The sequence below is a fragment of the Acidovorax sp. SRB_24 genome, from assembly GCF_012931925.1.
This window is the reverse complement of record NZ_MWOM01000007.1, coordinates 1-53,990: the sequence shown is the minus strand read 5'-3', so window position 1 is coordinate 53,990 and position 53,990 is coordinate 1. Positions and strand designations below refer to the sequence as shown.

General features: G+C 69.2%; 56 protein-coding genes (1 of these 56 running past the window's edge). 31 read left to right on the top strand and 25 right to left on the bottom strand.

Features of this window, described 5'->3' with window-relative positions; translation table 11 throughout:
- Positions 1-220: the 3' end of a phosphoenolpyruvate carboxykinase (GTP) gene (locus B2J89_RS03945; protein ID WP_169167926.1), read on the top strand. Its footprint begins 1,643 nt before the window's first position; 220 of the gene's 1,863 nt are visible here — the last part of the coding sequence; the start codon falls outside the window, past its left edge; its stop codon occupies positions 218-220.
- A 211-nt stretch (positions 221-431) separates the two neighbouring features.
- Here B2J89_RS03945 and B2J89_RS03940 read toward each other — a convergent pair whose 3' ends face one another.
- Positions 432-713, bottom strand: coding sequence for a hypothetical protein (locus B2J89_RS03940; protein ID WP_169167925.1), 282 nt, complete (start codon positions 711-713; stop codon positions 432-434).
- Between the two features lie 122 nt (positions 714-835).
- Here B2J89_RS03940 and B2J89_RS03935 point away from each other — a divergent pair, with 122 nt between their 5' ends.
- The 3 genes from B2J89_RS03935 to B2J89_RS03925 all read left to right on the top strand — a co-directional run bounded on the left by B2J89_RS03935 (position 836) and on the right by B2J89_RS03925 (position 3,140).
- On the top strand, positions 836-1,825 hold the full coding sequence (locus B2J89_RS03935) for a LysR family transcriptional regulator (protein ID WP_169167924.1): 990 nt from the start codon (positions 836-838) through the stop codon (positions 1,823-1,825).
- Complete coding sequence (locus B2J89_RS03930) at positions 1,791-2,636, top strand: metallophosphoesterase (RefSeq protein ID WP_169167923.1); 846 nt, start codon at positions 1,791-1,793, stop codon at positions 2,634-2,636. Before B2J89_RS03935 ends, B2J89_RS03930 begins: the two co-directional genes overlap by 35 nt.
- An 81-nt stretch (positions 2,637-2,717) precedes the next feature.
- Entirely contained in the window at positions 2,718-3,140 is a 423-nt protein-coding gene (locus tag B2J89_RS03925) for a universal stress protein (RefSeq protein ID WP_169167922.1), read from the top strand.
- Between the two features lie 109 nt (positions 3,141-3,249).
- On the opposite strand, the gene B2J89_RS03920 is transcribed toward B2J89_RS03925, so the two are convergent.
- Both B2J89_RS03920 and B2J89_RS03915 read right to left on the bottom strand, forming a co-directional pair.
- On the bottom strand, positions 3,250-3,864 hold the full coding sequence (locus tag B2J89_RS03920) for a TetR/AcrR family transcriptional regulator (RefSeq protein WP_169167921.1): 615 nt from the start codon (positions 3,862-3,864) through the stop codon (positions 3,250-3,252).
- 98 nt (positions 3,865-3,962) lie between these two features.
- Complete coding sequence (locus tag B2J89_RS03915) at positions 3,963-4,871, bottom strand: LysR family transcriptional regulator ArgP (RefSeq protein WP_169167920.1); 909 nt, start codon at positions 4,869-4,871, stop codon at positions 3,963-3,965.
- A 124-nt stretch (positions 4,872-4,995) separates the two neighbouring features.
- Between B2J89_RS03915 and B2J89_RS03910 the strand changes: the two genes are divergently transcribed.
- On the top strand, positions 4,996-6,348 hold the full coding sequence (locus tag B2J89_RS03910; RefSeq protein WP_169167919.1) for a D-amino acid dehydrogenase: 1,353 nt from the start codon (positions 4,996-4,998) through the stop codon (positions 6,346-6,348).
- Positions 6,349-6,409: 61 nt separating this feature from the next.
- Here the strand turns inward: B2J89_RS03910 and B2J89_RS03905 are convergent, their stop codons facing one another.
- Positions 6,410-7,192: an alpha/beta fold hydrolase gene (locus B2J89_RS03905; RefSeq protein ID WP_169167918.1), complete on the bottom strand. Its 783-nt coding sequence runs from the start codon at positions 7,190-7,192 to the stop codon at positions 6,410-6,412.
- A 158-nt stretch (positions 7,193-7,350) separates the two neighbouring features.
- Between B2J89_RS03905 and B2J89_RS03900 the strand changes: the two genes are divergently transcribed.
- A complete protein-coding gene (locus B2J89_RS03900) occupies positions 7,351-7,794 on the top strand; it encodes a flavin reductase family protein (protein WP_169167976.1) in 444 nt (147 codons plus the stop codon).
- A gap of 66 nt (positions 7,795-7,860) precedes the next feature.
- Here B2J89_RS03900 and minE read toward each other — a convergent pair whose 3' ends face one another.
- The 3 genes from minE to minC are packed head-to-tail and all read right to left on the bottom strand — an operon-like array spanning position 7,861 to position 9,748.
- Positions 7,861-8,127: a cell division topological specificity factor MinE gene (gene minE, locus B2J89_RS03895; RefSeq protein WP_169167917.1), complete on the bottom strand. Its 267-nt coding sequence runs from the start codon at positions 8,125-8,127 to the stop codon at positions 7,861-7,863.
- 6 nt (positions 8,128-8,133) lie between these two features.
- Entirely contained in the window at positions 8,134-8,949 is an 816-nt protein-coding gene (gene minD, locus B2J89_RS03890) for a septum site-determining protein MinD (RefSeq protein WP_169167916.1), read from the bottom strand.
- 49 nt (positions 8,950-8,998) lie between these two features.
- Positions 8,999-9,748 (bottom strand): septum site-determining protein MinC, encoded by a 750-nt coding sequence (gene minC, locus B2J89_RS03885; protein ID WP_169167915.1) that lies wholly within the window; start codon positions 9,746-9,748, stop codon positions 8,999-9,001.
- A 112-nt stretch (positions 9,749-9,860) separates the two neighbouring features.
- Here minC and B2J89_RS03880 point away from each other — a divergent pair, with 112 nt between their 5' ends.
- The 3 genes from B2J89_RS03880 (at position 9,861) to B2J89_RS03870 (ending at position 13,618) form a co-directional block, all read left to right on the top strand.
- Positions 9,861-10,778, top strand: a complete 918-nt coding sequence (locus B2J89_RS03880) for a DMT family transporter (RefSeq protein WP_169167914.1) — start codon at positions 9,861-9,863, stop codon at positions 10,776-10,778.
- A gap of 318 nt (positions 10,779-11,096) precedes the next feature.
- Positions 11,097-11,828, top strand: a complete 732-nt coding sequence (locus B2J89_RS03875; protein WP_169167913.1) for a Crp/Fnr family transcriptional regulator — start codon at positions 11,097-11,099, stop codon at positions 11,826-11,828.
- 239 nt (positions 11,829-12,067) lie between these two features.
- Positions 12,068-13,618 (top strand): methyl-accepting chemotaxis protein, encoded by a 1,551-nt coding sequence (locus tag B2J89_RS03870; protein WP_169167912.1) that lies wholly within the window; start codon positions 12,068-12,070, stop codon positions 13,616-13,618.
- Positions 13,619-13,761: 143 nt separating this feature from the next.
- On the opposite strand, the gene pssA is transcribed toward B2J89_RS03870, so the two are convergent.
- The 3 genes from pssA to B2J89_RS03855 all read right to left on the bottom strand — a co-directional run bounded on the left by pssA (position 13,762) and on the right by B2J89_RS03855 (position 17,063).
- Positions 13,762-14,391 (bottom strand): CDP-diacylglycerol--serine O-phosphatidyltransferase, encoded by a 630-nt coding sequence (gene pssA, locus B2J89_RS03865; protein ID WP_169167911.1) that lies wholly within the window; start codon positions 14,389-14,391, stop codon positions 13,762-13,764.
- Positions 14,392-14,627: 236 nt separating this feature from the next.
- A complete protein-coding gene (locus B2J89_RS03860; protein WP_169167910.1) occupies positions 14,628-16,730 on the bottom strand; it encodes an acetoacetate--CoA ligase in 2,103 nt (700 codons plus the stop codon).
- 96 nt (positions 16,731-16,826) lie between these two features.
- Positions 16,827-17,063 (bottom strand): DUF6139 family protein, encoded by a 237-nt coding sequence (locus tag B2J89_RS03855; RefSeq protein WP_169167909.1) that lies wholly within the window; start codon positions 17,061-17,063, stop codon positions 16,827-16,829.
- 179 nt (positions 17,064-17,242) lie between these two features.
- Here B2J89_RS03855 and B2J89_RS03850 point away from each other — a divergent pair, with 179 nt between their 5' ends.
- The 3 genes from B2J89_RS03850 to B2J89_RS03840 all read left to right on the top strand — a co-directional run bounded on the left by B2J89_RS03850 (position 17,243) and on the right by B2J89_RS03840 (position 20,705).
- Positions 17,243-18,529: a solute carrier family 23 protein gene (locus B2J89_RS03850; protein WP_169167908.1), complete on the top strand. Its 1,287-nt coding sequence runs from the start codon at positions 17,243-17,245 to the stop codon at positions 18,527-18,529.
- A 117-nt stretch (positions 18,530-18,646) separates the two neighbouring features.
- Positions 18,647-20,164, top strand: a complete 1,518-nt coding sequence (locus B2J89_RS03845; protein WP_169167907.1) for an acetyl-CoA hydrolase/transferase family protein — start codon at positions 18,647-18,649, stop codon at positions 20,162-20,164.
- A 115-nt stretch (positions 20,165-20,279) separates the two neighbouring features.
- Positions 20,280-20,705, top strand: coding sequence for a hotdog fold thioesterase (locus B2J89_RS03840; RefSeq protein ID WP_169167906.1), 426 nt, complete (start codon positions 20,280-20,282; stop codon positions 20,703-20,705).
- 103 nt (positions 20,706-20,808) lie between these two features.
- Here B2J89_RS03840 and B2J89_RS03835 read toward each other — a convergent pair whose 3' ends face one another.
- Positions 20,809-21,378, bottom strand: coding sequence for a cob(I)yrinic acid a,c-diamide adenosyltransferase (locus tag B2J89_RS03835; RefSeq protein ID WP_169167905.1), 570 nt, complete (start codon positions 21,376-21,378; stop codon positions 20,809-20,811).
- Positions 21,379-21,527: 149 nt separating this feature from the next.
- Here B2J89_RS03835 and B2J89_RS03830 point away from each other — a divergent pair, with 149 nt between their 5' ends.
- Positions 21,528-21,884 carry an EF-hand domain-containing protein gene (locus B2J89_RS03830; RefSeq protein ID WP_169167904.1) on the top strand — a complete coding sequence of 119 codons (357 nt, stop codon included), beginning with the start codon at positions 21,528-21,530 and terminating at the stop codon, positions 21,882-21,884.
- A 137-nt stretch (positions 21,885-22,021) separates the two neighbouring features.
- The gene (locus B2J89_RS03825; protein WP_169167903.1) at positions 22,022-23,443 is read left to right on the top strand and encodes an FAD-binding oxidoreductase; all 1,422 of its coding nucleotides are present in this window, start codon (positions 22,022-22,024) and stop codon (positions 23,441-23,443) included.
- Between the two features lie 30 nt (positions 23,444-23,473).
- Here B2J89_RS03825 and B2J89_RS03820 read toward each other — a convergent pair whose 3' ends face one another.
- Complete coding sequence (locus B2J89_RS03820; RefSeq protein WP_169167902.1) at positions 23,474-24,376, bottom strand: LysR family transcriptional regulator; 903 nt, start codon at positions 24,374-24,376, stop codon at positions 23,474-23,476.
- A gap of 156 nt (positions 24,377-24,532) precedes the next feature.
- On the opposite strand from B2J89_RS03820, the gene B2J89_RS03815 reads away from it, so the two are divergent.
- From B2J89_RS03815 to B2J89_RS03775, 9 genes are all read left to right on the top strand, one after another.
- Positions 24,533-25,741 (top strand): CaiB/BaiF CoA-transferase family protein, encoded by a 1,209-nt coding sequence (locus B2J89_RS03815; RefSeq protein WP_169167901.1) that lies wholly within the window; start codon positions 24,533-24,535, stop codon positions 25,739-25,741.
- 25 nt (positions 25,742-25,766) lie between these two features.
- Positions 25,767-26,765 (top strand): tripartite tricarboxylate transporter substrate binding protein, encoded by a 999-nt coding sequence (locus tag B2J89_RS03810; protein WP_169167900.1) that lies wholly within the window; start codon positions 25,767-25,769, stop codon positions 26,763-26,765.
- 190 nt (positions 26,766-26,955) lie between these two features.
- The gene (locus B2J89_RS03805) at positions 26,956-27,390 is read left to right on the top strand and encodes an SRPBCC domain-containing protein (protein ID WP_169167899.1); all 435 of its coding nucleotides are present in this window, start codon (positions 26,956-26,958) and stop codon (positions 27,388-27,390) included.
- Between the two features lie 153 nt (positions 27,391-27,543).
- Positions 27,544-28,413: a putative selenate ABC transporter substrate-binding protein gene (locus B2J89_RS03800; protein ID WP_169167898.1), complete on the top strand. Its 870-nt coding sequence runs from the start codon at positions 27,544-27,546 to the stop codon at positions 28,411-28,413.
- Positions 28,414-28,488: 75 nt separating this feature from the next.
- The gene (locus tag B2J89_RS03795; protein ID WP_169167897.1) at positions 28,489-29,319 is read left to right on the top strand and encodes a phosphonate ABC transporter ATP-binding protein; all 831 of its coding nucleotides are present in this window, start codon (positions 28,489-28,491) and stop codon (positions 29,317-29,319) included.
- Between the two features lie 11 nt (positions 29,320-29,330).
- Entirely contained in the window at positions 29,331-30,185 is an 855-nt protein-coding gene (locus B2J89_RS03790; protein WP_169167896.1) for an ABC transporter permease, read from the top strand.
- A complete protein-coding gene (phnE, locus tag B2J89_RS03785; RefSeq protein ID WP_169167895.1) occupies positions 30,182-30,994 on the top strand; it encodes a phosphonate ABC transporter, permease protein PhnE in 813 nt (270 codons plus the stop codon). The genes B2J89_RS03790 and phnE overlap by 4 nt, the downstream gene beginning before the upstream one ends.
- Before the next feature lie 281 nt (positions 30,995-31,275).
- Complete coding sequence (locus B2J89_RS03780) at positions 31,276-33,474, top strand: putative bifunctional diguanylate cyclase/phosphodiesterase (RefSeq protein ID WP_371809029.1); 2,199 nt, start codon at positions 31,276-31,278, stop codon at positions 33,472-33,474.
- Entirely contained in the window at positions 33,471-34,349 is an 879-nt protein-coding gene (locus B2J89_RS03775; RefSeq protein ID WP_169167894.1) for a phosphate/phosphite/phosphonate ABC transporter substrate-binding protein, read from the top strand. Before B2J89_RS03780 ends, B2J89_RS03775 begins: the two co-directional genes overlap by 4 nt.
- 12 nt (positions 34,350-34,361) lie before the next feature.
- Here the strand turns inward: B2J89_RS03775 and B2J89_RS03770 are convergent, their stop codons facing one another.
- On the bottom strand, positions 34,362-35,633 hold the full coding sequence (locus tag B2J89_RS03770; protein ID WP_169167893.1) for an MFS transporter: 1,272 nt from the start codon (positions 35,631-35,633) through the stop codon (positions 34,362-34,364).
- 212 nt (positions 35,634-35,845) lie between these two features.
- On the bottom strand, positions 35,846-37,504 hold the full coding sequence (locus tag B2J89_RS03765; protein ID WP_169167892.1) for a methyl-accepting chemotaxis protein: 1,659 nt from the start codon (positions 37,502-37,504) through the stop codon (positions 35,846-35,848).
- 236 nt (positions 37,505-37,740) lie between these two features.
- On the opposite strand from B2J89_RS03765, the gene B2J89_RS03760 reads away from it, so the two are divergent.
- The 5 genes from B2J89_RS03760 to B2J89_RS03740 all read left to right on the top strand — a co-directional run bounded on the left by B2J89_RS03760 (position 37,741) and on the right by B2J89_RS03740 (position 41,188).
- On the top strand, positions 37,741-38,271 hold the full coding sequence (locus B2J89_RS03760) for an RNA polymerase sigma factor (RefSeq protein WP_169167974.1): 531 nt from the start codon (positions 37,741-37,743) through the stop codon (positions 38,269-38,271).
- A gap of 1 nt (position 38,272) precedes the next feature.
- Positions 38,273-38,848 (top strand): hypothetical protein, encoded by a 576-nt coding sequence (locus tag B2J89_RS03755; protein WP_169167891.1) that lies wholly within the window; start codon positions 38,273-38,275, stop codon positions 38,846-38,848.
- Positions 38,849-38,900: 52 nt separating this feature from the next.
- A complete protein-coding gene (locus B2J89_RS03750; protein ID WP_169167890.1) occupies positions 38,901-40,112 on the top strand; it encodes a sulfite oxidase in 1,212 nt (403 codons plus the stop codon).
- An 89-nt stretch (positions 40,113-40,201) separates the two neighbouring features.
- Positions 40,202-40,564: a cytochrome c gene (locus tag B2J89_RS03745; protein ID WP_169167889.1), complete on the top strand. Its 363-nt coding sequence runs from the start codon at positions 40,202-40,204 to the stop codon at positions 40,562-40,564.
- A gap of 474 nt (positions 40,565-41,038) precedes the next feature.
- Positions 41,039-41,188, top strand: coding sequence for a DUF3149 domain-containing protein (locus tag B2J89_RS03740; RefSeq protein WP_169167888.1), 150 nt, complete (start codon positions 41,039-41,041; stop codon positions 41,186-41,188).
- A gap of 29 nt (positions 41,189-41,217) precedes the next feature.
- Here the strand turns inward: B2J89_RS03740 and B2J89_RS03735 are convergent, their stop codons facing one another.
- From B2J89_RS03735 to mnmG, 11 genes are all read right to left on the bottom strand, one after another.
- Positions 41,218-42,216: an alpha/beta hydrolase gene (locus tag B2J89_RS03735; RefSeq protein WP_169167887.1), complete on the bottom strand. Its 999-nt coding sequence runs from the start codon at positions 42,214-42,216 to the stop codon at positions 41,218-41,220.
- Between the two features lie 31 nt (positions 42,217-42,247).
- Positions 42,248-43,165 carry a hypothetical protein gene (locus B2J89_RS03730; protein ID WP_169167886.1) on the bottom strand — a complete coding sequence of 306 codons (918 nt, stop codon included), beginning with the start codon at positions 43,163-43,165 and terminating at the stop codon, positions 42,248-42,250.
- Positions 43,166-43,175: 10 nt separating this feature from the next.
- Positions 43,176-43,784: a penicillin-binding protein activator LpoB gene (lpoB, locus tag B2J89_RS03725; RefSeq protein WP_169167885.1), complete on the bottom strand. Its 609-nt coding sequence runs from the start codon at positions 43,782-43,784 to the stop codon at positions 43,176-43,178.
- 22 nt (positions 43,785-43,806) lie between these two features.
- Complete coding sequence (locus B2J89_RS03720; RefSeq protein WP_169167884.1) at positions 43,807-44,202, bottom strand: YcfL family protein; 396 nt, start codon at positions 44,200-44,202, stop codon at positions 43,807-43,809.
- Positions 44,203-44,233: 31 nt separating this feature from the next.
- Positions 44,234-45,748, bottom strand: a complete 1,515-nt coding sequence (locus B2J89_RS03715; protein ID WP_169167883.1) for a COG3014 family protein — start codon at positions 45,746-45,748, stop codon at positions 44,234-44,236.
- Between the two features lie 252 nt (positions 45,749-46,000).
- Entirely contained in the window at positions 46,001-46,741 is a 741-nt protein-coding gene (locus tag B2J89_RS03710) for a trans-aconitate 2-methyltransferase (RefSeq protein ID WP_169167973.1), read from the bottom strand.
- 117 nt (positions 46,742-46,858) lie between these two features.
- On the bottom strand, positions 46,859-47,776 hold the full coding sequence (locus B2J89_RS03705; RefSeq protein ID WP_169167882.1) for a ParB/RepB/Spo0J family partition protein: 918 nt from the start codon (positions 47,774-47,776) through the stop codon (positions 46,859-46,861).
- 7 nt (positions 47,777-47,783) lie between these two features.
- On the bottom strand, positions 47,784-48,323 hold the full coding sequence (locus tag B2J89_RS03700) for an alpha/beta fold hydrolase (RefSeq protein WP_169167972.1): 540 nt from the start codon (positions 48,321-48,323) through the stop codon (positions 47,784-47,786).
- 42 nt (positions 48,324-48,365) lie between these two features.
- A complete protein-coding gene (locus tag B2J89_RS03695) occupies positions 48,366-49,193 on the bottom strand; it encodes a ParA family protein (protein WP_169167881.1) in 828 nt (275 codons plus the stop codon).
- Between the two features lie 191 nt (positions 49,194-49,384).
- Entirely contained in the window at positions 49,385-50,062 is a 678-nt protein-coding gene (rsmG, locus tag B2J89_RS03690) for a 16S rRNA (guanine(527)-N(7))-methyltransferase RsmG (protein ID WP_169167880.1), read from the bottom strand.
- Entirely contained in the window at positions 50,059-52,047 is a 1,989-nt protein-coding gene (gene mnmG / locus B2J89_RS03685; protein WP_169167879.1) for a tRNA uridine-5-carboxymethylaminomethyl(34) synthesis enzyme MnmG, read from the bottom strand. Before mnmG ends, rsmG begins: the two co-directional genes overlap by 4 nt.
- A 227-nt stretch (positions 52,048-52,274) precedes the next feature.
- Between mnmG and B2J89_RS03680 the strand changes: the two genes are divergently transcribed.
- From B2J89_RS03680 to gstA, 3 genes are all read left to right on the top strand, one after another.
- Positions 52,275-52,865: an NADPH-dependent FMN reductase gene (locus B2J89_RS03680; RefSeq protein WP_169167878.1), complete on the top strand. Its 591-nt coding sequence runs from the start codon at positions 52,275-52,277 to the stop codon at positions 52,863-52,865.
- Positions 52,866-52,923: 58 nt separating this feature from the next.
- Entirely contained in the window at positions 52,924-53,196 is a 273-nt protein-coding gene (locus B2J89_RS03675; protein ID WP_169167877.1) for a YkgJ family cysteine cluster protein, read from the top strand.
- Positions 53,197-53,269: 73 nt separating this feature from the next.
- Positions 53,270-53,878: a glutathione transferase GstA gene (gene gstA / locus B2J89_RS03670; RefSeq protein ID WP_169167876.1), complete on the top strand. Its 609-nt coding sequence runs from the start codon at positions 53,270-53,272 to the stop codon at positions 53,876-53,878.
- Positions 53,879-53,990 lie beyond the last annotated feature (112 nt).

Genomic DNA, 53,990 nt, shown 5'->3' with positions numbered 1-53,990 from the left:
CCAGCAGACCATGTTCGGCGTGGCGCCGCAGTACGCGGAGATCAACTGGACCGGCCTGGACTTCAGCCCCGCACAGTTCGAGACCGTCACCGCGATCGACACGGCGGCCTGGCAGGACGAACTCAAGTTGCACGACGCACACTTTGACCAGCTGGCCGAGCGCCTGCCCCGGGAACTGCTGGCGACGCGCGCCGCCATCGAGGCACGCCTCGGCGCCTGAGGCGCCAGCGCGGTGCAAGGCGCAGCAGCGCCGCGCCGCCCACCGCGCAACAGCCACCCGCCGGGTGGCTGTTTTTTGGGCCAGAAATCCCCGCTCTGCGCGGGTCTCCGCGGCAAAGACACAGGTCCTCTGAACGTCTGCGGTCGCTGCGGGCACAAAAAAACCGCGCACGCGGCGCGGTGGGACAGTGGCGCGGCGCTGGGCCGGGCGTTCAGTCTTGGCGGTTCAGGGCGCAGATCAGGTCGGTCATGATGCGCGGGTCGGTCTGGGCCAGCGCCCACAGTTCACGCTCTTCGCGGGCCAGCTTGCGGGCAGCGCGCCAGGCATTCCAACGTGCGCGCAGGCGGCCCACCGCGGGGGAGATCGCGCCAGACTCCGCCGCGCCATAGGCCGAGAACACGGTGCTGTGCACCACACGCTCGGCAGCAGGAGCCGGGGTCTTGGCCGGAGCGGAATACGAGGTGAAAACGGCGTTGTGGGCCAGGGAAGTCATGGTGGAGTCCTTCAAACAACAGCACTGTGTGGGTGCGATGGGTCAATCCTAGGGTTTACCCAGGTATCTGTCCACTTTAGGTTGGTGATGATGGCCATTCACACCATGAATACCGTTATCGCATGTCCACTGCTGCGTTTCGCCGGCTCGACCTGAACCTGCTGCGCGTCTTTGACGCTGTCATGGCCGAGCGCAACCTGACGCAGGCGGCGCACAAGCTGGCGCTCACGCAGCCGGCCGTGAGCAATGCACTGCGCCGCCTGCGCGAGGCGCTGGACGACGAGCTCGTGCGCCGCGGCGCCACGGGCATGGAGCCCACGCCGCGCGCCCTGGCGCTGTGGCCGGTGGTGCAGGAGGCCTTGGCGCAGCTGGAAGCGGCGCTGGTGCCCGCAGAGTTCGTCCCCCGGCTCGCACACAACACCTTTGTGCTGGCGATGGCCGACGCCACCGCGGCGGCGCTGATGCCGCGCATGGTGGGCATCCTCGCCGCCGAGGCGCCCGGCGTGTCGGTGCGCGTGCTGCCCCTGGCCACGCGCGACCCGCGCCGCCTGCTCGACGACGAAGTGGCCGATCTGGCGATCGGCTACTTTCCTGCCGTGCTGACCGACCTCACGGCGCAGCGGCAGGCGGGCGAACCGGTGGCCTATGCGCACCAGCGCGTGTACGACGGCGAGTACGTGTGCCTGATGCGCAAGGACCACCCGCTGGCCCATGCGCCGCTGACGCTCGATGCCTATTGCGCCGCGCGCCACCTGCTGGTGAGCTTTTCGGGCCGGCCGTATGGCTTCACCGACGAGGCGCTGGCCGCGCTAGGGCGCGAGCGGCGCATCGTGCTCACTGTGAACCAGTTCTTCACCGCCGGGCGTGTGGTCGCCCGCTCGGATCTGCTCACCGTGCTGCCGCTGCATTTCTTTGGCGTCACCGGGCTGGAAGGCGAACTGGTCTGGCGGCCGCTGCCGCTGTCCCTGCCCACGGTGCATGTGGACGCGCTGTGGCACCTGCGCCGGCGCCACGGCGCCGCGCACGAATGGCTGCGTGCCGTGGTGGAGCGCTCGGCCGGCGCCGACAATGGCGCCCATGAAGATCCAGCTGCTGTCCGACCTGCACCTTGAGGTACACCCCGGCTTCGTGCCCGAACCCGCGCCCGGCGCCGACCTGCTGGTGCTGGCCGGCGACATCGGCTCGTACCAGACCAGCTCGCTGCTGCAGGATGGCGATTTCGGTCTGGCGCGCTTTTCGCCGCTGCCGCAGTACGCGGGCTGGCCCACGCCGGTGCTGTTCGTGCCGGGCAACCACGAATACGACGCCCAGGACTTCGACGCCGCCCATGCGCGCTTGCGCGCCACCTGCGAACGCCTCGGCCTGGTCTGGCTGGAGCGCGAGACCGCCGTGCTGGGCGGCGTGCGCTTTGTCGGCACCACGCTGTGGAGCGACTTCGATGCGCTCGCCGAACACGAGGGCTGCACCGACCTGGCGCGGCGCCTGCGCATGCGCGAGAAGGCGTTCCGCGCCGCCAACTTCTACCTCCGCAAGACCGGCGGCACGCGCGCGGGCCAGCCCTTCCTGGCAGACGCCGTGCGCGCGCAGGGGCTTCTCTGCCAGCAGTGGCTGCGCGCCGCATTGGCATCGTCTTTCGACGGGCCCACCGTGGCCATCACCCACTTTGCGCCCAGCCTGCGCAGCGCCGACCCGCGCTATGGCCTGGTGCCCGGCACCGCGGGCTTTTGCAACGCGCTCGACGGTCTGATGGAACACGCGCAGCTATGGCTGCATGGCCACCTGCACGCCCCCAGCGACTACAGCGTGGCGGGCCGCCGCCGCGACGGCACCCCCTGGCAGTGCCGCGTGGTCGCCAATCCGCTGGGCTATGCGCGCAAAAACGAGCAGGAGCGCTTCCTGGCGCAGTGCTGCGTCACCTTATGATGCCCAGCGACCGCGGCGGTAGCGGGTCCCTGCAGCCCCACCGCCTTTTGTAAAACTGACTTATCGGATTGGGAGAACTGCATGAACATCCTGCTTGCTGTCGACGGCAGCGCGTACACCAAGAAAATGCTCGCCTACCTAGCCGCGCACGACGAACTGCTGGGCGGCTCGCACAGCTACAGCGTGCTCACCGTGCAGCCCGCGCTGCCGGCGCGCGCGCGCGCCGCGCTGGGCAAGGCCGTGGTGGACAAGTACTACGCCGATGAGGCCGACAAGGTCATCAGCCCGGTGTCCAAGTTCCTGAGCCGCAAGGGGGTGGAGCCGCAGCGCATCGTCAAGGTCGGCCCCGTGGGCGAGACCATCGCCAAGGTGGCCGACAACGGCAAGTTCGACCTGCTGGTCATGGGCTCGCACGGCCACGGCGCGCTGGCCACGCTGGTGATGGGCTCGGTCACCACCCAGGTGCTGGCACACAGCGGCGTGCCGGTGCTGATCGTGCGCTGAAGCAGGGACACCCGCTGCGGCGTCCGCCCTCGGCCTGCGTGCCGGCGGGTGGATCGCCGCACCGCACCGACGCCCGCCTGCGCGGGCGTTTTTCATGGCGTGTGCCGCGTCAGCGCGCGCGCAGGCCGTCGAAACAGGAGCGCAGCACGAGGTCGACGATCTCGGCATCCGGGTATTGGCCGCTGTCCTTGAGAAAGCCCACCACCGGGTCGCAGGCGCGCGCGTACAGGGTGTAGAGCACGGCCAGCGGCGGCAGCGTGGTGTCGACCGCGCCCTGGTCCTGGGCCTCGGTGATCCACTGCCCGAGCTGGTCGCTCACGGCGACCAGGCCGGCGAGGTAGTTCGGGTCGGCCATTAGCACCGCACGCAGTGCCGAGTTGCGGCTGGGCAGCAGCGGCATCTCCTGCGCCAGCAGGCGCTCCAGCGACCAGCGCACCACGGCGCGCAGCTTGTCGGTCGGCGCCAGGGCGCCATCGAGCGAGGCGAGGTAGGCGCGCACCCGGCCCAGCACCTGCACCATGGCGGCGCAGCACAGGTCCTCCTTGCTGCCGAAATGCTTGTACAGGCTGGCCTTGGCAATGCCCACGACCTGGGCCACGTCGTCCATGGTCATGGCATCGAACGCCTTCTCGCCGAGCAGCTGGCAGGTCGCCTGCAGGATGGCTTCCTCGCGTGCGAGGTGCATGTACTCCTTGAAGGAACGCCGGGGCGGTGCGGTGGTCATGGCGCTATCTTATTCAGCGCAGGCAAAAAACAGATCGCCATGGTTAATCGGCAACCCCGCAGTAGCCGTGCATCCACGCCGGTCTTGCGGCCAACCCGTCAGGCCAGCGCCCGCCCGGCGCCCGCCCGCAGCGCCTGGGTCAGCGCATCGAGCACCTGCGACTCCAGGTTCCAGCAGTGCCAGTACAGCGCGATGGGCAGCGCGTGGCCCGGCGCCAGGTCAACGAACTCGCCGCTGGCCAGCCGCTGGCGCACCAGCAGCTCCGGCACCACGCCCGCGCCCCAGCCCGCGGCCACCGCGCGCACCTGGCCTTCCGAACTGGGCACGAACAGGTGGCTGAGCGCCACGCGCTTGAGACCGAAGGCGCGCGCAACGAACTCGGCCTGCATGTCGTCCTTGCGGTTGAACGACAGGAAGGAGACCTTGCGGAAGTTGTGCGCATTCAGGCCGTCGGGCAGGTGCTGCTGGGCGAAATCGCGCGAGGCCACGGCGACGTAGCGCATGGCCCCCAGCGGCACGACCTTGCAGCCGCGCAGGGCCTGCCCGAGCGTGGTGACGCAGCCGAGCACCTGGCCCGAGCGCAGCCACTCCTGGGTGAAGTCCTGGTCGTCGGCCACGATCTCCAGCGGCAGCCGCTGGTGCACCAGGGCCTGCAGCGCGTCCAGCGCCCAGGTGGCAATGCTGTCGGCGTTGATGGCGATGGCGATGCGCTCGTCCTCGCGGCCGCCGCCCGGCGCGCTGGGGGCCAGGTCCTGCAGATCGCGTTCGAGGTCGGCGCGCAGCAGGCGCAGCTGCTTGGTGTGCTTGAGCAGCAGCTGGCCCGCCGAGGTGGGCTTGAGCGGGCGGCTGCGCACGATCAGCACCGAGCCGACCTGCGTCTCCAGCGCGCGCAGGCGCTGCGACACGGCCGACTGGGTCACGTTCAGGCGCTGCGCGGCGCGCTCGAAGCCGCCCTCTTCAACGATGGCGGCGAGGCATTCGAGGGCGGTGGGATCGTAGGAACTCATGGCAGGCCAGGTCAGGGAAGGAACAGGGAGAGCGGGCTCGGCTACTCTATTAGAGCAACTGATGCTTTTAGAACAAGTTTAATTTTGCTGTTGGCGCCCGGCAATGTGTCGCACACTGCGCCCCATGAAAACCATTGTTCTGGGCGCCGGCATCATCGGCATCAGCACGGCCTGGCACCTGCTCGAGCGCGGGCACGAGGTCACCGTCGTCGACCGCCAGCCGGACGCCGCGCTCGAGACCAGCTTCGCCAACGCCGGGCAGATCTCGGTGAGCTACTGTGAGCCCTGGGCGAACCGCGAGGCGCCGCTCAAGGCGCTCAAGTGGATGTTCGACAAGGAGGCGCCACTGCTGTTTCGCCCGCAGCTCGACTGGCAGCAGTGGCGCTGGGGCCTGCAGTTCCTCGCGCAGTGCAACGACGCGGCCTTCGAGCGCAACGTGCAGCAGATCGTCGCGCTGGGCGCCTACAGCCACGCCGCGCTCAAGGACGTGGTGCGCACCACCGGCATCGAATACCACCGGCTCGAGCGCGGCATCGCGCATTTCTACACCGACCAGAAGTCCTTCGACGAGGCCGGGCACGCCGTCGAGCTGATGCGCAAGTACGGCGTGCAGCGCCGCCTGGTCAGCCGCGAGGAGCTGCTCGCGATCGAGCCCGCGTTCCGCGCCTACGGCGCGCACATCACGGGCGGCACCTACACCAGCACCGACGAAAGCGGCGATGCGCGCGTGTTCACGCAGGCGCTGGCCCGGCGCTGTGCCGAGCGCGGCGTGCGGTTCCTCTACGGCCACGACGTGCTGCGCCTGAACAAAACCGGCAATGCTATTGAATTCGTAGCTACCAGCGCACACCAGGAAAGCGCTGGAGGCCAAAAACATTCCAAACACCAGGCCCTGAAGGCCGACGCCGTGGTCGTGGCCTGCGGCTCCTACAGCGCGCCGCTGCTGCGCGGCGTCGGCGTGGACTTGCCGATCTACCCCGGCAAGGGCTACAGCGCCACCTTCCCGCTGCTGCGCCCCGAGGGCGCGCCGCTGGTCTCGACCATCGACGACGGCCGCAAGATCGCCATGAGCCGGCTGGGCAACGTGCTGCGCGTGGCCGGCACCATCGAGCTGGGCGGCTACGACCTTTCGCTCGACACGCCGGTGGCGCGCGCGCGCTGCCACATGCTGTCGCGCCGCATCGAGGAAATCCTGCCCGGCGTCTGCGACACGCGCACGCCCGAGCAGGGCGGCGATCCGCAGTACTGGGCCGGCCTGCGCCCGGCGACGCCGACCAACATCCCCTACATTGGCCGCACGCGCGTGGACCGGCTCTGGGTCAACGCCGGCCACGGCACGCTGGGCTGGACGCACGGCGCGGGCTCGGGCAAGGCGCTGGCCGAGCTGATCAGCGGCGAGCGCCCTGCCATGCAGTTCGGCTTCCTGGGCATGGACCGGGCGCCGGTGCCGCCGCAGCGCACGCGCATGCCGGCGTAGGCGCCACACGCGGTCTGCGGTCTCTTGCGGGCATCGGCACGCGGCGCGCCGCCGCCCTGCCTCAGTGCAGCGTGCGCCGGCGGGCCAGGAAGTCGAGCAGCGCGGCGTCAAAGCCGTCGGGATCTTCGAGCTGCGGCCAGTGGCCGACCTGGGGCAGGCTGGCATGGCGCGCATCGGGCAGCACATGGGCCAGCGCCTGCAGGGCCTCGGGGGGCGTGCAGCGGTCATGAGCGCCGCCCAGCAGCAGCACCGGCAGGTGCAGGCGCGAGAGCGCCGCCGCGCGGCGGTCGAACGCGACCAGCGCCTGCAGCGCGCGCCGGTAGGTGGCGCGGTGCACCTGCGCCATGGCGTGGCTGGCCAGCCGCACGCCCTCGGGCAGCGCGCCCGGGCCGATGCCCTGCGGCACCAGCGTCTGCGCGATCTGCTCCATGCCGTGGCCCGCGTCGAGCGCCTGCAGGCGCGGCGCCACCCAGTCGCGCACGGCCGCCGCGTCCAGCGGCGGGCCGCCGGCGCACAGCACCATCCGGCGCACGCGCGCCGGGTGGCGCAGCGCCACCTCCAGCGCCAGCATCGCCCCCAGGCCGTGGCCCACCAGGGTCAGCGCGGTGGTGGGCTGCAACAGGTCCATCAGCGCCAGGCAGCGCTGCGCGAGGCCTTGGAAACCGTAGGGCTCGATCGGGGCACTGTGGCCGTAGCCCGGCATGTCCCAGGCGACGGCGCGGTAGCCGGCGCTCGCCAGCGTCTCCACCTGGGGCGCAAAGCTCAGGTGCCCGCCGTCGGCGTCGTGCAGCATGAGCACCGCGGCGCCCGAGCCCAGGGAGGTGAAGGTGGGAAGCATGGACATGTGGTGGGGGGCGCGGTGCGCTGCAGCGTTTCGGTGCCCGGACCATAATAGCCGGCCCCGCCTGCGACTGCCCCACTTCCGCCCCCTCTCCCGTGCCCCGTTCTGCCCTGCTCCGCCCGCCCAGTTTTTCCTCCAGCGAATTTCGCGCGGCCCTGGGCATGTTCGCCACCGGCGTGACCATCGTCACGGCGCGCAGCGCCGAGGGCCAGCTGACCGGGCTCACGGCCAATTCCTTCAATTCGGTGTCGCTCACGCCGCCCCTGGTGCTGTGGAGCCTGGCGCGCAAGGCCGCGTCGCTGCCGGTGTTTGCCGCGGGTGCGCACTATGCGATCAACGTGCTGGCGGCGCACCAGAAGCCGTTGGCCGAGCGCTTTGCCATGCGCGGCGTGGACCGCTGGGCCGGCGTGGCGCACACGCCGGGCGAAAACGGCGCGCCGCTGCTCGAAGGCGCGCTGGCCACGTTCGAGTGCTTCAACCGCAGCCGCCACGAAGAGGGCGACCACGTGATCTTCGTCGGCGAGGTCGAGCGCTGCACGCACCAGGCCGGCGTGCCGCCGCTGCTGTACCACGGCGGGCGCTTCTATACCGAGCACCCGCTCTAGACTGCTATTGCTTCAATAGCTGCAAGCGCTTTGCCAGAAAGCGTTTGAGGCCATTTTGGCCCCAAGCTATCCGCGCGCGGTCTCGGGCAGCTCGATCTTGACTTCGAGCACTTCGAGGTTGTCCTGGCGCTCCAGGTGCACCTTGATGTCGTCGGCGTTGATCGACACGTACTTGGAAATCACGGCCAGCAGCTCGCGCTGCAGCGCGGGTAGGTAGTCGGGCGCGGCAGCGTTGCGGCCGCTGCGCTCGTGCGCCAGGATGATCTGCAGGCGCTCGCGGGCGACGCTGGCGGTCTTTTTCTTTTCTCCGAGGAGCAGGGACAGCAGGGACATGGCGGCTTACCTCCCACCGAAAATGCGCTTGAAGAAACCGGGCTTTTGCGCGTCGGTGAAGCGCAGCGGCTTGTCCTCGCCGAGGAAGCGGTCGATCACGTCCTTGTAGGCCTCGGCCACGTCGGTGCCATTGAGGTGGATCGCGGGCAGGCCCTGGTTGGACGCCTGCAGCACGGCCTCGGACTCGGGGATCACGCCGATGAGCTTGATGCGCAGGATGTCCTGGATGTCGTCGAGCGAGAGCATGTGGCCGTCTTCGACGCGGCCCGGGTTGTAGCGCGTGATCAGCAGGTGCTCCTGGATCGGCTCGCCACCGTCGATGGCGCGCTGGGTCTTGGAGCCCAGCATGCCCAGGATGCGGTCGGAGTCGCGCACCGACGACACCTCGGGGTTGGTCACCACCAGGGCCTCGTCGGCGAAGTGCATCGCCAGCAGCGCGCCGCTCTCGATGCCGGCGGGCGAGTCGCAGACGATGAAGTCGAAGTCCATGGCCGCCAGGTCCTTGAGCACCTGGCCCACGCCGTCCTGGGTCAGCGCGTCCTTGTCGCGCGTCTGCGAGGCCGCGAGCACGAACAGGTTGTCGCTGTTCTTGTCCTTGATCAGCGCCTGGTGCAGGTTGGCGTCGCCCTGGATGACGTTGATGATGTCGTACACCACGCGCCGCTCGCAGCCCATGATGAGGTCGAGGTTGCGCAGGCCGACGTCAAAGTCGATCACGGCGGTCTTATGGCCGCGCAAGGCGAGGCCCGAGGCAAATGCGGCGCTGGTGGTGGTTTTGCCCACGCCACCCTTGCCGGAGGTCACGACGACGATTTTGGCCATGTGTTGCAAATCCCTTTGGGTTGGTTCAGAAAATCGGAATGCGGGGGGCTCACAGCGGCTCGATGAGCAGCTTCTCGCCCTCCAGGCGCACCTGGGCCGGTTTGCCCACGATGTCGGCAGGAATGGCGACCTCGGTGGTGCGGTAGATGCCGGCAATGGAGACCAGCTGCGGCTCCATGCAGGTGGTGAAGATGCGCGCGCCGGTGTTGCCGCGCGCGCCGGCGATGGCGCGGCCGCGCAGCGGTGCGTAAACGTGGATGTTGCCGTCGGCGATCACCTCGGCGCCAAAGCTGACCACGGCCAGCACCACCAGGTCGGCGCCGCGCGCATAGACCTGCTGGCCCGAGCGCAGCGGCTTGTCGACCACCACGGTGCCGGGGCCCGGCACGGGCACCTCGCGCACCACCTCGACCTCGTGCACTTCGTGGACCACCTCGGGCGGTTCGGTGGGCTCGGCCCGCGCGGGCGGCGCCTCGGGCGCGGCCGTGAGGCCGGCGGCCAGCGCTGCCGCCATCTGCGCGGGGCTGCCCCCTCGCACTGCCACCGGCACGGTGTGGAAGCGGCGCAGCAGCGCCACGATGGCCGGGAAGTCTATGGCCTCGTCCGCCTCGCGCACCGGCGCCAGGTCGATCAGCACGGGGTCGTTGTCGAAAAAATCGGGGGCGTCGGCCATGCGCTGGGCCAGGTCGGTGGCCAGCAGCGCAGCGTCGGCGGACTTGAGCACCACGGCCACCACCGGCAGCGAGGCGCTCTTGAGGTCAAAGCTGGTGTGCGCGGCGCGCACCGTGTCAACGGCCATGGATTTGTGGTATTCGAAAGCCGCAAAGTGTACCGTGCGCCCGCCCAGGTCCCGTGTCCGGGCGTGTCCGTGAGCGGCGCGGCAGCGGCCCGAGGCGCTTGGATAATGCCCCATGCCTTCCCCGCGCAAAAGCCACCTCGACGCCCTCGCCATCGCCCTGCTGTTGGGCTGCTGCCTGTTCTGGGGCTTCCAGCAGGTGCTGGTCAAGGTCACGGTGGCCGAGGTGGCGCCGGTGTTCCAGGCCTTTGTGCGCTTTGCCATCGCGACCGCGGCCGTGGCCGCGTGGTGCCTGTGGCGCGGCGTGCGCCTGGGCCACCGCGGCGACCCGGCCGGCTCGGCGGCCGCCGGGCTGCTCGCCGGGGCGCTGTTCGCCGCCGAATTCGCCTGCATCTACGTCGGGCTGCACTACACGACGGCCTCGCGGCTCACGGTGTTCCTGTACTGCGCGCCTTTCTGGGTCGCGCTGCTGCTGCCGCGCTTCGTGCCGGGCGAGCGGCTGCACGGCGGCCAGTGGCTGGGCCTGGCTGCCGCCTTTGCCGGCGTGGGCCTGGCGCTGGGCGACGGACTGCTGGGCGGCCAGCGCCCGGCCCTGGCCTGGCTGGGCGACGCGCTGGGCCTGCTGGGCGGGCTGCTGTGGGCGTTGACCACGGCGGTGATCCGCGCCACGCCGCTGGGGCGCACGGCCCCCGAGAAGCAGTTGCTCTACCAGGTGGCGGTGAGCGCGGCCGCGTTGCCGCTGCTGTCGCTGGCGCTGGGCGAGCGCTGGAGCCTCGACCTCAGCGCCTTTGCGTGGGCATCGCTGCTGCTGCAGGCGCTGGTCGGCGCCTTTGTCAGCTACCTGGCGTGGATGTGGATGCTGGCGCACTACCCGGCCACCCGGATCTCGGTGTTCGTGTTTCTCACGCCCGTGTGTGCGCTGCTGTTCGGCGCAGGCTGGCTCGGCGAACCCGCCACGCCGGGGCTGCTGGTGGCCTTGGCACTGGTGGCGTCAGGCATTGTTCTGGTCAACCGCCGGCCGGCCGCCGCATGATGGCGCCGGAATGGAGAGAAAACGCCTCCAGCCGTTGATGGGCAAGCCCAAGAAGCTCCTGGATTGATAGCAACCATTTCCCCGCCGCCGGCCGCAGCAGGCCCGATGCGGGGGTACAGCCGCCCACACGCCGGGTGGACCCCTCTGTGCCCCTCCAGCGGGGGCTGGCAAGGCAACTGGCGACAATAGGCGCTTTTGCCGGCATGCAGATCGTTTCTCGCCGCATCCCGTGCACGACTCTGCTTGCGCTTTTGCTGGAACCATGGACACGCCCACCGCCCACATGCTGACGCCTTGCCCCGCCGGTCTGCACCAGCCATGAGCGCCCGTTCCTCGGACGCGGCTGGGGCCGCTGCTGTGGCGCCCCGAAACTGCGAGCACTGCTCTGCGCAGCCGTCTTGTCCGGCGACCCGCATCCCAGGCCATCCCGCGGCCGAACTGCAGATCCAGGAACACCCCTTCCGCGCGGGCGATGTGCTGCAGGCGCAAGGCTCGACCTCCACCGCGATCCGCATCGTCAAGTCGGGCGCCGCCATGCTGTGCCGCGAATCCCGCTACGGCGAGCGCCAGCCCATCGGCATGCTCGGGAGCGGCACGGTGATCGGCAGCTTTGGGCTGCTGGGCCGGCCAAATCCGGTCACGCACGTCGGCATTCTGGAAGGCCGTTTTTGCGAGCTGTCCACCGCATCGCTGCGGCGCAGCGGACTGCTCGAAAACCCCGTGTTCCTCGGCCGCATGTCCGAGGCGATGGCGCAGGCGTTCGAGAGCCATTTCAATTGGTGCCAATTGAGCCACGGTGACGGCGTGGCGCGGCAATTGGCCGGGGCACTGCTGCACCTGAGCGACCTGCAGCGCAGCCTGCGGGTGCGCCTGCCGAACCAGACCACCCTGGCCGCGCTGCTGGGCACCACCCGCGAATCGATCACGCGCGCCTTTGCCCGGCTCGAAAAAGACGGCGACGTCAGCCGCAGCGGCCGCTATTACTGCGACCTCCACCTGCCCAGACTGCTGCGGCACAGCACAGCACCGGGTTCTCCCCCGCTGCACTAGGCCACGGGGCGCGCCGGCACGCGGGGCGCATCGCGGGCCAGGTTGGCGTCGCTTTTTCCGCACAGCGCAGGCGGTCTGCGGTGACATCGATCACATCAGCTGCCGTTACAGGGCTGCCGGGTGCAGGCGCGCTATCGCCTGACATGGTCACTTCCCACAATAAATTCCACGCCCCCGGCACCGTGCCGGGGCGCGGCGGCTTCTTTGGATGCCCTGAACGTTGACCTGCCCTCTCTCCCATGAAACACAACGGCCCCGTCACGCAGCGCGAGTACCCGGTCGGCGAGCACGAGACCTTGCTGTCTGCCACCGATCTGCAGGGACGCATCACCTATGCCAACGATGCCTTTATCGCCTGCAGCGGCTTTGAGCGCGACGAGCTGTATGGCAAAGCCCACAACCTGGTGCGGCACCCCGACATGCCGCCTGCGGCGTTCGACGACATGTGGGCCACCATCCAAAGCGGTCGCACCTGGACGGCCTTGGTCAAGAACCGCCGCAAGGATGGCGACCACTACTGGGTGCGCGCCAATGCCGCGCCCATCCGCCACCAGGGTGACGTGACAGGCTACCTCTCGGTGCGCACCCAGCCCGACCGCGACAGCGTAGCCGCGCACGAGGAGGCCTACCGCGAGATCCGCGCGGGAGGCCGAAAGCTCGGCCTGCGGCGCGGCCAGGTGGTGCGCATCAGCCTGATGGGCTGGTGCGCGCGCTGGCGCTTCGTGTCGCTGGCCATGCGCATGCGCCTGGGGCTGGGGGCCTTGTGGCTGGCGGGCTTGGCGGGCATGGCGTCGGTGGGGGGGCCTGCGGCATTGCCATGGCCCCCCATGGTGGGCTGGACGCTGGCCGTGCTGCTCAGCGGCTGGTGGCTGCGCACGGCGGTGCATGGGCCGCTGCAACAGCTCGTGGCGCAAGCGCAAGCCGTGGCCAGCGGCCAGCGCGCCGCACCCTTGTTCCTGCACCGCTGCGACGAGATCGGCGCGGTGATGCGCGGCATCGAGCAGGCATCGCTGAACCTCATCTCGCTGGTCAGCGACATCCAGGGCAAGGTGGTGCGCCTGCGCACCGCCGCGGACGACCTGCAGCACGGCAACGATGCACTGGCCCACCACACCCGTGAGGCCGCGGCCAGCCTCGAAGAAACCGCCGCCGCCAACGAACAGCTGGCTGCGACCATCGGCAGCAACAGCGAGACCGCCGCACAGGCGGCGCAGATGGCGGCGCAAGCGGTACAGGTGGCAGCGCAAAGCGCCGCCATGGTGGCGCAGGCGCAGGAAAACATGCGCGGCGTTTCGGCATCGAGCCAGAAGGTGGCCAACATCACCGGCCTGATCGACTCCATTGCGTTCCAGACCAACATCCTCGCACTCAACGCCGCGGTCGAGGCCGCACGCGCAGGAGCGCAGGGCAAGGGCTTTGCCGTCGTGGCCGCGGAAGTGCGCGCGCTGTCGATCAAGAGCGCGGGCGCTGCCAAGGAGATCAAGCAGCTCATCGATGCGTCGACCGCGCAGGTCGAGGCGGGCCATCGCACCGTGGCAGCGGCCGGCCACACGCTGACCGAAGCCGTGCAGGTCGTCGAGCGCGTGGCCACCATGATGGAAGACATCCGCCTGGCCGGCCGGGAGCAGGCGCACGGCGTGGCGCAGATCAACCAGGCGCTCGGCCAACTGGAGCAAATGACCCAGCTCAATGCGGTGCAGGTCGAGCACAACGCCCAGCTGAGCCAGGTGCTGGGCGAGCAGGCCCAGCGCCTCGACGAAGCCGCGTCGGTGTTCAGGCACGGGCGGTGAGGTGCCGAAGGCCTCCCCCGAGGCAGCCTTCGCCCCAGGCGCCCGAGCGTGGGCCAGACCGTGTGTTCTGGCCATTTCCAGCTCCGGCGGCACGCGAAGGCCCAGCGAAGCCGGCAGGGTGCAGGCTGGAGAAAGCGCGGGAATCAGAACTTGGGGATGCGGATGCGGCTGATCATCAGCGAGCCCGACAGCGCAAACAGCAGCACCAGCGGATGCAGCGTGAAGCCACCCACGCGCAGCGCCCCGCCCCACAGCCGATCGCCCACCGCGCCCTGCCAGGCGGCCAGCGCCAGCAGCGCCACGAGCACGATGGAGGTCGGAATGGGCGTGCCCTCGAAGTATTTGACCTTGCCGGCGCTGTCCGACAGCGCCTCGGCCGTGACGTTGAAGCGCGCCAGGCGCGAGACGCCGCAGGCGACGAAATACGCCAGCACGATGCGGTCGTACAGCCCCTGCATGCCGCAGCCGTAGGCGATCACGGCGGGCGCAACGCCAAACGAGATGACGTCGGCCAGCGAGTCGAGTTCGCGCCCGAGCGTCGAGCTCTGCTGGCGCCAGCGCGCCACGCGGCCGTCGAGCACGTCGAACACCAGCGCCGCAAGCACCAGCGCGCAGGCGTAGTAGACGTGCGCAACGCGCCCTTCCTGCAGGTACGAGAGCATGGAAAACAGCGCGCCCGTGCCGCACACGGCGTTGCCCAGCGTCACCCAGTCGGCCAGTTGGAACTCGCGGATCATGGCAAAGCGCTTGGACGCGGTGGACGGGGTCGTCATGGTGGAACTCCTGCTGAAAGGGGGCGCCACGGCGCCGCGGGCTGCGGGCCTGTCGCCTGCCACAGCCCCGGGACCGGGCAGGCGCCGCATGCCACCGATTATGGGGAGGGCCCCCGGCGCCCGGTGTAGGCCTGGGCCGGGCATTGCCGGGCCGGCGCCGTGCACTGGTCGGGTTCGTGTCTTTTAAGCAAAAATGGCCTCCAGCGCTGACGGAGTGTGCGCTGGCAGCTCTTTTTTCAATAGCATCCCGGGGCGGGCGCGGTGGCAGCTGCGGGGACTGCCGCCGCGCGCTCGGCGGCAAAGGCCACGTACCAGGCCAGGCAGCCGGGGTTCGCCATGGCATCCTTGTTGACCACCTTGTCGATCGGCTGGCCCAACAGCAGCTTCTTGATCGGCAGCTCCTGCTTCTTGCCGCTGAGCGTGCGCGGCACCTCGGCGACGGCGAAGATGGCGTCGGGCACGAAGCGCGGGCTGAGCGCCGTGCGGATCGCGCCCTCGATGCGCGCGCGCAGCGCGGCGTCGAGCGCGGCGCCCGGGCGCAGCACCACGAACAGCGGCATGTAGCTCTCGCGGCCCAGGTATTCGAGGTCGACCACCAGGCTGTCGAGCACCTCGGGCAGGGCCTCGACCGCACTGTAGATCTCGCTCGTGCCCATGCGCAGGCCGTGGCGGTTGATGGTGGCATCCGAGCGGCCGTAGATCGTGCAGCCGCCGTGGGCGCCGATCTTGAGCCAGTCGCCGTGGCGCCAGACCGCGCCCATCTCGGGCGGGCCGTCGCCGCCGCCGAGCCGGCGGCCATGGCCGCTCGGGTACATGTCGAAGTAGCTCGACAGATAGCGCAAACCGTCCGTGTCGCCCCACAGGTACAAAGGCATCGACGGGATCGGCTGCGTGCAGACCAGTTCGCCGACCTCGCCGATCACGGGCTGGCCTTGGTCGTTCCAGGCCTCGACGGCGGCGCCGAGCATGCGGCACTGCATCTCGCCCGGCACCTGGGGCAGCTCGCGGTGGCCGCCGAGGAAGGCGCCGCAGAAGTCGGTGCCGCCCGAGATGTTGTTCCACCAGATGTCCGGCGTGCCCAGCGCCTCGAACTGCGCCGTGCCCCACTGCTGCACCTCGGGCGACAGCGGCGATCCCGTGGTCCCGAGTGCGCGGATGCGCGAGAGGTCGCCGCAGTCGGACAGGTTCAACCCGGCCTTCATGCAGTGGGCATAGAAAGCCGCGCCAGCGCCGAAGCAGGTCACGCCGGTCTCGGCAGCAAAGCGCCACAGCAGGCCCCAGTCGGGCTGGTCCTTGCTGCCGCCGGGGTTGCCGTCAAAGATCACGCAGGTGGTGCCGCCGAGCAGGCCGCTGAGCTGGGCGTTCCACATCACCCAGCCGGTCGAGCTGTACCAGTGGTAGCGCTCGCCCAAACTGTTGGGCGCGTAGCTGCAGCCGACGTCGTTGTGCAGGCCCTTGAGCTGCAGCGCGACGAGCACCATGCCACCGTGGCCGTGCACGATGGGCTTCGGTAACCCCGTGGTGCCGCTCGAATAGACGACCCAGAGCGGGTGGTCGAACGACAGCCAGAGCGGTTCGAAGGCCGCGGTTTGGGCATCATTTCGGGCTGTAGCGCTGGCCCATTCTGCGCAGCCAGCTATCGAAACAGAAGCATCGAGCTGGCCCAGCAGCAGCGTGTGCTCGACGCTCGGCAGCTGCGCGCGCAGCTCGGCCAGCACGCCCAGGCGGTCGTGGTCGCGCCCGCCGTAGGTCACGCCGTCCACCGCGATCAGCACCTTGGGCGCGATCTGGCGAAAGCGGTCGAGCACGGCGTGCGTGCCCATGTCGGGCGCGCAGATGCTCCAGACGGCGCCAATGCTCACCGTGGCCAGCAGCGCCACCATGGCCTCGGGCACGTTGGGTAGGTAGGCGGCCACGCGGTCGCCGGGCTGCACGCCCTGGGCCTGCAGGTGCAGCGCGAGCGACGCGACCTGGCGGCGCAGTTCGGGCCAGGAGAGTTCGCGGTGCACGCCCTTTTCGTTGCGGCTGATGACGGCGGGCTGGCCGGCGGCGTGGGCCGCGTCGACATGGCGCAGCACCTGGCGCGCGTAATTGAGCTGCGCACCGGGAAACCACTGCGCGCCCGGCATCACGTTGCGCGCCAGCGCAGCGCTGTGCGGCGTCGGCGACTGCAGCGCGTAATAGTCCCAGATGCTTTGCCAGAATGCGCCCAGCTCGGTGGTGGACCAGCGCCACAGCGCGCCGTAGTCGGCAAACTCCAGGCCGCGCGCGGTGCGCAGCCAGTCCTGGTACAGGCGGATCTGGGGGATGAACGGGGGGGTGGGGTGGCGTGTCTCCATAGCGGCGCAGCCTACCAGTGGCGCGCCCGCGCTGCCCAGCCCCGGCAGTCCCTCAAACGACAGCGGCCGGGCGCCCGCAGGGCGCGGCGCAAGGCTTCAACCGGTCTGTTCGTGCAGCCCGGTGATCGCATAGCCTTTGTTCTCGATCTGCTGGCCGGGCTGCGCGATGCCGTAGTCGCTCCAGTGCGGAGCGTTCTCGTCGAGTTCCAGGCCGCGCTGCTCGCTCTCCCAGTCCACATTGATGGCTTCCGAGGGAATCGGCTTGCCTTCGGGCACCGCCAGGTGGGAAAACTTGTCGTCGGCTTCGGCTCGGCGGTAAATGTCCACGCGCATGGTTGCGTCCTCGCTGTTTCAGTGAATGAACACCCACTCTACGGGCGCCGCGCCGCGCGCCGCGTAGGAAGGGGGCGCCTTCGAGCGCGCGCGGCGCGCCGCATTTCTTCGCGCGGGCCGGGAACCCGGGGCGAACTCCCCTTACCATCCGCGCCACCAACCACAACGGAGAAAGTTCCATGGGCTTCATGACCTGGAGGGAGAAGAGTGCCGGCGCGCTGCAGCAGGGCGGCGTGATCGGGCCAGACGAGCGGCTGCCCTGGCCGCAGACCGCAGCGATGGGCGTGCAGCACGTCATCGCGATGTTCGGCGCGACGGTGCTCGCGCCCATCCTGATGGGGTTCGACCCCAACCTCGCCATCCTGATGAGCGGCATCGGCACGCTGATCTTCTTTGCCATCACCGGCGGCAAGGTGCCCAGCTACCTGGGCTCGAGCTTCGCCTTCATCGGCGTGGTGATTGCCGCCACCGCGTACGCCGGCAAGGGGCCGAACGCGAACATCGGCCTGGCGCTGGGGGGCATCATTGCCTGCGGCGCGGTGTACACGCTGGTCGGCTTCATCGTGCAGGCGGTCGGCACGCGCTGGATCGAGCGCTTCATGCCGCCCGTGGTGACCGGCGCGGTGGTCGCGGTGATCGGCCTCAACCTGGCCGCCATTCCCATCAAGAACATGGCGGCGAGCAACTTCGACAGCTGGATGCAGGTGCTGACCTTCGTCAGCGTCGGCCTGGTGGCCGTGCTCACGCGCGGCATGGTGCAGCGGCTGCTGATCCTCGTCGGCCTGGTGGTCGCGACCATCGCCTATGCGGTGCTGACCAACGGCCTGGGGCTGGGCAAGCCGCTGGACCTCTCGGGCGTGTGGAACGCGCCCTGGGTGGGCCTGCCCAATTTCTCGGCGCCGGTGTTCGACACCAACGCCATGCTGCTGATCGTGCCGGTGGTGATCGTGCTGGTGGCGGAGAACCTGGGCCACATCAAGGCCGTCACGGCCATGACGGGTCGGGACCTCGACCAGTACATGGGCCGCGCGTTCATCGGCGACGGCATTGCCACCATGGTCAGCGGCAGCGCCGGCGGCACCGGAGTGACCACCTACGCCGAGAACATCGGCGTGATGGCGGCCACCAAGATCTATTCGACCGCGGTGTTCCTGGTGGCAGCGCTGATCGCAGTGCTGCTGGGTTTTTCGCCCAAGTTCGGCGCCGTGATCCAGGCGATTCCGCTGCCCGTGATGGGCGGCGTCTCCATCGTCGTGTTCGGTCTGATCGCGGTCGCGGGCGCCAAGATCTGGGTCGACAACAAGGTGGACTTCTCGCTCAACAAGAACCTGATCGTCGCCGGCATCACGCTGATCCTGGGCACGGGCGACTTCACGCTCAAGTTCGGCCAGTTCGCGCTCGGCGGCATCGGCACCGCCACGTTCGGCGCCATCGTGCTGTACGCGCTGCTCAACCGCAAAGGCTGATGGCGCAGGCAAAACATCGGGTTAACCCTTAAACGCTCGGGCGCGCCAGATAAACTGGGGGTTTGCCTGGCGCGCGCCCCGCGCGCTGGCGCCCACCACCGTTGCGGAGTTTTGTCCATGTCCCTGGCCGATCGGGTCCGTCACCCGGCCCTTCTTGAACGCGTCATGTCGGCCCACGAGGCCGCAGCGCTGATCCCCGCCGGCGCCAATGTCGGCATGAGCGGCTTCACCGGCGCCGGCTACCCCAAGGCCGTGCCCGGCGCGCTGGCGCAGCGCATCGAAGGCCTGCACGCGCAGGGCCACCCGTTCAAGATCGGCGTGTGGACCGGCGCCTCGACCGCGCCCGAGCTCGACGGCGCCCTGGCGCGCGCGCACGGCATCGGGATGCGCCTGCCCTACCAGTCCGACCCGACCTGCCGGCGCCAGATCAATGCCGGCGAGATGCAGTACATCGACATGCACCTCTCGCACGTCGCGCAGTTCGTCTGGTTCGGCTTCCTCGGCAAGCTCGACGTGGCGGTCGTCGAGGTGGCCGGCGTGCTGCCCGACGGGCGCCTGATCCCGTCGTCGTCGGTCGGCAACAACAAGACCTGGCTCGACCAGGCCGACAAGGTCATCCTCGAGGTCAACCAGGGCACCCCGGCGGGCCTGGAGGGCATGCACGACATCTACTACGGCACCGACCTGCCGCCGCACCGCGTGCCGATCCCGCTGCTGCGCCCCCAGGACCGCATCGGCGAGCCCTACCTGCACTGCGACCCCGACAAGGTCATCGCCGTGGTGGTGACCGACCAGCCCGACCGCAACTCGGTCTTCGCCGCGCCCGACGAGAACTCGCAGCGCATCGCCGGCCACATCATCGAATTCCTGCAGGGCGAGGTGAAGCTCGGCCGCCTGCCGCGCGAGCTGCTGCCGCTGCAGTCGGGCGTGGGCAACATCGCCAACGCCGTGCTGGCGGGCTTGAACGAAGGGCCGTTCCAGCACCTCACCGCGTTCACCGAGGTGCTGCAGGACGGCATGCTCGACATGCTGCGCAGCGGCAAGCTGGCCTCGGCCTCGGCCACCGCACTGTCGCTGAGCCCCGCCGCGATGGACGACTTCGTGCGCCATCTCGATTTCTACCGCGAGCGCATCGTGCTGCGCCCGCAGGAGATCAGCAACCACCCCGAGCTGATCCGGCGCATGGGCCTGATCGCGATGAACGCGATGATCGAGGCCGACATCTACGGCAACGTCAACTCCACGCATGTGATGGGCTCGTCCATCATGAACGGCATCGGCGGCTCGGGCGACTTCGCGCGCAACGCCTACCTGTCGATCTTCATGACGCCCTCACTCGCCAAGGACGGAGCCATCTCGTGCATCGTGCCCATGGCCTCGCACGTCGACCACACCGAGCACGACGTGCAGATCCTCGTGACCGAGCAGGGCCTGGCCGACCTGCGCGGCCTCTCGCCGACGCAGCGCGCGCAGCGCATCATCGAGCGCTGCGCCCACCCCGACTACCGCCCGCAGCTGCGCGACTACGTCGAGCGCGCGCGCCGGGGCGCCACCGGCCAGCACACGCCGCACCTGCTGAGCGAAGCGCTCGGCTGGCACCAGCGCTATGTGGAAACCGGCAGCATGCGCGCCTGATCGCGGCGCGCGGCCGTCACCGCGGCGACGTGCAGCGCGCGCGCACTTCCGATAATGGCGGTCTGCTTCGGGCTGGCCCCGGCCGCCCGCCACCGCACTTGAGGAACGCCCACCCATGTCCGCCATCTGGAAAAAACCCATCACCCTTGCGCTGTGCACGGAGACCAGCGCGAACACCGCCGTCAGCCACCTGGGCATTGAATTCACCGAGATCGGCGACGACTTCTTGCGCGGCCGCGTGCCCGTCGATGAACGCACGCGCCAGCCCTTTGGCCTGCTGCACGGCGGCGTGAGCGTGGTGCTGGCCGAGACGCTCGGCTCCATCGGCGCGTTCTACGCCAGCCCCGAGGGCCACCGCGGCGTGGGCCTGGACATCAACGCCAACCACCTGCGCGCCGCCACCAGCGGCTGGGTCACGGGCACCGCGCGCCCCGTGCACATCGGCCGCACCACGCAGGTCTGGCAGATCGACATGGCCAACGACGCGGGCGAGCTGACCTGTGTCTCGCGCATCACCATGGCGATCCTGGCGCCTAGGTAAAGGACAACCCCCTGAGCCGCTGCGCGGCGTCTGCTGGGCTGGGGCGCGCCGGTTTCAAGCCGAATGGGCCGTTAGCCCTTGACTGGCAAGCGACGGAAGCTATTTATTCAGTAGCATCCTGTCGGGCCAGGCGCTCGCTCTTCCAGTAGACGTCGTCGCCGCCGTCCATGCGGTTGAGCACGCGCGCGAGCACGAACAGCAGGTCCGACAGCCGGTTCAGGTAGTGGCGCGGCGCTTCGCGCACGGCCTCCTGCGCGCCCAGCGCCACCACGGCGCGCTCGGCGCGGCGCGCCACGGTGCGGCACACGTGGGCCTGCGCGGCCGCGCGCGTGCCGGCCGGCAGGATGAATTCCTGCAGGCGCGGCAGCTGTGCGTTGTGCGTCGCCAGCGCCTGGTCGAGCTGCAGCACGGCCTCGTCCTTGAGCAGCTCGAAGCCCGGAATCGACAGCTCGCCGCCCAGGTTGAACAGCTGGTGCTGCACCTCGACCAGCAGCGCGCGCACGTCGGCAGGCAGGGGCTCGCACAGCAGCAGGCCGATGTGCGAGTTGAGCTCGTCCACATCGCCCATGGCGTGGGGCCGCGGGCTGTGCTTGGAGACGCGCGTGTTGTCGCCCAGGCCCGTGGTGCCGTCGTCGCCAGTGCGCGTGGCGATTTGGGTGAGTCGCTTGCCCATGGGTGCTCCTTGAAAAATGGAATACGGGATTGTGGGTTACACCGGGCGCGCAAATGTTGGCCAGGGAAACAGCCGGCAAAAATGCTGGCCCGGGCCTGCACGCTGCGGTGCAATGGGCGCCTGTTCAACCTTGATGGAGCACCTGGTCCATGCATTTGACGAAACAACGCATCGCCCCTTTTGACGCCCGCAGCGTGCTGCTGTTCGCGGCCCTGGCCTTGGGCGGCGCCGCTGCCGTGAAGGCACAGACGGCGGCGGGCGCCAGCGCCCCCAGCGGGTCCGGCCCCGCCGCCACCGTGCAGGCCGCCACGCCCTCCGCCCGCAGCGGCAGCGCGCACTCCGCGACCGAGACCGCGTTTGTCCGTGCCGACACCAACCACGACGGCAAGCTCAGCGCCACGGAAGCGGCTGCCCTGCCCGCGATCGGCAACCGCTTTCAGCAGCTCGACGCCGACAAGGACGGTTTCCTCTCGCGCGCAGAATTCGAGAAAGGCGCGCAGCCCTGACCGGCAGGCCGCGCGCGGCCTGGCACCGCTGCTCGCGTGAGCAGCGGGTTGTCCCTGGGCCCTGGCGGGCATCCCCGCCAGGGCCTTTTTGCTTTGGGGGCCGGTGGTATTCTTTTGCCCCCTGCCGGAGAACCCCCATGAACGCCCCCACCCCCACCCAGTTGCTGTCCCCCACCCTACCGCGCGCCGTGCCGCAGGCGCTGCTCGATGCCCTCGCCGCGCGCTTTGGCGCCCAGTGCTCGACCGCGCTGGCGGTGCGCGAACAGCACGGGCGCGACGAAGGCTCGCTGGTGGCGCCCCCGCCCGAGGCCGTGGTGTTTGCGCAAAGCACGCAGGACGTGCAGGACGCCGTGCGCCTGGCCAGCCAGTACGCGGTGCCCGTCATTCCGTACGGCGCCGGCTCCTCGCTCGAAGGCCACCTGCTGGCCGTGCAGGGCGGCATCAGCCTCGATGTCTCGCGCATGGACCAGGTGCTGTCCATCGACGCCGACGACCTCACCGTGACGGTGCAGCCCGGCATTACGCGCAAGGCCTTGAACGAGGCCATCAAGGACACGGGCCTGTTCTTTCCGATCGACCCCGGCGCCGACGCCAGCCTCGGCGGCATGGCCGCCACGCGCGCCAGCGGCACCAACGCCGTGCGCTACGGCACCATGCGCGAGAACGTGCTGGCGCTCGAGGTCGTCACCGCCAGCGGCGAGGCCATCCGCACCGGCACGCGCGCCAAGAAAAGCGCCGCCGGCTACGACCTCACGCGCCTCATCGTCGGCAGCGAGGGCACGCTCGGCGTGATCACCGAAGTGACGGTGCGGCTGTACCCGCTGCCCGAGGCGGTGTCGGCCGCGGTGTGCTCGTTCCCGAGCATCGAGGCCGCGGTGCGCACCACCATCCAGACCATCCAGCTCGGCGTGCCGATCGCGCGCGTCGAGCTGATCGACGCCAACTCGGTGCGCATGGTCAACCAGCACAGCAAACTCGGCCTGCGCGAGGAACCCATGCTGCTGATGGAATTCCACGGCTCGCCCGCGAGCGTGCAGGAGCAGGCCGAAACCGTGCAGGAGATCGCCAGCGAGTTCGGCGGCAACGCCTTCGAATGGGCCAGCACGCCCGAGGAGCGCACGCGCCTGTGGGCCGCGCGGCACAACGCCTACTTCGCCGCCGTGCAAAGCCGCCCCGGCTGCCGCGCGATCAGCACCGACACCTGCGTGCCCATCAGCCGCCTGGCCGACTGCCTGCTCGACTCGGTGGCCGAGGCCGACGCCAGCGGCATTCCGTACTTCCTCGTCGGCCACGTCGGCGACGGCAACTTCCACTTCGGCTACCTGCTCGACCCGAACATCCCCGCAGAACGCGTGGCGGCCGAGGACCTGAACCACAAGCTGGTCGCGCGCGCGCTGGCCCTGGGCGGCACCTGCACCGGCGAACACGGCGTGGGCATTCACAAGATGGGTTTCCTGGTCGACGAGGCCGGCGCCGGCGCCGTGGCCATGATGCGCGCCATCAAGCAGGCGCTGGACCCGCAGAACATCCTGAACCCCGGCAAGATCTTCGCGCTCTGAGCGCCGGCCTGGCGCAGCCGCACGGCGGCTTCATACCGCGTCCTGCTGCGCAGCCTTGTGCAGCAGGAAGTCGATCAGCGTGGCGATGGCCTTGGTCTGGTAGCGCGTGGGCATGTACAGCAGGTACTTGCTCGTCGACAGGAAGGCCAGGCTGCCCGGCTCGAACGGCAGGCGCACCAGCTCGCCGCGCTGCAGCGGCTCACGCACCATGTAGTCGGGCACGACGCCCACGCCCAGGCCCTGCAGAATCGCGTCGCGCAGAAAGTAGAAATTGGCCGACACCAGCCGCGGCTGGATGCGCAGTTCGGCGCCGCTGCCCCCGTGGTAGCCGGCCAGGCGCAACTTCTGGCCCGTGAGGTTCGAGGTGATGAGCGGCACCTGGTGCAGGTCCGCCAGGCTGCGCGGCAGGCCATGCGCCTGCACCAGCGCCGGCGCCGCGCAGGCCACGTAGTGCACCGGCCCCATATTGCGCGCGACCAGGTGGGCCGGCGGCTCGGCCATCACGCGCATCGCGAAATCGACCGCGCCGGCGAGCAGGTCGTCGATGTCGTTGTCAAAGACCACCTCCAGCGTGACGCCCGGGTGCAGCTGCATGAATTCGGTGAGCCACGACGACATCGCCAGCTGGCCATAGCCGCTGGGCACGGACAGGCGCACCGTGCCCTGCAGGCTTTGGCCCAGGCTGCCCACCGACTCGGTGGCGGCCAGCAGCTCGCGGCGGATCGTGCGGCCGTGTTCATAGAGCTTCCAGCCCAGCTCGGTGGGCTCGATCTGGCGCGTGGTGCGCCGCAGCAGCTGCTGGCCCAGTTCGCGCTCGAACTGGTTGAGCCGGTGGCTCACGTTAGCCCGGCTCATGCCCAGGCGCACCGCGGCCTTGCTGAGGTTGCCGGCTTCGATGATGTCCACGAGCAGGGACAGCGCGGTCAGGTTCATTGTCAAATTTCCAGATGCACAATGTCCAACTTTTATCACGATTGCAAAATTTATTAAACACATGAAAAATGCGCGCTGGTGGACTGCCCCTGCGCAGCTCGCCGTTTCGGGGGGTCTGTGGGCCTCGTGTTGCTTTGTTGGACGAGGCCCTTTTGCATGAGCGTTACTTCTCCCATCCAGCCGCTGGCTGGTCTGCGTGTTCTCGACCTGTCGCGCGTGCTGGCCGGTCCCATGTGCGCAATGTCGCTGGCCGATCTCGGCGCCGATGTGATCAAGGTCGAGCACCCGAGCCGCGGCGATGACACGCGCGACTGGGGCGTGCGCGTGGGCAGCCGCAACACCTCGTACTTCAACAGCGCCAACCGCAACAAGCGCTCGATCAGCCTGGACCTGCAGTCGCCCGAGGGGCAGAAAATCGCGCTGCAGCTGGCCGCGCAGAGCGACGTGGTGGTGCAGAACTTCAAGGTCGGCGGCGCCGAAAAGCTGGGCCTGGGCTACGAGCAGCTGAGCGCTTTGAACCCGCGCTTGGTCTACTGCTCGATCTCGGGCTATGCGCGCTCGGGGCCGGAGGCCACGCGCCCCGGCTACGACCTGGTGGTGCAGGGCGAATCGGGCCTGATGGCGATGAACGGCGAAGAAGGCCAGGGCCCGCTCAAGTTTGGCGTGGCCGCCGTGGACATGTTCACCGGCATGTATGCCGCCCAGGCCATCCTGGCGGCGCTGTACGAGCGCCACCGCACCGGCCTAGGCCGCCATGTGCAGATGGCGCTGTACGACTGCGGGCTGATGATCACCAGCTACTACGGCATGGAAGCGCTGCTCCGTGCGGGCGACCCGCCGAAGTTCGGCAACGCCCACCCCTCCATCGTGCCCTACGGCGTGTTCGAGGCGGCCGACGGCCCGCTGGTGATCACCGTGGGCAACAACGGCCAGTTCCAGCGCTTTTGCACAGAGGTCATCGGGCGACCCGAATGGGCCAGCGACGAGCGCTTTGCCACCAACACCGCGCGCTCGGCCCACCGCCACATCCTCATGCCACTGATCCACGAGGCGCTGCGCGGGCTGCCGCGCGCCCAGCTGCTCGCGCAGCTGACGGCCGCGCAGATCCCCTGCGGCGAGGTGCTGGGGCTGCTCGATGCGCTGCAGTCCGAGCGCACCGAGTCCGCCGGACTGCTGCACCGCTTTGAAGACAGCGAAGCCGGCGCACAGGCCGTGCTCGCTCCGCCCTACGCGATGGACGGCGAACGCCTGGCCGTGCGCATGCCGCCGCCCCACCTGGGCGAACACACCGACGCCGTGCTGAGCGAGCAACTGTGCCTCGCCCCCGACGCCATTGCCGCACTGCGCGCACAAAACATCATCTGAACCCCTTTTTGACCCGGAGACAAACATGTCCAAGCCCCACGCTTCCCTCCACCGCCGCCACCTGCTGGCCGCTGCAGCCGCCGGCGCCCTGACCGCCTTCACGGGCACCGCCGTGGCCTCTGCCTGGCCCGACAAGCTGGTGAAGATCGTCGTTGCTTTCCCGCCCGGCGGCCCCACCGACACGGCCGCGCGCATCGTGGCGCAGAAGCTCGGCGAGCGCCTGGGCCAGTCGGTGATCGTCGAAAACCGCCCGGGCGCCTCGGGCTCGATCGGCACGGCGGCCTTCATCAAGTCCCCGGCCGATGGCTACACGCTGTCCATGTTCGGCATGCCGGCGCTGCTGGCGCCGCTGCTGTTCAACAACAACGCCTACGACGTGCGCAAGGACTTCCTGCCCGTGGCCACGGTCTACGACCTGCCGATGGCCGTCGTGATCAACCCGCGCGTGCTGCCGAACGTGACCACCCTGCCGCAGCTGATCGCCCACGCCAAGGCATCGAAGACGCCGCTGAACTACACCAGCTCGGGCACCGGCAGCTTCGGCCACCTGTCGATGGAGCAGCTCAAGGACCTGGGCGGCTTCGACATGCAGCACATCCCCTACCGCGGCAGCGCCCCGGCCGTGACCGACCTGATCGGCGGCCAGATTCCGGTGATGTTTGCCGACGTGGTCGCGGCGCTGCCGCACATCCAGGCGGGCAAGCTGCGCGCCATCGCGGTCAGCTCCAACCAGGCCAAACTGCTGCTGCCGGGCGTCAAGTCGGTCGCCGAACAGGGCTTTGCCGGCTTTGACGCCGACACCTGGGGCGGCCTGATCGCGCCGCTGGGCACGCCGCGCGCCGTGGTCGACCGCCTGAACAAGGAACTGAAAGTGATCATGGCCGACCCCGAACTGCAGCAGAAGATGATCGGCGCCGGCGCCGTGGCCAACTACCAGACCGGCGAGACCATGCGCAAGCGCCTGCTGTCCGACTACGACCGCTGGAGCAAGATCGCCAAGGACAAGAACATCTCGGCCCTGTGAGCCCGGCGCCCTGCGGCGGCAGGGCGCGCACATCACCAAGCCCTGGCGGGCGTGCCCGCCAGGGCTTTGTTTTTTGGTGGCCTGCCAGCGCTTGCGCAGGCATGTATGTACGCTGCCTCCGCAATAATCACCGCCGAGCCGCCTGCGGGCGGTGTCCCTTGTCCCTGAGCTTGTCCGTTAGGCGCCCAACATGCACCACCTGCACACGCAGATCCAGATTTCCGCCCCGATTGAGCGGGTCTGGTCGCTGCTCGTCGACCTGCCCGCGCACGCGCGGTGGAACCCGTTTGTCCGGTCCATCGAAGGCCCGCTTGCGGTGGGCCAGACGCTCCAAGTCGCCATCCAACCGCCGGGCAGCCGGGGCATGCGTTTCCAGCCAACGGTGCTGGCCGTGCACGAGGGCCGGGAACTGCGCTGGAAGGGCAAGCTTCTCGTCGCCGGCCTGTTCGACGGCGAGCACTACTTCAAGCTCGAAGCCGGCCCTGCGGGCGGGACCGTGTTCCACCACGGCGAACTTTTCTCGGGCGTGCTCGTGCCGCTGTTTCGGCGCTCGCTGGACGGCGCCACCCAGCAAGGTTTCGTGGCCATGAACGAGGCGCTCAAGCGCGAAGCCGAGAAGCCGTGACGCCGGTCTGAAGCCGATTTGTGCCTGACCCCTGTCGGGGCATCCGCGGCAGTGGCGGCCGACCGCGCGCCGGGCCGCGACAATCGCCCGTTCGGCACCTGCGCGCGCACGGACCTTCCGTCTCCGCCATCGCCCCACTTTCTGGAAACCCCCATGACCCGTTCTTTCCCTTCGATCCGCACGCTCAAGGCTGTGCTGGCCAGCACCGTGCTGGCCCTGAGCAGCCTCGCGCAGGCCCAGACCGTCTTCAAGATCACCGCGATCCCCGACGAATCGCCCACCGAGCTGGCGCGCAAGGCCGCGCCGCTGGTGAAGTACCTGGAGCAGCGGCTGGGCATGAAGGTGGAGTTCACGCCGGTCTCGGACTATGCCGCCGCCGTGGAGGCGCTGGCCCACAAACAGGTGGACATGGCCTGGTACGGCGGCTTCACCTTCGTGCAGGCCAGCATCCGCTCCGGCGGCAAGGCCGTGCCACTGGTGCAGCGCGAGGAAGACGAGAAATTCCGCTCCGTCTTCATCAGCGGCGACCCGGCCATCCGGTCGCTCGCCGACCTCAAGGGCAAGACCGTGAGCTTTGGCTCGCAGTCCAGCACCTCGGGCCACCTGATGCCGCGCAGCTACCTGCTGCAGGCGCAGATCGACCCCGACAAGGACTTCCGGCGCGTGGCCTATTCCGGCGCGCACGACGCCACCATCGCCGCCGTGGCCTCGGGCAAGGTGGACGCGGGGGCGCTCAACATTTCGGTGTGGGAGAAGTTCGTGGCCGACAAGAAGGTGGACACCGGCAAGGTCAAGGTCATCTTCACCACCCCGGCCTACTTCGACTACAACTGGACCGTGCACAGCGACATGCCGGTGGCCCAGCGCGAACAACTCACCAAGGCGTTCCTCGACCTGAACCGCAACACCCCTGAAGGCAAGGAAATTCTGGACCTGCAGCGCGCCACGCGCTTCATTCCCACCCAGGCCAGCAACTACAAGGGCATCGAGACGGCAGCGCGCAGCGCGGGCCTGATCAAGTAAGGGCCGCCTGCGCGTGCGATCTATTTTTAATAGCTGGCTGCGCTGCCCCCGTAAGGGCTGCAGCCTGATTTGGCCATGAACCTGCGGCTGCACAACGCCACCGTGCGCCACCCCGCGGCGCGCGCCGGCGCACCGGCCGCGCTGCAGGGCCTGGACCTGGCGGTGGCCCAGGGCGAACAGATGGCCGTCATCGGGCCGTCGGGCGCGGGCAAGACCACGCTGCTGCACCTGCTGGCCTGCGCGCAGCGGCCGGCCGAGGGCAGCGTGCACTTCGATGGCAGCGACCCCTGGGCGCTGTCGCGCCGCGCGCTGCAGCGCTTGCGCGGCCGGCTATTTCTGGCCCCGCAGGTGCCGCCGCTGCCGCCCCGGCAGCGCGTGGTCACCGCGGTGCTGGCGGGGCGCCTGCCGCACGAGAGCCTGTGGGCCAGCGTGCGCAGCCTGGTGCACCCGACGGGCACCGCGCTGGCCGAGCACGCGCTGGCCCATTTCGACGTGGCGGACAAACTGTTCGACCGCGTGGACCGGCTCTCGGGCGGTGAGCGCCAGCGCGTCGGCCTGGCCCGGGCGCTGGCCACGCAGGCCAGCCTGTTCCTGGTCGACGAACCCCTGTCCGCGCTGGACCCGGCACGCGCGCAGCAGGCCCTGGCCTCGCTCACGCAGGCGGCCCGCGAGCGCGGTGCCACGCTGGTGGCCACGCTGCACCACGTGGACATGGCGCTGCACCATTTCCCGCGCGTCATCGGGCTGCGCGGCGGCACGCTGGCCTTCGACCTGCCTGCGGCGCAGGTCACGCCAGACCACCTGCACCAGCTGTACGCGCAGCACCTGGACGAGCTGGCGGACACCACGCCGCCCGCACCGGACGGGCCCATGGCCGCCGCGCCCGTGCCCATGCAGTGCCGCTAGCGCAACGGGCCATGGTGTCGTTCCTGGGCGTGCCCCCCGGCGAAAGCCTGCCGTCCGCGCGGCGCGACCCGGCCTGGCGCGCCCGCCTGGCCGGTGCCGTGGTGGCGCTGGTGGTGCTGTGGCCGATGCTGGTGCTCACCGAATTCAAACCCTGGCAGCTGCTGGCCCCGGACGCACTGAAACCCTCGCTGCGATTTCTGGCGGACTTCGTGCCGCCCCGCTCGGACGCGGAGTTTCTCGCCCTGGTGGCGCGCGAGACCTGGCGCACCGTCGCCATCGCCACGGCAGGCCTGGCGCTGGCGCTGGCCCTGGCCGTGCCGCTGGCGCTGCTGTCGGTGCGGGCGCTGTCGGTCTCGGCGCTGAGCGGCCCGATGGCCGCCGTGCCGGCGCTCGTGCGGCTGCTGGTGCGCTGGCTGCTGGTGGTGCTGCGCAGCGTGCCCGAGCTGGTCTGGGCGCTGGTGTTCGTGCGCGTGGTGGGGCTGGGCCCGACGGCCGGCGTGCTGGCCATTGCGCTGACCTATGCCGGCATGCTGGGCAAGGTCTATGCCGAGATCCTCGACAGCGCCGAGCCCCATGCCGCCACCACCCTGCTGCGCAATGGTTCGGGCCGGCTGCAGGCCTTTTTCTATGCGCTGCTGCCGCAGAACGCCGCCGAACTCACCAGCTACACCGTCTACCGCTGGGAGTGCGCGATCCGCTCGTCGGCGGTGCTGGGCTTCGTCGGCGCGGGCGGCCTGGGCCAGCAGATGGACGCCTCGATGAAGATGTTCGAGGGCGCCGAGGTGGCCACCATGCTGCTGGTGTTCATGGCGCTGGTCTGGCTGGCGGACCGCACCAGTGCCTGGTTGCGGCACAGGCTGGCATGACGACGCGCCACCCGCCGCCACCCCGGCCACCCACCCAGCGCTGCCTGGCCTGCTGGTGCATGGCCGCCGGCGCACTGGCGCTGGTGGGCCTGAGCTTCTGGTCGCTGGACCTGCAGTGGGCGCAGTTCGCATCCGCCCAGGCGCTCGCCAAGATGGCGCGGTTTCTGGCGGAGCTGCTGCGGCCCGACACCAGCCCGGTGTTCCTGCACAAGCTGCTGTGGGCGACGCTGGAGACGCTGGCCATGTCGGCGCTGGGCACGGTGCTCGCGGTGCTGCTCGGCCTGGCGCTGGCGCTGCCCGCCAGCAAGGCGTTCGAGGGCGACCCGGCGCGCTGGCGCGGCCCGGCGCGGCTGGTGCTCAACGCCTTGCGCAGCATTCCCGAACTGGTGTGGGCCACCCTGCTGCTGATCGCGGCCGGGCTGGGGCCGTTTGCCGGCACGCTGGCATTGGCGCTGCACACCTCGGGCGTGCTGGGCCGCCTGTTCGCCGAAGCGATCGAGAACGCCCCGCCCGGCCCCGGCTTCGCCCTGCGCGTGCGCGGCGTGGCCAGCAGCCGCGTGTTCCTGTATGCCACGCTGCCCCAGGTGCTGCCGCAGCTGCTGAGCTACACGCTGTACCGCTGGGAGAACAACATCCGCGCGGCCGCTGTGCTCGGCGTGGTGGGGGCCGGCGGGCTGGGGCAGATGCTGGCGTTCCACCTGGGGCTGTTCCAGATGGGCGAGACCAGCAGCGTGCTGGTCGCCATGCTGCTGCTGGTGGCGCTGGTGGATGCGCTGAGCTTTGCCAGCCGGCGCTGGCTGGCCCTCTAGTGCATCACCCCAGCGGGATCGAACCAGCGCGCGCCCGGCGCGGCCCTGCTCCCCTGCAGCGCAGGAAACGCCTGTCAACTGGTTGACATATTTCGGTAGCAAACTCCGCCACTTTGCATCCTTGGTGCGCGGCCGTTGTGCAACCCCCTCTCCCCCGAGCATGGCTCGCGTTCCTGAGCCGCCATTCCGGACGCATTCTCGTCACTGGCAGCGCCGGTCTGTCACTGGCTCTGCTGGTCCTGGTCTGGACCTTCACATGGCAGAGGCTGGACGCAGAGAAAGTGCTGACCCGTGCCAACGCCAGCGTACAGCAGCAGAACCTGAGCCACATCATTTCCGAGAACCTGGGCCAGATCCTGGACCGCGGACGGGTGATGGCGATCGCCGCCGAGGGCTGGTTCAATGGCAACCCCGCGGAAACCCTCGGCCACCTGTCGTCGATGGCGGCCGCAGACCGCATCTTTCTGCGCATCGCGCTGTACGACCAAACGTCGCGGCGGGTCTACACCTCGTCCCCCGCGCAGGACAGCCCCGAATTCACCACTGCCGTCTGGGCGTTGCTGAGCACGTCCGCGCAGGAAGGCACCAACCATCTGCGCCTCGCGCCCCTGTCGCCATCGAGTGAACACGCGTGGCAGATCCCGCTCCTCATCCCGGTGAACGGCAACCACAACACCCCGCGCGGCGTGCTGCTGGTGGTACTCGACCTGGGCTACTTTCTGCAGTTGTACCGGCACATCGACATGGGCCGCTCCGGCGTGATCCAGGTGCTGACGGCCGACGCCATGGTCGTGGCGGAGGCGCGCCCCGAGGGCCTGGTGCTGCAGAACGGCGCCCGCCGTGCGGGTGTGTCGCTCCAGCCCGGCGTCCATGCGGGTGCGCTGCAGGGCGATCTGTTCCAGGATGGGCGGACGTACCTTTCCAGTTTTCGGCAACCCGAGAGCCGGCCGTTCACCGTCGTCGTCAGCCGCGACATGCAGGAGATTCTGACCGCGCACTCGGCCATCCGGTCCCGCTTGTTTGCCGGTCTGGCCGTGCTGACGGCCTTCTTCGCCGCGGTCACCTTCTGGGTGGCGCGCGGCATCCAGCGCCAGGGCGGTCTGGTGGAGGCCCTGGCCCGGTCCAATGAGAAGATCCAACTGCTGATCGACCAACTGGAAGAGGAGAAGCGCCGCGCGGTCATGCTGGCCGCCCACGACCATCTGACCGGGCTGCCCAATCGGCGCATGTTCAACGAGCTGCTGGCCAGCCACCTGCTGCAGGCCAAGCGCAACCGCAGGCACTATGCGCTGATGTATCTGGATCTCGACCGCTTCAAGAGCGTCAACGACACCCTGGGCCACCATGTCGGCGACCTGCTGCTGCAGGCCGTCTCGGCCCGGCTGCGCGCGGGCCTGCGGGAGTCCGACATCGTGGCGCGCCTGGGCGGGGACGAGTTCGCCGTGCTGGTGACCGGCCTGGAGCGCATGGACGACATCGCCGCCGTCGCCGGCAAGCTGGTGGAACAGCTCAGCCTGCCCTACGAGGGCCTGGACGGCCACGCCATCCAGACCAGCCCCAGCATCGGCGTGGCCGTCTTCCCCCGGGATGGCCAGGACATCGGCGCCCTGAGCCGGCATGCCGACGCCGCCATGTACCAGTCCAAGCGCTCCGGTCGCGGCAGGTACACCTTCTACGACGCGGTGCGCAAACCGGCCGATGCGCGCTTCCTCGAACAGCGCCTGCCCAAAGCCATTGCCGAGCATGAACTGGTGCTGCATTTCCAGCCCAAGGTCCGCCTCTGCGACTACCAGTTGGTCGGGTTCGAGGCGCTGGTGCGCTGGCAGCACCCGGAGTTCGGCCTGATCTATCCGAACGATTTCATCCCCCTGGCCGAGAGCACGGGCGCCATCGTTGAGCTGGGCAACTGGGTCGCGCAGGCCTGCTGCCAGCAACTGGCAAGCTGGCAGGCCGAAGGGCTCAAGGTGGTGCCCATCGCCTTCAATGTGTCCGCCATGCAGCTGCTGGACGAGGAGCTGCCCCTGCGCGTTGCGGGCATGCTCGCCACCCACGGCGTGGCGGCCGGATCGCTGGAAGTGGAGATCACCGAGACCTGCCTCGTCGAATCGATGGACGTCGCTGTCAAGGTGCTCGATGCGCTCGAGAAGCTGGGCGTGTACATCGCCCTGGACGACTTCGGCAGCGGATTTTCCAGCCTGGGCTACGTGCGCACCCTTCCCATCCACTGCATCAAGATCGACCGCTCGTTCATCAACGACATCCGCAACAGCCCGGACGACGCGGTCATCGTCACCTCCATCATCACCCTGGCGCACAACCTCAAGATGCGCGTGGTGGCCGAAGGCGTCGAGCGGCTCGACCAGCTGATCCACCTCAAGACCGCCGGTTGCGACGAGGTCCAGGGATACTTTTTCAGCCGCCCCGTTCCCGCCGATGCGGCGCGGGAATTCCTCCTGCAACCCGCGATGTCCCCGGCATGAAAAACCCCTTTCGCAGCCTGTGCGCCGGCTTGGCGCTCACGGTGGTCGCGCTGCACGCCCCGGCGGCCACCTGTGAAGATCCGCGCCCCCTGCGGCTGGCGCTGGTTCCCCTGAAAGACCCGACGACCCAGCTGGCTCAGTACCGTCCCCTGATCCGGCAGCTGGAAATCGCCCTGGACCGGCGCATCGAGACGGTTCCGGCCACCTCGTACGGCGCGGTCATCGAAGGCCTGCTGGCCGGCGGCATCGACCTGGCCGAACTCGGCCCGGCCTCTTATGCCATCGCGATGCACCGCGGCGCCCATATCGCCCCCATCGCCTCGTTTCGCCTGCGCGCAGGGCCGGCGACCGACTCCACCACGTCCTACTACCCGCTGCTGATCACGCGCCGCGCAGCGGGCCTGACAAGCCTGGAGGGGCTGCGCGGGACCACGCTCAGCCTGACCGACCCGGCCAGCACCTCGGGCGCGTTGTTGCCGCGCAAGGCCATCCAGCAGTTGACCGGAACCCCCCTGGACAGCTATTTCCAGCGCGTCACCTTCGCCGGCTCGCACGACCGCGCCATCGACACCGTGCAAAAAGGCCTGGTGGATGCCGCCTTTGTTTCGAGCACCTCGGTGGACGAAGCCATCCGCCGCGGCAGGCTGCGCATGGAGGACCTCCATACCCTTTGGAAATCGAACCCCATTCCCTACGACCCCTTCGTGCACCGCACGCAACTGTGCCCCGCACTGGTGGTCAAAATCCGGCAGGTCTTTCTGGGTGACGTAAGTGCGCTGCAAGGCATGTTCAAGGACCTGGGAATGACCGGCTTCGTTCCGGTGTCCGATGCGCAGTACCGCGAGATCCGGGCGCTGTTCCCGTCAAGGCCGTAACCTGCGGCCTGCTTACGCCGCGACCGCAGCGGCCCTTTGCGACCGCGCCGCCACGCCCGAGCCGACGAAGCCCGCCGACACCACGCCCAGCACCAGCGCGGCCGCCGAGCCATAAAAGATGCCCGGGGTCATGTCGCGGTCGAGCAGGGCGCCAAACACCGGCGCGGCGAGGCAAAAGCCCAGGTCCAGGCCCGAGTACACCGTGCCGTAGACCCGGCCCGTGGCGCCGGGCGGCGCGGCGCGCTTGATCAGCATGTCACGCGAGGGGCTTGCCAGCCCCGTGCCGACGCCGGCCAGCGCGGCCACCGCCACCGCGCCCATGCCCGACAGCCAGCCGCTGCCCACCAGCACTAGCAGCGCGCCCGAAGCCACGAGGCACACCGAGATCACCCGTTCGAGCCGCTTCACGCGGCCCACCAGAAAGCCCCCGACGACCATGCCGGCCGCGCCGCACAGCATGTAGCCGGTCACGACCATCGACGTGACCGACAGCGGCAGCGCGTACATCTTCTGCAGCGCCGGGCTGGCAAAGCTCTGGATCGCACTGAGCGCGCAGGTGGTCCAGAAGAAGAACGAAAAGCACAGCCATACCGAGGACAGGCGCAGGAAGGCCAGCGGGTGTTCGGGCCGCAGCGCCGCCGCACCCGCATCCTTGCCTTGGTGCGCCCAGGCGCCCTGGCGGTCGTCGAGCGCGTCGCGGTTCGCCACCATGATGGCCAGCACGGCGAGCGCCAGCGCAGCGCCGCACAGGCAGGCGGTGCGCCACGAGCCGGTGGCCGCGGTGATGCCGGCCATGAACACCGGCGCCACCGCCCAGCCCAGGTTGCCCGAGATGCCGTGCACCGAAAAGCCATGGCCCAGGCGCTGCGGCGACACGCGCTTGTTCAGGATGGTGAAGTCCACCGGGTGGAAGGGCGCGTTGCCCAGGCCCGCCAGCGCCGACGCCAGCACCAGGCCGGTGTAGCCCTGGGCCGTGCCCGCCACCAGGCCCGCGGCAGCAAAGCTCGACAGTGCAAAGAACAGGACCGGGCGCGCGCCCACGCGGTCGACCAGAAAGCCCGACAGCGCCTGGCCCACGCCCGAGATGACGAAGAACACCGACACCAGCAGCCCGAGCTGCGAGTAGTTGAAACCGAATTCGGCGATCAGCCACGGAAACAGCGGGGGCAGCAGCATGTGGAAGAAATGCGAGGAGCCGTGCGCCAGGCCGATGAGACCGATGGTGCGGGCGTCCCGGCGCAGCGGCACGGCGGCCGGCCCGGGAGGATGAGAGAGCATGGTCATGGGCGCCATCTTAGAACGCGTTCAAAGTCGCCTCCTAGCTCATACGATGCTCGGGGGGATGAGAAAGAGCTGTGGCCTCAAAGCGCTCTGCGGAGGTTTTGGCGCATCCATGGACGCCTCCAAGGCCGATGACATGATCGGGGTTGACATGGCGCAGCGTGGTTTCTCCCCCTTTGCAGCGGCCCTGCGCCGCGGTCATTGCAGACCGTTCTTTAGGAGGCGGTCAAAGCGCGTCTATCCAGGCTTTTGTAGGGCTTGGCGCTGTTTGTTGGCGCACGCACCTCAGCGGGGCGCGCGACAAAGGGGTTTTGGCTTTCGTTGTCGCCCAAATTGAACACTGCTACCGATTGAACCAGTTGCTGAGCCTGACTGTTTAGGCTCTGAGCGGCCCCAGCGCTTTCCTCCACCAGCGCGGCATTTTGCTGGGTCACGTGGTCCATTTGCGCCACCGCTTCGCCAATTTGCGCTACGCCTTGGCTTTGCTCGGCACTGGCAGCGCTGATTTCACCCATCATGTCGGTCACGCGCCCGATCGACCCCACCACTTCGGTCATGGTTGTCCCCGCTTGCTCGACCAGTTGAGAACCTTGCTCGACCCGCTCCACGCTGGCATTGATCAGGGACTTGATCTCTTTGGCGGCTTCGGCGCTGCGCCCGGCGAGGGAGCGAACTTCAGACGCCACTACAGCGAAACCACGCCCCTGCTCACCGGCACGTGCCGCCTCTACGGCCGCATTGAGCGCCAGTATGTTGGTCTGAAACGCAATGCCATCAATGACGCTGATGATGTCTGAAATCTTGCGTGAACTCTCGTTGATCCCCTTCATCGTCTCAACCACTTGGGCAACCACTTCGCCGCCCTTGACTGCTACTGCGCTGGCAGTCTGGGCCAGCTGGTTGGCTTGCTTGGCACTGTCGGAGTTTTGCTTGACCGTGGAGCCCAGCTGTTCCATGGACGCCGCCGTCTGTTGTAGTGCACTGGCCTGCTCTTCGGTGCGCTGGCTCAGGTCGTTGTTGCCCGAGGCAATTTGGGCACTTGCAGTGGCAACGCCTTCGGCGTTTTGGCGCACGCCTCCCACCACTCGGGCCAGGCTCTCTTGCATGGCTTTCAGCGACGCGAGCAATTTTGCGGTTTCATCCTTGCCTTGGATTTCGACGCGCATGGTCAGATCGCCCTTGGCAACGGACTCAGCCAGCGTCAAGGATGTCTGAATAGGGTTCGTGATTGAACGAGTGATCCAAAAGCCCAGCACTACCGCCAAGACCAGCGCCAGCGCGCTACCGCCAAGGATGGCGTTTCGATTGAGCGCGCGCTGCGTATCGGCCGCCGCTGCCCGAACGACCAACAAATCTCGCTCGGCCTTGTCAAAGTCGGCATGCAGCGCCCGGAACCCATCCATTGCCGCCTTGTCGCGGCCCTCCCCGAACTCTTCGGCGAGTTCTGCAACGGTCTTTGTGCCGGCCGTAACGTTCTTGCGGAAGGCAAACAGCGCCTCGGCCACGCCCCTGAACTCCTGGTGGCGCGCTTTCATGTCGTCAAGCCGCTTTTGTTGGCTTGGGTTGTCAGAGGTCAATTTTTTGGCTTCTGACCAAGCCTTGTCGAATTTTTGCAGGCCCGCGTGCCAAGGCTCAAGAAAATTTTCTTCGCCAGCCAGCAAATAACCACGAGCACCTGTTTCCATGTTGACCATGGAGCCGAGCATGCCCTCTCCCGTGGCGAGCACGGCGTAGGTGTGAGTGTTCCAGTTCTCGGATTCTGCCAAATTTGCTGCCGTGTGCAGTGCGGCCCAGCCCACTATCAGGAAGATGCCAATGACGGAGGCAAAAGCCAAGGAGAGGCGGCGACCAACGGACAGGTTTTTGATGTTCATTCGTATTTCCAGATCTGCGCAAACATTTTGAAATGCAGAAGTATGACAACGCCAACCCAGCCGGGTCTGCAAGCCCCAAAACACCCCACATCGCCACCAAAAAAACTCAGAGCCGGGTTGCTGCACGCCATGCATGCGCTGCATACCAGCCGACACAACGATAAAACCAGGGTAAACACCGAGGCAGTCCAAGGCGGCGGAGGGAATAAAGCCCTGCATCCTGCGCTCTTATGCACATGATCCAAACGGCGGAGTCCCGCTACAACCAATGGGTGCGCGAGCACTACCGCTTTTTGCTGCGCAGCGCCTGGGCGCTGATGGGCTCGCGCGCGGTCGCGGAAGACGTGGTGCAGGACTGCTTCACCAGCGCCTGGCAGCACCGCAAGCAGCTGCGCGACCCGGCGCTGGCGCGTGCCTGGCTGTTCCAGATCATGCGCCGCCACGCCCTGCGCCACATGGTGCCGCACCACCTGGCGCTCGACGATGACCTGCCGCACGCCAGCGACGTGGTGGCCGATGGCGCGCTCGACGACCAGCTCGACGTGGTCAAGGCCCTGGCGCGCATCGCGCCCATCCACCGCGAGGTGCTGGTGCTGTTTTATTTCGACGACATGCCCACGGCGCAGATGGCGCAGGCGCTGGAAGTGGCGCCGGGCACGGTGCTCTCGCGCCTCTCGCGCGCCCGCGAGGCGCTGCGTGCGGCGCTGCACCCCACGGGCGCGGCCGCCGCCCCCTCCCCCGCAGCCCCGCGGCTGCGCAAGGTCTGACATGCCCGACCAACGCCCTCCCGACACCGCCTTCGACCTGCGCGCGCGCGCCGAACTTGCGCTGGCCTTTGACCCGGGCCAGCCGCCCCAACATCTGTTCCGCCACACGCCGCTGCTGGCGCGCCGGGGCCTGCAGCGCACTTTGGCCGCGCTGCTGCTCACGGCCACCGGCGCCACGGCGGTGCTGGCCATGCGCCCGCCGGCGCTGGTGCGCGGCGCCATCGAGCACGAGTACTACGAACGCACGCTGCGCGGCGCCTTCATGGAGGCCGCGCCGCTGCTGCAGCACCTCGGGCTGGGCGACCGGCAGGCCCTGCCCGGCTACCCGCAGCTGCTGCGGCCCTGCGACATCGACGGGCACCTGACCTACCACCTCACCACCTTCTTTGAAAAAGGCGGCATGGTGACGGTGTTCGCCTTTGACGACGCGGTGTCGCTGCCGGACGGCAGCGGCTGGTGGGGCAATGTGTACTGGCAGGTCGTGACCTCGCAGGGCGGCAAGCCGCTGGTGCTCGTCGCGCAGAAGAAAAAGGCCCTGGCCGTGGCGCAAGGCGCCTTGGCCGCGCCGCCGCCCTAGCTTGGCGCTCCCCGTTTTCCCTTTCTCACCCCCGAAGAACCCAGGAGACTTCATGCACTCTGAACCCACTTCCCTGCCCCGCCGCCGCCTGCTCACCGGCACGGCCAGCGCCCTCGCCGCCGCCGGCCTGGCCACCTGGGCGAATGGCGCCGCGGCGCAAGCCGCCGCCGCCAAGCCCCTGCCGGCCTACCTGGGCTGGAAGGACGCCGACAGCGTCATCGTGCACAGCAGCACCACGCTGGAGACCCGGCGCGGCGCGTTCGGCACCAGCGTGATCACGCCCACCGACCAGCTCTACATCCGCAACAACCTGCCCGCGCCCGACGCGGCCATCGTGGCCAACCGCGATGCCTGGGAGATCAGCGTCAGCGGCGTCAAGAGCCCGCGCAAGCTCACCGTGGGCGAACTCAAGGCCCTGGGCCTGGAGACCGTCGCGATGGTGCTGCAGTGCTCGGGCAATGGCCGCGGCTTCTTCCCGAGCAAGCCCAGCGGCACGCCCTGGACCGTGGGCGCGGCCGGCTGCGTGGTCTGGAGCGGCGTGCCGGTGCGCGCCGTGGCCGAGGCCCTGGGCGGCGTGGCCGATGGCATGCGCTTCATGACCGGCACGGGCGGCGAGAAGCTGCCCGAGGGCATCGACCCCAAGAGCATCGTCGTCGAGCGCTCGGTGCCCGCGGCCGCCATGCAGGACGCGCTGCTGGCCTGGGAGATGAACGGCGCCCCGATCCCGCTGGCCCATGGCGGCCCGCTGCGCCTGATCGTGCCGGGCTACACCGGCGTGAACAACATCAAGTACATCCGGCAGCTGGCCTTCACGGCGCAGGAGAGCGACGCCAAGATCATGTCGCACGGCTACCGCATGACGCCCCCGGGCGGCAAGGGCGACCCGAGCCAGCCTTCGGTGCAGGAGATGTCCATCAAGTCGTGGATCAACGGACCGCTGCCCGACGATGGCCAGATCGCGGCCGGCGCCCCCGTGCAGATCCACGGTGTGGCCTTCGGCGGCCTGCACGCGGTCAAGGGCGTGGAGGTGTCGATCGATGGCGGCAAGACCTGGCAGGCTGCGCGCTTTGTCGGCCCCGACCTGGGCAAGTACGCCTGGCGCCAGTTCGTGCTGCAGGCCAAGCTGCCGGCCGGCACGCACACGCTGGCCAGCCGCGCCGCCGACACGGCCGGCAACGTCCAGCCCGAGACGCGCGGTGAAAACCAGAGCGGCTACAACAACACCAGCTGGGCCGACCACGCGGTCAAGGTCACCGCCGCCTGACGCCGCCCCGCCCCGCCCCTAGGCCGCAGGGCCTGGGGGTTTTCTTTTGCGCCCTCGGCGCTGCACCCCCTATGGATCGGAACCACACCATGCCACTGCTCTTCAACACCCCCGCCCGCTTCCTGCGCACCCTGGCCGCGCCCGCGCTGCTGCTGGCCGCCGGCCTCTGCGGCACGGCCGCGAGCGCCGCCGACGATGCCGCCCAGATGGCCCTGGGAAAGAAGCTCTTCACCACGTCCACGCCCGCGTGCGCCGTCTGCCACACGCTCAAGGACGCGGGGGCCGAAGGCGCCGTGGGCCCGGTGCTCGACGAACTGCGGCCCGACGCCGCGCGCGTGACGAAGGCGCTGCGCGACGGCCTGGGCAGCATGCCCTCGTTCAAGGCCAGCCTGACCGACGCGCAGATCGCCGCACTGGCGCTCTACGTTGCCACGGCCAGCCGCCAGCCCTGAGGCGCGCGCCCCGCCGGCGCGTTCAGGCAGATGGGCAGGGCAGGTCCCTGCCCGACAGGCGGCGGCGGTCGTTTCAGGTCTGCGATTCGGCGCAGCGGTTTCTCGAAAAACACGCCAGAAAGGACCTGGGCCCCGGCCCGGGCCCATGCCGCCCGCCCCGGGAAAAACCCGCGGTCGGCACCGCCGCGCTCCAGGCTGCCGCGCAGCCCTGCCCAGGCCCCCTCCGCGCAGCAGCCCGGGGAGTGCACCCCAGCCAAATTGGCCTCCAGCCCTTTACCAGCAAGCGCTGACAGCTATCAATTTCATATTCCCGCCCCAGCCTCGTGCGCCCCACAGACCGCAGGACGCGCCATGCCGTGCGGCGGGCGCCCGTGCGCGGGGACCGCCCCGTTGACTTGCGTCAACGCCCGGCTTGAGGCACGCTCCAAAATCCACACCCTGACTATGGTTTTAAAAAGAACGGAGGGACCCCCCATGAAGCTGCTGACCGACCTCTTCACCACCGACTATGGACTGATGAGCATCACCGGCATTGCCATCATGCTGTTGGGCGGCATCGCATCGGCCGTCGTCGTGCGGCGCAAGATGGGCGAAGCCCCGACGGTGGCGGACACCCCCAAGTAACGTAAAGCGGCGCCCCCTGCCGCGCGGGACTACGGCGGCACGGCGGCGCACCACCCCGCCAGGGGTGCACGGGCCCATTGCTCGAGCCACGCCCAGACCTGCTGCACGCCGTCCTGGTCCGGGCCCTGCAGACCGTGGTCGGCCCCCGCCAGGCTGCGAGCGCAGTACGGCGCGGCACGGGTGCGCGCCCGGTCGGCAAAGCGCGCATAGGCTTCGGCCGGCACCAGCGCATCGTCGGCGCCCCAGACCTGCAGCAGCGGCCAGGGTCCGGTGCTGAGCGGCCCGGCCAGCGGCCAGTGCCAGAGGTCGCGCCAATAGCGCAGGCTGCGGCCTTCCAGCACCCTGCCATCGGGCCACGCGCCCGCCTGTGCCAGCCCCAGTGCCTGCCAGCGCGCGAGCGCGCCGTGGCGCTGGGCCTGCAGCGCGCCCGCGTCTCGCGGGTCCAGCCCGCTGGCGCCCAGCAAGACCAGCCCCGCCAGATGCGGCACCTCGGGCGTGAGCGCGGGCAGCAGTTCGGCCCCTTCCGAAATCCCGACCAGCAGCTGCGGCAGCGGCGGGGTTCCCGCGCGCGCGGCCGCGTCGGCGCGCAGCGCGGCACGCGCATGGTCGCGCCAGGCGCCCAGTGCATCGGCCCGCACGAAGTCGGCCGAACAGTCGCCCGGCGCGGTGGCAGCGTCGGCATCCATCCACGGCTTGTGCAGCACCAGCAGCTGCGCATGCAGCAGGCCGGCAAAGTAGCGCGCGGCCACCGGCCCCATGCCAGCACAGCCCGAGCCCGGCACCACGATCACCCGGTAGCGCGCGGGCGCAGCGCGCTCGGCGCGCTCCAGCACCTGCAGGTGCTGGCCCCGGTCGGCCGCCAGGAGGCGCACGGCAAAGCCTGCGCGCTCGCCAGGCAGCGGCGGCGGGCCGGCGGGTGCGGCGCAGCCGGCCAGCCAGGCGCTGGCCAGCACCAGCGCGCCCCGGCCTGCACAGCGCCCGACAGCCCGCGCAAAGCGGGCCGCAAGGGTGCGGGGGACGGGGCTCATGCGCAGCGACCGGAGGCCGCGCGGCGCGCCCTCACTTGAGGATGAGGACCTGTTCTTGCGGCTGCGGCGCGGCCAGCGGCTGGCCGCCCTGCAGCGGCAGGGCCAGGGCCGGGCGCACGCCGCGCGCCAGGCCCGGGTCGGTGGCGCCGAGCTGCTCGCCGAGCTGCTGGAACACGCTCTGGGCCAGGCTTTGCGAGGTCTCGCGCATGACCTTGGCCCGGTTGGGCGGAGCGATGTCGCCGCGGCCGGACAGGATCTTGGTGTCGTTGCCGGTGCCCTGCGCGGAAAACGCCGCCTTGATCTCGTAGGTCCGGGTGTGGATCAGCGAGAAGTCGGCCAGCAGGTCGAGGCCGTACTGGTGCGTGGCGCTGGCGGTGCCCTGCAGTGGCGAGAGCGCGTCGGAGAATGCGATGCTCGAGACCACGCCGAACAGCACGTAGTCGGCGCCGTTGAACTCGCCCTTCTTGATGCGCGCGATGATGTCGTTCACCTGGGGCTGGCGCACGGGTGGGACCATCTTGCCGCCCTGCACCTGGTGGAGCACCTGCTCGGCCTTGCTCGGCTGTGGGGCGCCGGCATCGAAGCCCTTGCCCTGCACGAGGCGGAACGTGGTGCCGCGCAGCAGCGCGCCCTTGATGTCGTTGGTGTAGGCACCGAGCTCGCGCTGCTCGATGTAGCTGTAGCGGCCCGCGACATAGGTGCCACTGGCCTGCGCGGAGGCCTGCATCGAATGGCTGCCCGAGCCGCCGTACAGCCCATGGCTGGCGGAGCCGCGGGCGCTCATCTGGCTGCTTCGCTGGTAGGTGCCGGCCTCGAAGTACTCGGACAACTGCTGGGCATAGGCCAGGTCGGTCACGGCGATGCGGGGCGGGTTCTGCGCGGGGGCCGCGCCGCTCCAGGCGAGCGCGGCGGCCGCCAGCGCGGCGGCCAGGGTGGTTCTGCGTTGCATCGTGGCCCCTTCAGCGCTTGCTGGTCTTGCGGATTTCTTTTTCGTCCGCCCATTCGATCGTGCCTTCCTGCACGTCGAACATCTTGAGCGTGAACTTGTAGAACACGTTCTTGGTCGTGTTGTTCTGCTTGACGATGCTGGTCAGCTCGCCTTCGAGCTGGTACTTGGCCGCCGTCATCTGGCCCACCTTGGCGGTGGTGTTCTGCTTGTACAGGCCGCTCTGGTTCTGGCGCTGCAGCTCGTCCACGCCCTGCTGCATCTCGCCGATCGAGCGCGTGAAACGCACCTTGCCCGACTTGACCAGCGCCGTCTGGATCGAGTTCATGACGTTGGTGGTGTCGATGTACTCGCTGGTCTTGTTCTTGACGGTGGAGATCGTCACCGTGGGGCGGCCCTGGAAGATGCCGGTCTCGAGCAGGCCGCCGGTCATCTTCTCGGCAATCATCTGCAGGTCGGTGGAGCCGAATTCGTTGGTCACCAGCTCGACCGCCTTGGCATCGCCGTAGTTGACCTGGCGGTCAAAACGCACGACGGGGGACGAGAGGCTCTGGCAGCCCGCCAGGGCCAGGGTGCTGGCCGCCAGGGCCAGGAGCAGCGCTTTGCGCGGTACGGTGTGCATCGGTTTTTCCTTTAGCGCGGCTTCAGCGCGCCTCCACGTTCATTTCAAGACGGAAGTCGACCGCGGCGCCCGTCGGCGCCACGCTCTTGACGGTGTGCTGGCCCAGGCCCTGCACGCCGAGCTGCTTCCACGATTCGCCGTCGCCGACCTGGTTGCCCACGGCATCGAGCCATTTGAAGCGGTAGAACACGGTGCGGTCGCTGCGCCCCGTGTTGGCCAGGTCGGCCTGCACGATGAGCACGTCGTTCTTGCGCACAACGCGCATCTCGCGCACGGCTAGGCCCTCGGCTTCGCCGCGCAGGGCGATCTTGGAGGCCACCGCCGGTGGCGTGGCGGGGTCGTGCTGTTGCGCCTGCGCGCTGCCGGCCACGGCCAGAAGGGCCAGGCAGGCGGCGGCAAGGGGGTGGCGGGGGGTCATGCGAAAAACTCCTTCGGGGACTCAACGGGTGTCAATGGGCACGGGCCTGGACGGCCGGCTTGGCCTGCGCGCGCGCCGGGCGCGCGGCCGCAGGCTGGGGCTTGGCGGTGGGAGCCACGGCGGCTGGCGCGGCCGGCGGGGGCGGCTCGGCGGCCACGGCCGCGAGCTGGCCCAGCGTGGCGACCTCGCCGGTCAGCACGCTGCTGTGGTAGAAGCGCAGCGGCACCAGGGCGTACTGGCCATCGACCTTGACCGGCTGCTCCAGCGTACGGCCATTGATGGTGATGCGGTGCTCGCCCGGCGGCAGGTAGCCGCGCGCCACATAGACGCGGCCGGGCAGCATGCGCCACATGCGGTCGTCGGCCTGCTCTGTGGCGGCGGACGCCACGGCGCCAATCAAACCGCCCAGCAGGCCCGCGTTCTTTTGCAGCTGGTCCTGCAGCACGCCCTTGGCCACGGCGCGCGTGAAGCCGCGCAGCACCATGCCGGGCATCTCGTCCTTGAGCGCGCGGCGCGCCATGGCATTGAGGTCGACCACTTTTTCGAGTTTCAGGTCGTAGCCCGCCACCGACAGCTGGCTCAGCAGCGGATCGCTCGACGGCTCGATCACCGGGTAGGAAATGCTCGCCGTCACCAGGCCGCGGCCGGTGGGCACGGGCAGCGTGAAGGCCTTGGGCTTGCGCGCCGGGGCGTCACCGGCCTCGACCACGAACAGCACGTCTGTCATGCGCTGGCGGCGCTTCCAGGTGAAGCTGCTGCGGTCGTCGAGGCCGCGCAGGCCCTCTTCGAGCACGCCGGTCTCGGGCTTGAGCTCGATCGCCTTGCGGTAGCCGGGCGCGGCCAGGCCGGGCTCGTTCATGGCCTCGTACATGAAGCCGGCCAGGTAGTGGCTGAGCGCATTCTGGTAGCCGTTCTTCAGGGCCAGCACCTCGGGGTCGTTGAGGGTCTCGACCGGGTAGCCATTGATCTGCTTGCTGCCCGACGCGGCGCCCTTGGACTTGGCTTCCTCTTCGGCGGCCAGCGTTTCCTTGGCCCGGAACTCGGCAATGACGGCTTCGCGCTCGTGCGTGCGCTTGATGTCCACGCGGGCGTTGTCAAAGTCGCCCAGCGCCACGCGGTTGAGGGCCATGCGCGTCGTGAGCCAGACCTTCTCGTAGTCCTGGCCTTCGTACACCTTCAGGCGCTCGCTGATCAACGAGGCGCCCACGGTGCCCATGAGCTTCTGCGGGTTGCCGGTGGCGGCCTCTTCCCATTCCTTGACCTTGTTGTCGGCCAGCATGAAAGCGTGGTTGCTGTCCTCGTAGCGGCGGTCCAGCCGCAGCAGTTCGCCGCGCTCGAGGTTGTAGAGCAGCGCGGTTTTGTCGCTTTCGGTGGTGGCAGACGACTCCAGCCGCGCCAGCGCCGCAGGAATGCCCTGGGCCTGTCCAGCGCTGTGCACGTCCGAGGCCAGCTTGTCGTGGCTTTGCAGGCTGGCACAGCCCGTCAGCGCGACGCTCAGCGCCAGCAGGCCCCAGAAACGGGCACGGGAAAAAAACCGGTGGTTCATCAACATTCCTTGCAGGTCTTCGAAGGGCACCAGAAGACCCGGTGGCGCCGCGCAGGCGCCACAGGACAAGGAAAAAGCGGACGCGGGCCTGCGCCCCTGGCACCTGCGGTCCGAACCACCCTCCCGCATCCGGTTTCTTGGCTGGTATTGTAAAAATACAGCCGCAAATGTATCAAAACGTGAAGACAGAGTAATGCGCTTGGTCAATACTCTTGCCGCATGCCACCCTGCCGCCACAGGACGCGGCCGGCTTCAGGCGCGCGTGGCGGCCTCGGGCATGCGGTACACCCACGCACCGCAGCGGCCAGCCACCTGCAGCCGCGCCTGGGCCGGGACACCGGGCAAGGGAAATTCCAGGCTCACCAGGTACGCCCCGGGGGCCAACTCGGCGCGCGCCTTATCCACGGCGCGCGCCATGCTTTCGGGACGCTGGAACAGGTAGACGAGCTGGTAGCCGCTCCAGTCGGCGCGCCACATGTCGCCGCGGCGCACGCGCGCCCAGGGGCAGCGCAGCGCGCACAGCAGGCGCAGGGCAGCGCTCCACTCCACGCCTTCGATGCGGGCCTGCGGATAAGCACGGCGCAACGCCACCAGCCCGTCGCCCAGACCGCAGCCGGCGTCGAGCACGCGGTCCTGCGGCGCCAGGGGCGCGAGCGCGGCGAGCGCATCCAGGGCCTTGCGCGGGGTCGGGAACAGCGGCGCGTCGCGCCAGGCGTTGAGCGGGTACACCAGCAGCAGCAGCGCCAGCGGCACCAGCCAGGCCCATGCCGGCACGCCGGCCGCGCCGCTGGCCAGCAGCGACAGCGGAAAGCCCGCCGCGATCAGCGCGCGGCGCCACCAGCCGCGCCCGAGCAGACTCGCCGCCGTGCCCAGCGCACAGGCCAGCAGTAAGGCCCAGGCCGCAGGCAGCACGCGCTGCAGGCTGGCAAACACCAGCCACGCGGCGGCCCACACCAGCAGCGCCGGCAGCGGCCAAGGCAGGCGCAGCACCATGGCGGCGATGTATTTATTCCATTTCTCAATCAAGCGTGAACGCGAAGGACTGCCGCAGACAGCGCCATAGCACGGCAAGGCAATCCGACAAAGTGCACGTTGGATTTAGAAATGGAATCAGCCGCGCAGCCGGTCGATCAGGCCGTTGAGCGCTTCGAGCGAACCGAACTGGATCGCCAGCTCGCCCATGTCCTCCATGCGGCCGCCGCGCTTGACGCGCTTCTTGACGCGCACCTCGACCTCGGCCATGAGCAGGTCCGACAATTCTTCCTCGACGCGCTTGAGGTCGCGCGACTTTTCCTTCTGCGGCTTCTGCGGCACCAGGCTGAAGTCGGCGCCGATCTTCTTGACCAAGGCTTCGGCCTCGCGCACCGACAGCTTCTTGGCGGCGATCTGGTTGCCCGCGGTGATCTGCGTGGCGCGGTCCAGCGTGAGCAGCGCGCGCGCGTGGCCCATGTCAATGTCGCCGGCCATCAGCATGGTCTGCACCGGGTCGGCCAGGTTCAGCAGGCGCAGCAGGTTGCTCGCGGCGCTGCGCGAGCGGCCCACGGCCTGCGCCGCCTGCTCGTGCGTGAGGCCGAACTCCTTGACCAGGCGCGAGAGGCCCTGCGCCTCTTCGAGCGGGTTGAGGTCTTCGCGCTGGATGTTCTCGATCAGCGCCATGGCGGCGGCAGACTCGTTGGGCACGTCGCGCACCAGCACCGGCACGCTGGCCAGGCCGGCGATGCGCGCGGCCCGGAAGCGCCGCTCGCCGGCAATGATTTCGTAGCGGCCGGCGTGCTCGCCCTCGGCCAGGCGCCGCACCAGGATCGGCTGCATGATGCCCTGGGCCTTGATGCTCTCGGCCAGCTCGTAGAGCGCGCCCTCGTCCATGCGCGTGCGCGGCTGGTACTGGCCGGGCACCAGCTCGGACAGGGCCAGCGCGTGCGGCAGGCCGTCGTCCTCGGCCGGCGGCGTGGCCGCGCTGTCTGCGGCCTTGGGGCCGAGCAATGCTTCCAGGCCGCGGCCCAGGCCCTTGGGTTTCTTGGTCGCCATGGGGTGTTCAGTCTTTCATCAGGGTTGCAAGCAGCGCGTGGCCTTCGGGCCAATCGCCCAGGCCCGATTCCGCATTGATATGGCCGCGCTCGCCGCCGTCGACGAAGCGCGCGCCCCAGGCGCTGGCCAGGGCCTGCGCACGCCCGAGGCTGCAGTAGGGGTCGTTGTGGCTGCCGACCAGCACGGCAGGAAAGGGCAGCGACTGGCGAGCGATGGGCGCCCAGCCCGGCAGCTGCGCGCGCAGGTCATCGCGCTCGACATCGCCGGGCGCCACCAGCAGCGCGCCCTGGACGTTGTGGGTGTGCTTGGAATGCGCGGCCCACCAGGCGGTCAGGATGCAGCCCAGGCTGTGCGCCACCAGCACGACCGGGCCGGACGCATCGAGCACGACCTCTTCGAGCCGCGCCGTCCAGTCGCCGCGCAGCGGGTGCAGCCACTCGTGCTGCTCGACGCGCTGGTAGCCGTGCAGGCGCTCCCAGCGGCTTTGCCAATGGTCGGGGCCCGAGCTTTGCCAGCCGGGCAGGGTCAGGACATGGGAAGGGTTCACAGCCAATACGCTATTATTTTGATAGCTCACAGCGCTTTTGCATCAAGCGTTTGGGGCTTTTTTGGCATTGGTCGGGCGGGTGCGCGCGGGAGCCTTCTGCGCCATCGCGGGCACGCGTGCCACCATCTCCTGGGCGAACGCGACAAAAGCCTGGCTGCCCTTGGCCGAGGGGTCGAACACCACGCCGGGCAGGCCGTAACTCGGGGCCTCGGCCAGGCGCACGTTGCGCGGGATCACGGTGTCGAACACCTTGTCGCCGAAGTGGCCCTTGAGCTGTTCGCTGACCTGCTGCTGCAGCGTGATGCGCGGGTCGAACATGACGCGCAGCAGGCCGATGATCTGCAGGTCGGGGTTGAGGTTGGCGTGCACCTGCTTGATGGTGTGCACCAGGTCGGTCACGCCTTCGAGCGCGAAGTATTCGCACTGCATGGGCACGACGACGCCGTGCGCGGCGCACAGGCCGTTGAGCGTGAGCATCGACAGCGAGGGCGGGCAGTCGATCAGCACGAAGTCGTAGTCGCCATCGACCTCGGCCAGCGCGGCCTTCAGGCGCATCTCGCGGCGCTCGAGCGCCACCAGTTCGATCTCGGCGCCGGCGAGTTCGCGGTTGGCGCCGAGCACGTGGTAGCCGCATTTTTCGGCCAGCACGGCGGCCTCGCGCACCGAGGCCGACTCGATCAGCACGTCGTACACCGACAGGCTCAGCTGGCGCTTGTCGACACCCGAGCCCATGGTCGCGTTGCCTTGCGGATCGAGGTCGACCATCAGCACGCGCTGGCCGATGCTAGCCAGGCCGGCGGCCAGGTTCACCGCGGTGGTGGTTTTGCCGACGCCGCCCTTTTGGTTGGCAACACAGAAAATTTTAGCCATGGGATCTCGAAAGTTATGGGGTGGGAGACTGCAGCCGGTCAGCAACGGGTCCGCCGTTTTTTCGAGCGCACGGGCGAGGGCGGGACTGGCGCGCACGACACAATGGCGGCGCCGAATGCGCCGTGATCTGCGACACCACGCATGGCTTCTCCGGGGCTGCGAGCTGCGAGTTTACGCGACGGTCTTTGCCGTCACGGCGCGGGCCGCATCCAGACGATGCAGCGCTCGGCATCGAGCCCCGGCACCGTGAGTGGTTCCACGTGGAACACCTGCACCTTGGCGGGCAGCGCCGCGATCTCATCGGCCGGGTGCTTGCCCTTCATCGCCAGCCAGACGGCGCCCCCGCCCAGCGCCGGGCGCGACCAGGCGCTGAAGTCGGCCAGCGACGCAAACGCGCGGCAACTCACCACGTCGAAGGGCCCGGCCAGGGACTCGACGCGCGCGTGCACGCCGTGCAGGTTCTGCAGCTTGAGCGTGACCGCCACCTGCTGGATGAATGCGGCCTTCTTCGCCACCGTGTCGACGCAGCTCACATCGAGCTGCGGGCAGCAGACCGCGAACACCACGCCGGGCAAGCCGCCGCCGGACCCCACGTCGAGCAGGCGCGGCGGCGCCCCCGCAGCACCCTGCCCGGCCTGCACCAGGTGCCGGCCAAGATGTCGGCGCAGCGGCGCCACGGCCGCCAGGCTGTCGAGCAGGTGGTGCGTCAGCATCTCGGCCGGATCGCGCACCGCCGTCAGGTTGTAGACCTTGTTCCACTTCTGCAGCAGCGCCATGAATTCGAGCAACTGGGCGATCTGCGCCTCGTCCAGGTCGAGGTCCAGCGCCTCGCCGCCGCGGCGCAGCGCCGCTTCCAACGCCGCGCTCATGCGGTCTCGCCCGCTTGCGCGGCTTGTTCGGGTGCAGCGAAGCCTTTGAAACCGCCGCGCTTCAGATGCACCAGCAGCAGCGAAATGGCGGCCGGCGTGATGCCGGTGATGCGCGAGGCCAGGCCCAGCGTCTCGGGCTTGAAGCGCGCCAGCGCCTGGCGCGCCTCGATGCTCAGCGCCGTGACCTGCATGTAGTCGAGCTCGGGCGGCAGGCGCAGCTTTTCGTAGTGCGCGGCGCGCTCGACCTCGTCTTTCTGGCGGTCGATGTAGCCCGCATACTTGGCGGCAATTTCGACCTGCTCGACCACCGGCGCGGCGAGCTCACCCAGCGCCTCACGGGACACCGCGTCGCTGGCGTACTTGCCGCCGTCCAGGCCCATCAGCGCGCCATACGCCACATCGGGGCGGCGCAGCAGCTCGAACAGGTTGTACTCGTGCTCGATGCCCTTGCCGAGCACGCGCACCGCCTCCTCGAGCGGCAGGTTGCGCGGGTTGACCCAGGTGGACTTGAGGCGCTCTGTTTCACGTGAAACAGCGTCGCGCTTGCGACTGAAAGCATCCCAGCGCGCATCGTCGACCAAGCCCATCTGCCGCCCGACCTCGGTCAGGCGCATGTCGGCGTTGTCCTCGCGCAGCTGCAGGCGGAACTCGGCGCGGCTCGTGAACATGCGGTACGGCTCGGTCACACCCTTGGTGATCAAGTCGTCCACGAGCACGCCCAGGTAGGCCTCGTCGCGCCCCGGCAGCCAGGAAGCCAGGCCCTTGCACTGCAGCGCGGCGTTGGCGCCCGCAAACAGGCCCTGCGCGGCAGCCTCTTCGTAGCCCGTCGTGCCGTTGATCTGGCCGGCGAAGAACAGGCCCTGGATCTGCCGCGTCTCGAAATTGCTCTTGAGCGAGCGCGGATCGAAGTAGTCGTACTCGATGGCGTAGCCGGGGCGCAGGATGTGCGCGTTCTCCAGCCCCTCCATGCTGCGCACCAGCGCCAGCTGGATGTCGAACGGCAGGCTGGTGCTGATGCCGTTGGGATAGAACTCGTGCGTCGTCAGGCCCTCGGGCTCGAGGAAGATCTGGTGGCTGTCCTTGTCGGCAAAGCGGTTGATCTTGTCTTCGACGCTCGGACAGTAGCGCGGTCCCACGCCCTCGATCTTGCCGGTGAACATGGGGCTGCGGTCAAAGCCGCTGCGGATGATGTCGTGCGTGCGCGCGTTGGTATGCGTGACCCAGCATGGCACCTGGCGCGGGTGCATCGCGGCCCCGCCGTGGGCGTGCGCCATGAAGCTGAACACCGGCACATGGCCTTCGTTGACGCCGCCCGGCATGCCGTCGCCCGGCTGCGCGGTGCATTTCGAAAAGTCGATGCTGCGCCCGTCGATGCGCGGCGGCGTGCCGGTTTTGAGGCGCCCCTGCGGCAGCTGCAGCTCCTTCAGGCGTGCCGACAGGCTCACGGCCGGCTGGTCGCCGGCGCGGCCGGCGGCGTAGTTGTTCAGCCCGACGTGGATCTTGCCGTCCAGGAAGGTGCCAGCCGTCAGCACGACAGTGCGGCCACGAAAGCGGATGCCGACCTGCGTCACGGCGCCCACGACGCGGTCGCCCTCGACCATCAGGTCGTCCACGGCTTGCTGGAAGATCAGCAGGTTGGGCTGGTTCTCGAGCGTGCGGCGGATGGCTGCCTTGTACAGGATGCGGTCGGCCTGGGCGCGCGTGGCACGCACGGCGGGGCCTTTGGAGCTGTTGAGAATGCGGAACTGGATGCCGCCCTCGTCGGTGGCCAGCGCCATGGCGCCACCGAGCGCGTCCACCTCTTTAACCAGGTGGCCCTTGCCAATGCCGCCAATCGACGGGTTGCAGCTCATCTGCCCCAGCGTCTCGATGTTGTGCGTGAGCAGCAGCGTCTGGCAGCCCATGCGCGCGGCGGCCAGCGCCGCCTCGGTGCCGGCATGGCCGCCACCGACGACGATGACATCAAATTCCTGGGGGTACAGCATGGGAAGCGCTCCGGGGCACAGGGCCCAATGGTCAAACACAGCCCGCCATGCGCGGGGCGGCATGCGGGCTAACCCGTAATTTTCCCACTTTGCGGCGCGAGGCGTCCGGGCCATGCGCGCGTGGGGTTTTGCGCAGCCGTGGTGTTCCACGTGAAACAGGCGCCGCGCCGCAGGCGCATTGACCAGCGGCGGCACGCCAGTCCGGGGCCTGTGCTCCAATCGCGGCCATGAAAATTCTCGTCTTCGCGGGCAGCACCCGCCACCAATCGTTCAACCGCCGCCTGGCCCGCGAGGCCGCCGATCTGGCCCGCACGGCGGGCGCCGAGGTCACGCTGCTGGAGCTGGCCGAGCTCGACATCCCGATGTACAACGCCGACCTCGAGGCGCGCGGCACGCCGCCCGATGTGCTGCGCCTCAAGCGCCTGCTGTGGGAGCACCCGGCCTGGATCGTCTGCTCGCCCGAATACAACGGCAGCTATACCGCCCTGCTCAAGAACACCATCGACTGGGCCTCGAGCCCCGTGGCCGGCGACCCCGACTGGGGCGACGGCACCAAGCCCTTTCGCGGCAAGGTGGTGGGCATGCTCAGCGCGTCCAACGGGCGCCTGGGCGGCCTGCGTGCGCAAAGCCACCTGGCGCCGCTGCTGATCAACCTCGAATGCTGGCTCGCACCGCGTGCGTATGCGCTCAGCGGCGCCGCCAGCGCGTTCGACGAGCGCGGCGCGCTGCTGCAGGCCGAGCACCGCGACGGCGTGCGCGGCGTGGTCGAACAGGTGCTGTGGGCCGCTGAGCGCCTGCACGGCGGGGCCGCCGCATGAACCTGCAACATTTCAATGAAATGTGCTGCAAGCGCAGTTCCAGCAAGCGCTGGCAGCTATGGTTCGGATAGCACGCCTGGACTGCAGGCCGGCCTGCGGCGCCTGCTGCACGGCACCGTCGATCTCGAGCGCCATCCCCGGCATGCCGCACGGCAAGCCCGCCGGCGTGCGCTGCGTGCAGCTGGGCCCTGACGAGCGCTGCCTGGTCTTTGGGCGGCCCGAGCGCCCCGCCGTCTGCGCCAGTCTGCAGGCCGAGCCCGCGATGTGCGGCAGCAGCCGCGCCGAGGCCCTGGCCTGGCTCGCGCGGCTCGAAGACCTGACGCAGCCGTGATGGCCCCGCCGTGCGCGCCGGCGCCGCAGCGCATAGCATGGCGGTTCCCTTTCTCCACCCAAGGAAACCGACCATGAAGCTGTACTACTCTCCCGGCGCCTGTTCGTTGTCGCCGCACATTGCCCTGTACGAAGCCGGCCTGCCCCACACCGCGGTGCTGGCCAGCACCAAGACCCACCAGCTGCAGGACGGCACCGACTACTACAGCATCAACCCGCTGGGCTATGTGCCAGTGCTCGAACTCGACAGCGGCGAGCGCCTGCGCGAAGGCCCGGCCATCGTGCAGTACATCGCCGACCAGGTGCCCGACAAACAGCTCGCCCCGGCCAACGGCACGCTCGCGCGCTACCACCTGCAAGAGTGGCTCAACTTCATTTCCAGCGAGATCCACAAAGGCTTCGGTCCGCTGTTCAACCCGGCCACGCCGGCCGACTACAAGCCGGTGGCCATCGAGCGGCTGCAGCAGCGCCTGCAGTGGCTCGACGGCCAGCTGGCCCACCGCGACTACCTGATGGGCGAGCAGTTCACCGTGGCCGACGGCTACCTGTTCACCGTCGCCAGCTGGGCCCCGCATGTGCAGGTGGACACGGCGGGAATGGCGAATCTGCAGGCCTTCCTGCAGCGCGTGGGCGCCCGCCCGGCGGTGCAGGCGGCGCTGCAGGCCGAGCGGCAGCCCACGTAAGCGGCGCCGCGCTCAGACGGCGCTTGCGCTGCCGCCTGGTGCAGGCTCCGGCTCCGGCTCCGGCTCCGGCTCCGGCTCCGGCTCCGGCTCCGGCTCCGGCTCCGGCTCCGGC

Excerpts from the sequence above, each read along its gene's own strand:
- B2J89_RS03940 (WP_169167925.1), bottom strand. The coding sequence starts at position 713 with ATGACTTCCCTGGCCCACAACGCCGTTTTCACCTCGTATTCCGCTCCG.
- B2J89_RS03935 (WP_169167924.1), top strand. The coding sequence starts at position 836 with ATGTCCACTGCTGCGTTTCGCCGGCTCGACCTGAACCTGCTGCGCGTC.
- B2J89_RS03930 (WP_169167923.1), top strand. The coding sequence starts at position 1,791 with ATGAAGATCCAGCTGCTGTCCGACCTGCACCTTGAGGTACACCCCGGC.
- B2J89_RS03925 (WP_169167922.1), top strand. The coding sequence starts at position 2,718 with ATGAACATCCTGCTTGCTGTCGACGGCAGCGCGTACACCAAGAAAATG.
- B2J89_RS03920 (WP_169167921.1), bottom strand. The coding sequence starts at position 3,864 with ATGACCACCGCACCGCCCCGGCGTTCCTTCAAGGAGTACATGCACCTC.
- B2J89_RS03915 (WP_169167920.1), bottom strand. The coding sequence starts at position 4,871 with ATGAGTTCCTACGATCCCACCGCCCTCGAATGCCTCGCCGCCATCGTT.
- B2J89_RS03910 (WP_169167919.1), top strand. The coding sequence starts at position 4,996 with ATGAAAACCATTGTTCTGGGCGCCGGCATCATCGGCATCAGCACGGCC.
- B2J89_RS03905 (WP_169167918.1), bottom strand. The coding sequence starts at position 7,192 with ATGTCCATGCTTCCCACCTTCACCTCCCTGGGCTCGGGCGCCGCGGTG.
- B2J89_RS03900 (WP_169167976.1), top strand. The coding sequence starts at position 7,351 with ATGTTCGCCACCGGCGTGACCATCGTCACGGCGCGCAGCGCCGAGGGC.
- minE (WP_169167917.1), bottom strand. The coding sequence starts at position 8,127 with ATGTCCCTGCTGTCCCTGCTCCTCGGAGAAAAGAAAAAGACCGCCAGC.
- minD (WP_169167916.1), bottom strand. The coding sequence starts at position 8,949 with ATGGCCAAAATCGTCGTCGTGACCTCCGGCAAGGGTGGCGTGGGCAAA.
- minC (WP_169167915.1), bottom strand. The coding sequence starts at position 9,748 with ATGGCCGTTGACACGGTGCGCGCCGCGCACACCAGCTTTGACCTCAAG.
- B2J89_RS03880 (WP_169167914.1), top strand. The coding sequence starts at position 9,861 with ATGCCTTCCCCGCGCAAAAGCCACCTCGACGCCCTCGCCATCGCCCTG.
- B2J89_RS03875 (WP_169167913.1), top strand. The coding sequence starts at position 11,097 with ATGAGCGCCCGTTCCTCGGACGCGGCTGGGGCCGCTGCTGTGGCGCCC.
- B2J89_RS03870 (WP_169167912.1), top strand. The coding sequence starts at position 12,068 with ATGAAACACAACGGCCCCGTCACGCAGCGCGAGTACCCGGTCGGCGAG.
- pssA (WP_169167911.1), bottom strand. The coding sequence starts at position 14,391 with ATGACGACCCCGTCCACCGCGTCCAAGCGCTTTGCCATGATCCGCGAG.
- B2J89_RS03860 (WP_169167910.1), bottom strand. The coding sequence starts at position 16,730 with ATGGAGACACGCCACCCCACCCCCCCGTTCATCCCCCAGATCCGCCTG.
- B2J89_RS03855 (WP_169167909.1), bottom strand. The coding sequence starts at position 17,063 with ATGCGCGTGGACATTTACCGCCGAGCCGAAGCCGACGACAAGTTTTCC.
- B2J89_RS03850 (WP_169167908.1), top strand. The coding sequence starts at position 17,243 with ATGGGCTTCATGACCTGGAGGGAGAAGAGTGCCGGCGCGCTGCAGCAG.
- B2J89_RS03845 (WP_169167907.1), top strand. The coding sequence starts at position 18,647 with ATGTCCCTGGCCGATCGGGTCCGTCACCCGGCCCTTCTTGAACGCGTC.
- B2J89_RS03840 (WP_169167906.1), top strand. The coding sequence starts at position 20,280 with ATGTCCGCCATCTGGAAAAAACCCATCACCCTTGCGCTGTGCACGGAG.
- B2J89_RS03835 (WP_169167905.1), bottom strand. The coding sequence starts at position 21,378 with ATGGGCAAGCGACTCACCCAAATCGCCACGCGCACTGGCGACGACGGC.
- B2J89_RS03830 (WP_169167904.1), top strand. The coding sequence starts at position 21,528 with ATGCATTTGACGAAACAACGCATCGCCCCTTTTGACGCCCGCAGCGTG.
- B2J89_RS03825 (WP_169167903.1), top strand. The coding sequence starts at position 22,022 with ATGAACGCCCCCACCCCCACCCAGTTGCTGTCCCCCACCCTACCGCGC.
- B2J89_RS03820 (WP_169167902.1), bottom strand. The coding sequence starts at position 24,376 with ATGAACCTGACCGCGCTGTCCCTGCTCGTGGACATCATCGAAGCCGGC.
- B2J89_RS03815 (WP_169167901.1), top strand. The coding sequence starts at position 24,533 with ATGAGCGTTACTTCTCCCATCCAGCCGCTGGCTGGTCTGCGTGTTCTC.
- B2J89_RS03810 (WP_169167900.1), top strand. The coding sequence starts at position 25,767 with ATGTCCAAGCCCCACGCTTCCCTCCACCGCCGCCACCTGCTGGCCGCT.
- B2J89_RS03805 (WP_169167899.1), top strand. The coding sequence starts at position 26,956 with ATGCACCACCTGCACACGCAGATCCAGATTTCCGCCCCGATTGAGCGG.
- B2J89_RS03800 (WP_169167898.1), top strand. The coding sequence starts at position 27,544 with ATGACCCGTTCTTTCCCTTCGATCCGCACGCTCAAGGCTGTGCTGGCC.
- B2J89_RS03795 (WP_169167897.1), top strand. The coding sequence starts at position 28,489 with ATGAACCTGCGGCTGCACAACGCCACCGTGCGCCACCCCGCGGCGCGC.
- B2J89_RS03790 (WP_169167896.1), top strand. The coding sequence starts at position 29,331 with ATGGTGTCGTTCCTGGGCGTGCCCCCCGGCGAAAGCCTGCCGTCCGCG.
- phnE (WP_169167895.1), top strand. The coding sequence starts at position 30,182 with ATGACGACGCGCCACCCGCCGCCACCCCGGCCACCCACCCAGCGCTGC.
- B2J89_RS03775 (WP_169167894.1), top strand. The coding sequence starts at position 33,471 with ATGAAAAACCCCTTTCGCAGCCTGTGCGCCGGCTTGGCGCTCACGGTG.
- B2J89_RS03770 (WP_169167893.1), bottom strand. The coding sequence starts at position 35,633 with ATGACCATGCTCTCTCATCCTCCCGGGCCGGCCGCCGTGCCGCTGCGC.
- B2J89_RS03765 (WP_169167892.1), bottom strand. The coding sequence starts at position 37,504 with ATGAACATCAAAAACCTGTCCGTTGGTCGCCGCCTCTCCTTGGCTTTT.
- B2J89_RS03760 (WP_169167974.1), top strand. The coding sequence starts at position 37,741 with ATGATCCAAACGGCGGAGTCCCGCTACAACCAATGGGTGCGCGAGCAC.
- B2J89_RS03755 (WP_169167891.1), top strand. The coding sequence starts at position 38,273 with ATGCCCGACCAACGCCCTCCCGACACCGCCTTCGACCTGCGCGCGCGC.
- B2J89_RS03750 (WP_169167890.1), top strand. The coding sequence starts at position 38,901 with ATGCACTCTGAACCCACTTCCCTGCCCCGCCGCCGCCTGCTCACCGGC.
- B2J89_RS03745 (WP_169167889.1), top strand. The coding sequence starts at position 40,202 with ATGCCACTGCTCTTCAACACCCCCGCCCGCTTCCTGCGCACCCTGGCC.
- B2J89_RS03740 (WP_169167888.1), top strand. The coding sequence starts at position 41,039 with ATGAAGCTGCTGACCGACCTCTTCACCACCGACTATGGACTGATGAGC.
- B2J89_RS03735 (WP_169167887.1), bottom strand. The coding sequence starts at position 42,216 with ATGAGCCCCGTCCCCCGCACCCTTGCGGCCCGCTTTGCGCGGGCTGTC.
- B2J89_RS03730 (WP_169167886.1), bottom strand. The coding sequence starts at position 43,165 with ATGCAACGCAGAACCACCCTGGCCGCCGCGCTGGCGGCCGCCGCGCTC.
- lpoB (WP_169167885.1), bottom strand. The coding sequence starts at position 43,784 with ATGCACACCGTACCGCGCAAAGCGCTGCTCCTGGCCCTGGCGGCCAGC.
- B2J89_RS03720 (WP_169167884.1), bottom strand. The coding sequence starts at position 44,202 with ATGACCCCCCGCCACCCCCTTGCCGCCGCCTGCCTGGCCCTTCTGGCC.
- B2J89_RS03715 (WP_169167883.1), bottom strand. The coding sequence starts at position 45,748 with ATGAACCACCGGTTTTTTTCCCGTGCCCGTTTCTGGGGCCTGCTGGCG.
- B2J89_RS03710 (WP_169167973.1), bottom strand. The coding sequence starts at position 46,741 with ATGGTGCTGCGCCTGCCTTGGCCGCTGCCGGCGCTGCTGGTGTGGGCC.
- B2J89_RS03705 (WP_169167882.1), bottom strand. The coding sequence starts at position 47,776 with ATGGCGACCAAGAAACCCAAGGGCCTGGGCCGCGGCCTGGAAGCATTG.
- B2J89_RS03695 (WP_169167881.1), bottom strand. The coding sequence starts at position 49,193 with ATGGCTAAAATTTTCTGTGTTGCCAACCAAAAGGGCGGCGTCGGCAAA.
- rsmG (WP_169167880.1), bottom strand. The coding sequence starts at position 50,062 with ATGAGCGCGGCGTTGGAAGCGGCGCTGCGCCGCGGCGGCGAGGCGCTG.
- mnmG (WP_169167879.1), bottom strand. The coding sequence starts at position 52,047 with ATGCTGTACCCCCAGGAATTTGATGTCATCGTCGTCGGTGGCGGCCAT.
- B2J89_RS03680 (WP_169167878.1), top strand. The coding sequence starts at position 52,275 with ATGAAAATTCTCGTCTTCGCGGGCAGCACCCGCCACCAATCGTTCAAC.
- B2J89_RS03675 (WP_169167877.1), top strand. The coding sequence starts at position 52,924 with ATGGTTCGGATAGCACGCCTGGACTGCAGGCCGGCCTGCGGCGCCTGC.
- gstA (WP_169167876.1), top strand. The coding sequence starts at position 53,270 with ATGAAGCTGTACTACTCTCCCGGCGCCTGTTCGTTGTCGCCGCACATT.